Consider the following 45929-nt stretch of genomic DNA (forward strand, 5'->3'; position numbering starts at 1 on the left):
GGTCGGAGTCCGGCGAGCATCCCGATGTTCGAGTAGACGGTGCAGGCCGCCTCGGGCAGCCCGGCCGCGGACACCAGGTCCAGGTCGTCCGGCACCGGCAGCAGCTGCGCCTGCGGGACGACGGCGAGCGAGGCGTACCCGCCGCCGCTGAGGAGCGCGCAGACCCGGTCGCCGACCGCCCACTCGGTGACGCCCACGCCGAGGGCACGGACGGTGCCGGACACCTCGAGCCCGAGCACGTCCGAGGCTCCGGGCGGCGGCGGGTAGTTCCCCTGTCGCTGCTGCAGGTCGGCGTTGTTGACGCCGGCGGCGGCGACCTCGACGAGGACCTCGCCGTCACCGGGGACCGGGTCGGGCAGTTCGCCGAGGGTCAGGACGTCGACGTCGCCGGGCTTGGTGATCGTGATCGCACGCATCCCTCGACCGTACGCGCCCGCCCGTCCGGCTCCCGTCGCGCGACCGGCCGCCCGGAGGGAGCCGTCGGTACTGTCGGTCGCGAACGTGTCCGATCAGGGACACGTCGCGAACCCAGGGGGATCCCATGTCCACGAAGCACCTCACCGTCCTCGCGACCGCCGCACTCGCCGCGGTCCTGCTCACCGGCTGTTCCGGTGGCGGCAGCACGACGGGGACGGGTTCGTCGTCGCAGGGGGCGACGACCGGTGCGAGCTCGGGCGGGTCGTCGAGCGCCCCGACGAAGGCCGCCGGTGCCTCGGGTGGTCAGTCGAAGGCGGACGCGTGCCAGGCCTTCGAGAGCAAGGTCCGGTCCGCCGCCGAGGGGCTGCAGTCCCAGGCCGCGAAGCTGCAGTCCGACCCGGCGGCCGCGGTCGCGAAGCTCAAGGAGCTCGACTCGAGCATCGACGACGGTGTCGACGCGGTGACGAACACCGAGGTGAAGGGCAAGGCCGAGGCGTTCCAGAGCGCCTACGGCGACATGGTGACCCGTCTCGAGGCGATCACGAAGGACCCGAAGTCCGCCGACCTGTCGGCGTTCCAGGACTCCGCGACCGCGGTCCAGACCGCCGGTACCGACTTCGACTCGACCTGCGCGTCCTGAGCCGCGACGCACGTCGGTGACGCACTACGGGCCTCCAGGCCGAGCAGCCTGGAGGCCCGTGGTGCGTCCGGTGGACCGGCCGACTACGCCGCCTGGTCCGGTCGCGACGCGTCGAGACGGGCGACGTCCTCCGGCCGCAGCTTGACGGTGGCCGCCGTGACGGAGTCGAGGATCGACTGCGGACGCGACGCTCCCGGGATCGGGACGACGACGTCGCTCTTCGCCAGCTCCCACGCCAGGGCGATCACCTGCGGGGTGACGTCGCGTTCGCGGGCGAGGACGGCGAACTCCTCCGCCGTCGTGCCGAGGTCCGCCGCGCCGCCGATGCCGCCGAGGGGGCTCCACGGCAGGAACGCGATGCCGAGCTCGTCGCAGAGCTCGAGTTCCGGCTCGCTCGAGCGGAACACGGGGGAGAACCGGTTCTGGACCGAGGCGAGCCGACCGCCGAGGACCTCGTTCGCCTCCCGGATCTGGTCGACGGTGGCGTTCGAGATGCCCGCCATGCGGATGACGCCCTCGTCGAGCAACTCGGCGAGCGCCCCGACCGAGTCCGCGTACGGCACGGCGGGGTCCGGGCGGTGGAACTGGTAGAGGCCGATCGCGTCGACGCCGATGCGCTTCGCGGAGGCCTTCGCCGCCTCCTTGAGGTACGCCGGGTCGCCGTTCTGGGCCCAGGCGCCCGCCTCGGGTCGGAGGTGCCCGCCCTTGGTCGCGATGAGGACCGCGGAGGTGTCGCCCGAGTACTCCCGGACGGCCTTCGCGATGAGCTCCTCGTTGTGCCCGACCTCGTCGTGGGCGGCCAGGTGGTAGGCGTCCGCGGTGTCGATGAGGGTGACGCCGGCCTCGAGGGCGGCGTGGATGGTGGCGACGGAGCGCCGTTCGTCCGGCCGCCCCTCGATGGACATCGGCATGCCGCCGAGTCCGATGGCGCTGACGGACGTGTCTCCGATGACTCGTTGCTTCATCCGCCCAGCATGCGCCGGCCGGCGGATCCGGCGTCCAGCGGGCTCACCGCTCGAGGTCAGGAGGTCCGCAGTTCCGCAGTCCCGGCGCCTCCGTCACGGCCGGAGCCCTGCTGGTCGAGGGCCTGTGCGAACAGCACCGTGCCCCAGGTGACGACGGCGACGGTGAGGACGAACCCGATGCCGGCGATCCACCAGGACGTGCGACGACGGATCCAGGCCCGGATCGCGAACACCAGGGTGACCACGCCGACGACGAAGGCCCCGCCGACGGCCAGGACGGCACCGCCGATGAACCCGCCGGGCGCACAGGAGACCCCGGACGAGCCGCAGGAGGTCGCCGCGGACGCGACCGCGATGACGCCGGCGACGGCCGCGACCACGGTGAGGACCGCGCCGGCGGCCAGCAGGAGGACGGTCGACACGCGGTCGGCGATCCTGCCCGGCGGGAACAGCGACGTGGCACCCTGCTCCCACGCCACACGCTCTGCCTCAGAGTGCCGCTGCGGTCCGGTTCCGGGGACGTTCGACCAGGTCATGTGTCCGTCCTACCGGGGCTCCACCCCGAACGCCTGGGCGAGGCGCTGGATCTTCTGCGCGCGACCGAGGCGCGGCAGGTCGGATCCGTCACGGATGACCCGCCCACGGGCCTCGAAGTCGTCGAGGAAGTCCTGCGCCCACGCGACGTCGGTCGGCGTCGGGGAGATGACCTCGTTGATGACGGGCAGCTGCTCGGTGTCCAGGCAGAGCTTGCCGGTCAGGCCGAGCGACACCGCGACCTGCGACTGCTCGCGGAGGATCGGGTGCGACGACCCGACCGTGGGGCCGTCGATCGGGCCGGGCAGGTCACCGACGCGGGACGCCACGACCAGACGCGAGCGGGGGTACGCCATCGCCAGGGTGTCCGCGCTGGTGCCGGTGTCGCGGCGGTAGTCCCCGCTGCCGAACGCCAGGCGGAAGGCGCCCTGCGCCTTGGCGATGCTCGTGGCCTCCTCGATCCCCACCGCGGACTCGACCAGGGCGATCACCGGCGTGTGGCCGCCGAGGCGGTGCCAGGTGTCGGTGACCTGGGCAGGGCTCTCGGTCTTCGCGAGCATCACACCCTGCAGGCCAGGCAGGCCGCGGAGCGCCTCGAGGTCGTCCTCCCAGAAGTCGGTCGTGACGTCGTTCACGCGCACCCAGGCCTCCCCGGAGCCCGCCAGCCACGCGGCGACCGTGGCGCGGGCAGCGGGCTTCACCGCAGGGTCGACGGCGTCCTCGATGTCCAGGATCACCTGGTCGGCGCGGGAGCGGGTGGCACCGTCGAACCGGTCCTCGGCGGTGCCGGCGACGAGCAGCCACGAACGCGAGATCTCGGCGGGGACCGATCGACGCCGGGAGACGGCAGGGGTGGACGGAGCGGGGCGGTCGTCGGTGGCCATGCACCGTTGGTACCACACGCTGGCGTCCGGGCTCGGTGTGGCCGACGGTGTGACCGGGCGAAAACCCGGAACCGCGGGCTCATTGCCGGAGTGCCACTGCGCTTCCGCCTACAGTGGGCGTGTGTGGCGAGTGGACAGGACGACCGGCGATGAGGACGACGTGACGAACGACGACGCCTCGGTCGACGGCGGAGCGGCGGAGGGCACGGACCTGCCCGACGAACGGTCCGCACTGCGCCCCGAACTCCAGGTCACCAGCCCGCACGCGATCAGCCTCGGCGACCCGCGCCTGACCGCGGGCAACGCGGCCGAGCCCGCGTGGGACGCCTGGCGCGAGCAGCTCGCCGGCGTCGGTGGCACCAGCCCGCTCGTGCACTTCACCGACCACCCGCGCGGGCGCATCGAGCTCTCGACGACCCATCCCGGCGGTCTGGCGCAGTTCATCACCGGCAAGACGACCCTGCTGTCGAGCCTGATCCGCGACGAGGTGGCACTCCGAGCCGCTCGCGTCGCCGCCGGGCACGTCGAGGCGAAGGGCACCGAGCTCGCCACGGTCCGTGGGATCGACGCGGTGAAGCTCGGCATCGGCATCGCCGACTGGCAGCACGGGGACGAGCACTTCCGCGGACCCGTGTTGCTCCGCCCGCTGGCGATCCGCCGCCACGGCCGGGACTTCGAGGTCCGCCTGCTCGGTGAACCCGTGCTCAACCCCGGGCTGTCCGACGCGCTCCGCGAGCAGTTCGGTGTGACACTCGACGCGCAGTCCTTCGTCGCCCTCGCGCAGCAGGACGGCTCGTTCACCCCCAACCCGGTGATCGACCGCCTCCGCGGCCTCACCGCACACATCCCCGGTTTCACCGTGCACGCCCGGCTCGTCGTGTCGACGTTCGCCGAGGTCGCCACCGGACTCGTCGAGGACACCGACGACCTGGCCCACCCCGTGCTCGACGCCCTCGCCGGCAACCCCAGCGCCAAGTGGCAGGTCGAGCAGTCGTACCACCCGGTCGAGCAGACCCCGTCGGACGAGCGCTCGCCGGAGACCGACACCCTGCTGCTCGACGCCGACGACGAGCAGGAGAACGTGATCGCACAGATCACGGCCGGCAACTCCATCGTCGTGAAGACGCTGCCCGGGACCGGTGGCACGCAGACGATCGTGAACGCCCTCGGTGGCCTGGTCGCCGCGAACAAGCGCGTCCTGGTGGTCAGCCCCCGTCGCGCCACGCTCCGTGGCATCGCCGCCCGCTTCGGCGAGGTGCACCTGCCGGGCGTCGCCGTCACGCCGGGCACCCTGCGCCGAGACGTCGTCCGGGCCATCGCCCGCAACGAGAAGTCGAGCCGTCCGAACCTCCGCGAGGTCGACGACGCCCTGGTCCGGCTCCGCAAGGTCCTCACCGACTACCGCGGCGCCCTCACCCGCACCGACCCGGACTTCGGCGTCAGCGTGCTCGACTGCCTGGTCGAGCTCTCGCGGCTGTCCCTGCTGCCCGTCGCCCCCTCCACCACGGCCCGGCTCTCGAAGCAGTCCGTCGTGTCGATGGTGTCCGGCCGTGCCCGCGTCGCCGAGACCATGGTCAGCGCCGCCAACCTGGGCGAGTTCCGCTACGGGCCGGACGACTCGCCCTGGTACGGCGCGAAGTTCAGCTCGAGCGACGGCGCCCAGCGCGCCCACGCGACGGCGCAGGAGCTCGACGGCGGATCACTGCCGGCCCTCCTGCAGCGTGCGCACGACCTGGTCGCCTCGACGCACATGCGGCAGTTCACGACGATCAACGAGCTCGGCATCTACTTGCGCCTGCTCACCGAGATCCGCGACACCCTCGACCGCTTCCTGCCGATCGTCTTCGACCGGTCGGTGTCCGAGCTCGTCGCCGCCACCGCACCCCGGGGCGAGGGCGCGCCGATGTCCAGCACCAACCGACGCCGCCTGAAGAAGCTCGCGCGGGAGTACGTCCGTCCGGGTGTCCACGTGTCCGACCTGCACGAAGCGCTCACCCGCGTCCAGCAGCAGCGCGTCCTCTGGCAGCGCTACGTCGCCGCCGGTGTGAACCCCGAGGTGCCCACCGGCATCGCGGACGTCCAGGTGCTGTTCTCGAACGTGGTGGAGGACCTCGCGCGCCTCGACGAACCGCTCGGCCGCACCAGCCGTGACCAGCAGCTCGCGAACCTGCCGATCGAGCGGCTCGTACCGACGATCGCCGAGCTGGCCGCCGAGTCCGACGTCCTGCACAACCTGCAGGAGCGCACCGAGCTCATGCAGACGCTCCGCGACCTGCAGCTCGAGCCGCTCCTCACCGACCTGGCGAACCGGCACGTCCCCGACGTGCAGGTGCCCGCCGAGCTCGAGCTCGCCTGGTGGCAGTCCGCGCTCGAGACCATGCTCGAGTCCGACCGTGCGCTCCTCGGCGCGAACACCGACATGCTCGACCGGGTCGAGGCCGACTTCCGACTCGTCGACGACGCGCACGCGGCCGGGGTCTCCCAGGGCCTGGCGTGGCAGCTCGCCGAGAACTGGAAGGTCGGGCTCGTGGACTGGCCGGAGGAGTCCGCCGCGCTGAAGAGCCAGCTCCGGGACGGCGCGATCACCTCGCGCCTGCTCCACGACTCCGCACCGCACCTGTCCCGCGCCATCGCACCGGTCTGGCTTGCCTCGCCGTACGAGGTCGCACAGATCGCGGACACCATGCCGTTCGACACGGTGATCCTCGTCGACGCCGGAGCCGTCACCATCGCCGAGACCGTCGGCGCCGTCCGCCGGGCCCGCCAGACGGTCGTGTTCGGCGACCCGGTCACCCAGACGCCGTCGCCGTTCCGCATCGCCGTCGACCCGGAGCACCGCGCCCTGCAGGTCGACGAGGAGACCCTCGACGCCCTGCACGCCGACTCCGCCCTGGCGAAGCTGTCCACGCTGTTGCCGACCCTGTCGCTCACCCGCTCGTACCGGGCCGGCGGTGAGGACCTGGCCGAACTGGTCAACCGTCGTTTCTACGGCGGCCGGATCGAGTCCCTGCCGTGGGCCGGGTCGTTCCTCGGTCACGGGTCGATCGCGCTCGACTACGTCAGCGAGGGCAAGGCCGTGCCGGACCCCGAGTCCGGTGCCGTCGAGAGCGTCGACGCCGAGGTGGACCGTGTCGTCCGCCACGTCATCGAACACGCCCGTACCCGACCGACCGAGTCGCTCATGGTCATCACGGCCTCGGCGAAGCACGCGGTCCGGGTCGAGCAGGCCGTCCTCGCCGCAGCACAGGGTCACAAGGACCTCACCGAGTTCGTCATCGGTGACCGTCCCGAGCCGTTCATCGTCGCCACGCTCGAGCAGTCCGTGGCGCAGAGCCGCGACCGCGTCGTGTTCTCGATCGGCTACGGGCGCACCCCGCACGGCCGCGTTCTCCGCGACTTCGGTCCGCTCGGCAAGCCCGGCGGGGAGCGCCTGCTCGCCGTCGCGATGACCCGCGCTCGTCGCTCGATGGTCATCGTCACCTGCTTCCAGCCGTCCGACATCGAAGCGGAGCGGATGGGCCACGGCACCGTCGCCCTCGCCGAGATCCTGGCCGAGGTCCGCGCCCGCACCACCGCCGAGTACGTGCCGGACGACTCCGACCCGCTGCTCGTCGACCTGGCCCGTCGGCTCGAGATGCGCGGCATCCCGGTCGCGCTCGGGCACCGCGGCAAGCTCGGCCTGGTCGCCGCGCACGGCGGCGTCTGCGTGACGATCGAGACGGACGCGTCCCTGGTGAAGGGGTCGCTCCGCGAGTCGCTGCGCCTCCGCCCCGAGGTGCTCCGCCGACTCGGCTGGCACTACGTCCGCGTGCACGCGTTCCAGCTGTTCTCCGACCCGGACCGGGTCGCGAACACGGTCGCGCAGGTGCTCGGCGTCGACCGCGGCGCCACGCAGGAGATCTCGATCCCCCCGGTGCCCGCACGCCGATGACCGATCGGCGATCGCGGCCCGCACGTCGGGCCGCCCGGCCCGCTGGTCCGGTCACGCCGACCACGGAACAGCTGACCGGCGCGTGGACGCCCGAGGCGACCAGTTCGCGGACGGGAGGCACGCAGCCGACCGCAGCCGAGCCTCCCGTCCCGCGGGTGGCGGTCGACACCGCATCGGCACCGACCCGTGGTCTCGTCCGGTCCGGCCGTCGCGTCACCACGACGCCCGTCCCGGGCAGTGACCCGACGCCGTCACCCGAGCCCCCGCGGCACGGGACCGGGGAGAACGACGACCGTCTCCTCCGCGACCGACCGCCGCACTGGGGCTGACCGGTACGCTGAGGGTCAGCGAACCCCGAACGGAAGCGTGTGATGACGGAGCCCTCCCGGCGGACCCGGCCCGACTGGCAGACGTGGCCGAACCTCATCACGATGGTGCGGTTCGTCCTCATCCCGGTCTACGTGGCGCTCGTCGTCGCCGGCCACCCCGGATGGGCGCTGACCTCGCTCGTCGTCCTCGGCGTCAGCGACTGGGCGGACGGGTTCCTGGCCCGCCGGCTGCACCAGGAGTCGGCGCTCGGCAAGGCCCTCGACCCGATCGCCGACCGGCTGGCGATCGTCGCGATCGTGCTCTCGCTCGTGCTCGTCGGGCTGCTGCCGTGGATCGTCGTCGCGATCGTGGTGGCCGTCGACCTGGCGCTCCTCGCCCTGTCGAGCGCGTGGTTCCGCGGCAACCCGGACCTGCGCGTGACGTGGACCGGCAAGATCCGGTCGGCGCTGCTGTTCGTCGGGCTGCCGGTGCTGCTGTTCTCGTCGACGTCGGTCGCGGTGGACCACCACTGGATCCGGAACGTGGCGCTCGTGTTCGTCTGGCTCGGGACGATCGGCCACGTCCTGGCCGGGCTGCAGTACGCGGCCGAGATGTCCCGGAAGCACCGGACCCAGCGCGCTCCGGCGTAGGCGCTGGCCGTCGGCCCGGCTTCCCGGCGCGCCCGGCGTCCCTCCACCAAGCGGTCACGACGCCCCGTTCATCTTCCGGCTCGGCGGGCTGTCGCGACCGCTCGGCGCAACGCTGGCGGGGCGTCGTGACCGCTCGGCGGGGGTGGCTACGGCCTGTCGTGTGACCCACGGGAGGTCCGGCTGACGCCCGCCACACCGCGCGCCCACCCTCGAGTGGTCACAACACCCTGTTCACCTTCCGGCGGAACGGGGTGTCGTGACCGGTCGGCGACGGGCCCGCGGGGTGTCGTGACCGCTCGGCGGGAGCGGCTGAGTCCTACAGCTTCGTCGAGCCGGCGATGCCGGCACCCTCGGAGGTGTCGGACGGTGCGACGTGTGCGCCGCCGCCGGTCGGGACCGCTGCGTCGTCGCCACCCTGACGGCGGAGCAGGTCGCGGATCTCGAGCAGCACCTCGACGTCGGTCGGCGGGACGTCCTGCGGCGTCTGCTCCTCGTTGTTCTTCACCCGGTCGAAGGCCACCTTCTTCAGGTGGTTCACCGGGACCACGAGTGCGAAGTACACGACGGCGGCGACGATGACGAAGTTCAGGACCGCGCCGATGATCGCGCCGAACAGGATCGGCGCGCTACCCCCGGAGACGGTCGGGATCTCCCAGACCAACGCCTTGTCGAGACTCGACGCGTTGAACACGGCACCGATGAGCGGGTTGATGAGCGAGTTCACGATCGTCGTGACGATCGCGGTGAACGCGGCGCCGATGACCACCGCGACCGCGAGGTCGATGACGTTCCCGCGGAGCAGGAACTCCCTGAAGCCCTTCACGCGGGCCCCCTTCTGTCGTGGACGACCACCGTGCAGCGGCCCGCTCCAACCTATCCAGGAGGCGCGGCGTCGGTCAGGATCCGGAGGTCGACGACCCCGAGGAGCCGGAGCTCGACGTGCTCGTGGACGAGCCGGAGCCCGACGAGCCGGAGCCGGACGAGCCGGAGCCGGAGGAGCCGGAGCCCGACGAGCCCGCGCCTGACCCGGACCCGGACGAACTCGACCCGGACCCGCCCTCGCTCTTCGGCGTCGGCCGCGAGTCCGTCCGGTAGAAGCCGCCCCCGTTGAAGGTCACGCCGACCGGCGAGAAGACCTTGCGCAGGACTCCGCCGCAGACCGGGCACTCGGTCAGGGTGTCGTCGGAGAACGACTGCTTGATGTCGAACGCGTTGCCGCACTCGGTGCAGCGGTACGAGTAGGTGGGCACGTCAGCTCCGGAACGTGATGATGCGTGACGGCGTGATGATGCCGTCCACGGGTTCGTCGTGGGCTTCGCGCGGGACCTCGTCGAGGTACTCCGCATCGAACACCACAGCATAGACGGGCGGGCGCTTCGCCATGGACCCGAGGGTCTTGTCGTAGTAGCCGCGACCCCATCCCATCCGGACCCCGTCGTGGCCGACCGCCGCCGCGGGGGTGAGGATCGCGTCGACGTCGTTGATCGCCAGGGGGGAGAGCACCTCGCCGACGACCTCGGGCATGCCGAACAGCCCTTCGCGCTCGGAGGAGCCGTCGCCGACCGCCCAGTCGAGCAGCCCGTCCTCGCGGGTGACCGGGAGCAGCACGCGGAGGCCCCGGTCGAACGCCCAGTTGAGGAAGGGGCGCACGTCGGGTTCGTCGGGCGCGGAGAGGTACACGGCGACCGAGGTGATCTGGCGCTCCTCGACGAACCGCTGCAACGTCGCGGTCAGGGACAGCGAGTCGGCGTCCCGTTCGGTCGAGGTCCGGCTGCGCCGCCGCTGCCGGAGGTCGGCTCGCAGGGCACGCTTCTCGTTCCCGAGATCGGCGGTCATGGCGACGATTGTAGCGATCGCGGGCGATGCGGTTTCCCGCCGATCTCGCTGTCCCCCTATCCGTTGACATGCCCTGGAAATGGGGATCGGATACGGTCGCTGCATGGGCTTCCAGATTTCGAAGGCCGTGATCCCCGCTGCAGGGCTGGGCACGCGCTTCCTCCCCGCGACCAAGGCGATGCCGAAGGAGATGCTCCCCGTCGTCGACAAGCCGGCCATCCAGTACGTCGTGGAAGAGGCCGTCGATGCGGGTCTCACCGACGTCCTGATGATCACCGGGCGCAACAAGAACGCGCTCGAGAACCACTTCGACCACGTGTCGGAGCTCGAGGAGACCCTCCGCAAGAAGGGCGACCACGAGAAGCTGCAGAAGGTCAACCAGTCGACCGACCTCGCGGACATGCACTACGTCCGCCAGGGCGACCCGCTCGGCCTCGGCCACGCGGTGCTCCGCGCGAAGATGCACGTCGGCCGCGAACCGTTCGCCGTGCTCCTCGGCGACGACATCATCGACGCCCGTGACCCGCTCCTCAAGCGCATGATCGAGGTCCAGGGTGAGAAGAACGCGACGATCGTGGCGCTCCTCGAGGTCCCGGAGTCGCAGACCCACCTCTACGGCATCGCCACGGTCGAGCCGACCGACACCGACGACGTCGTGAAGATCACCGGCCTGGTCGAGAAGCCGGCGCAGGGTGAGGCCCCGTCGAACCTGGCCATCATCGGCCGCTACGTCATCCGCCCCGAGGTCTTCGACGTCCTCGAGAAGCAGGAGCCCGGCAAGGGCGGCGAGATCCAGCTCACCGACGCGCTCATGAAGATGGCGAGCGCCGAGGAATGGACAGGTGGCGTGTACGGCGTCGTGTTCCGTGGACGCCGCTACGACACCGGTGACAAACTCGACTACATCAAGGCGATCGTGCAGCTCGCCTCGGACCGCGAGGACCTCGGGCCGGACCTCAAGTCCTGGCTCAAGGAGTTCAACGCGGGCGAATGAGTCGACCCATCCCGTACGGGGCCGGTGCACCCGGACCCGTACGGAACACCCGTCCCGACCAGATCGGGACCCCGGAGGAACCAGAAGCGATGACGACGATCCCGACCCTCACCCACGGGCGGGTCACCATCCGCCCCCTCCGGGTCCGTGACTCCCGCGACCTCGACCTCGCGCTCGCCGGCAACCGCTCCTGGCTCCGCACCTGGGAGGCTACGAACCCCTCCGGCATGGCGTCCTCCGACGTCCGGGGGAGCATCCGCGCACTGCAGGCGAACGCCCGGGCCGGGTTGGGCCTCCCGTTCGCCATGGAGTTGGACGGTCGCTTCGTCGGCCAGCTCAACGTGTCCGGGATCACGTACGGCTCGCTCGCGAGCGCGTCGATCGGGTACTGGGTCGTGCAGGACGCGGCCGGTCACAACGTGACCCCGACCGCGGTCGCCCTCGCGACCGACCACTGCTTCCGCGTCGTCGGCATCCACCGCCTCGAGATCTGCATCCGGCCGGAGAACGCCCCGAGCCTCCGGGTCGTCGAGAAGCTCGGCTTCCGTTACGAGGGCCTGCGCCGCCGGTACATCCACATCAACGGCGACTGGCGTGACCACTTCTGTTTCGGCCTGGTCGCCGAAGAGGTCCGCGACGGCGTCCTGGACCGCTGGGTCCGTGGGCAGGTCCCGCTCGGCGCGGGCCGTGTGCCGGACGAGGCCTGGGACGAAGCGGCCGTGCCGCTGCCCATCTCCCCGCGCGGCTGACCGGGCCTGCGGCCGACGGTCCGCGTCGCGCCGCTGCCGGGCAGGAGGCCCGTCCCCCGTTCGACGGATCCGTCGCGACTCGCTCGACACGCTCCCGGCAATGGGCGTCCCGGCGGTGCGCTCCCCCTACCGTTGCCCCATGGGATTCGGGACCTGGGGCGGCGGCGTCGTGCTGCTCGTGGCGGCAGTGCTCTGGGTCGTGTACCTGATGCCCGCATGGGCTGCGCGACGTCAGTACCTGGCGACCGAGCGGAACGCGATCCGCTTGCAGCAGACCCTCCGCATCCTGGCGCAGACCGCCGAACTGCCCGACGAGGTCCGCGTGGAGATGAACGCGAAGTCCCTCGCCGAGGCGCAGCGCGTCGCCCGGTCGGAAGAGGCCAAGCGCGCCGCCATCGTCCGCGCCCACGAAGCCGCACGACAGCGGGAGATCACCCGTCGTCTGGCCGCGCAGGCGCCCGTGCTCGAGCAGGTGTCGTCCGTGCCCGCACTCACCGCGATGCGGATGCGTCGCTCGCGCCTCGGCGCCACGACCCTCGGCGCGCTCGGACTCCTCACGGCGATCGTCGTCCTCGTCGCCGCACCCGGTGCCTGGATCCTCGCCGTCGCCGGACTCGTCGCGGTCGGCGGCTCCGCCGCGGTGCTCGCGCAGCTGCACCAGGTCGCCACCGCGCGGCGCCGTCGGGCCGCAGCCGGCGCGCCGGAGCAGCGCCGGGCCTCCCGTCCGGCCACCACCTGGACGGACCCCGCGCCGCCGCTGTCGGCAGAGCAGCCCGAGGCAGCGCCGGCCGAGCGCACCTGGACGCCCGGGGCGGTCCCCAAGCCGCTGTACGTGCAGGCGCCCACGGCGCCCGAGCCGTCGCCGGAGTCGTCAGCCGTGCTCGCCGCGCGGCTGCGGGAGCGTGTCGCGCAGGCGAAGGCCGAAGCGGACGCGGAGGCGGCCGCGATCCGGGCGGCCGGGTCCGACCCGTCGCTGGCGCGGGTGTCGCGGATGCGTGCGGACGTCGAGGACGCCGCGGCGGCACTGTCCTCGCACGACCAGGGGCGGCTCGCGGAGCGGCTCGGGCTCCGCGCGGCGCCCGCGTCTGTGTCCCGGTCTGGGTCCTCGTCGTCGCCCGCGGAAGCGTCCGGGTCGGACCCGTCCGCTCCTCGTGACGTCCCGGCTGCACCCCCCGGCCCGCCCAGCCGCTGGGCCGGCATGGGTGTCCTCGGCGACGACGCGTACGGGCAGACCGACCTCGATGCGATCATGCGTCGGCGTCGCGCGGTCTGACCGGTTGCGGCACGCCCGACCGCTGCGACCCGATTTCGGGTTCGCTGCACCGCGGTGCTATCTTGGTCGAGCACTTGGGGCTATGGCGCAGTTGGTAGCGCGTCTCGTTCGCAATGAGAAGGTCAGGGGTTCGAATCCCCTTAGCTCCACCAGGTAGCAACACACAGGCTCGGAACCGTCCGGTTCCGGGCCTGACGTGTTCCCGCCGTCGCATCCGGCTCTCCACAGGTCTCGTCCTGGGGCTGTCGGCGCGCCACACCCGGCCCCTAGACTCCTGCTGCGCCCGGCCCGGGCGGACACCAGGGGAGTGCCATGCACCGCTTCACACGAGCGCTCGCGACCATCGCGGCAGCAGTCGTCGTCTCGACGGGGTTCGTCGTCGGCCCGGTCGCGTCAGCCTCCGCCGCGGCCCCCACCGCCGGGACGACGGGCGCGACGACCGCATCGGCGACGACTGCACCGGCGACGACTGCACCGGGCTTCGGGCGTTACACGCCGCTCGCGGCACCGACCGTCTGGCGGGGCACCGTGCGGACGACGCCGACGACGGTCACACTCCCCGGGATCCCGGCGACGGCGACCGCCGCGACGCTCGTCGTGCAGGTCGCCGACCCCACGGCAGCCGGCGTCGTCTCGGTCGTGCCGGTCGGCAGCGCAGACCGTCCGCCCCTGCAGGACTACGTCCGCGGCCGTGCGGTCGCCGGCGCGACCACCGTGGCGGTCTCCGGCGGTCGGGTCCAGGTGGTGCTCTCGGCGGGGACGGCGACGGTCTCGCTCATCGTCGCCGGGTCGTACGGCAGCAGCGGGTCCACCTACGCACCGGTGACCCCCGCGTCGCTCTTCTCCGGGACCGTCGCGGCGACCAGACCCACCACCGTCCGCGTCACCGGTCGGGCCGGCGTGCCGGTCGGGGCGACCGCCGCGGTCCTCGACGTCCGGGTCAGCAGCCCGGCGGGGGCCGGCAGCGTGAGCGTCACCGCGCAGGGCGTGTCGAACCGTGCCGCCGTCACCCAGGCGTTCTCGTCGAAGGGCCTGTCGATCGCGAACACCGCGACCGTGCGACTGCCCGCGAGCGGCGCGGTCGACGTCCGCACCTCCGGCGTCGCCTCGGGTGTCACGGTCACCGTCGTCGGCTACTGGTCGGCGAAGGCCTCCGGTCTGGTGTTCGTGCCCGCCGACGGCGCACGGGTCGCCTCGACCACCGTCAGTTCGACGGTGCAGCGGGTGCGTGTCGCCGGCGCCGGCGGCATCCCGACGACCGCACGAGCCGCCGTGTTGACCGCCCGGACGAAGGGGCTCAGCGCCAGCGGCTGGTTCCACGTCGGCGCAGCCGGTGCCGCCGTGGCCACGACCCAGGTGGTCGCGAAGTCGCAGTCGCTCGCCGCGACGGTGACCGTACCGATCGCCCCGACCGGCACCGTGCAGACGCGGGCCAAGGCCGGCAGCGGGGCGCTCAACCTGGACGCGGTCGGCTACTTCGTCGACGGGTCCTCCGGCGTCGGCACCGGCGCGGACGTGTCGTACCCGCAGTGCGGCTCGGCGCTGCCGACCGATCAGGCGTTCGGTGTCGTGGGGGTGAACGCCGCCCTGGCGAACACCACGAACCCGTGCTTCAGCAGCCAGCTCGCCTGGGCAGGTCTCTCGGCCGGTGGGACCGCCCAGCCGAAGGCCCAGCTCTACGTGCTCTTCGCGAACCCCGCCGCCGCGGCCGCCTCGACCTGGCCGACGTCGAACGTGTTCAAGGGGTACGCGCCGAAGAACCCCTACGGTTCGTGCTCGACCCGCGCCGGCGGGAAGCCGCAGAACAGCCCGGCGTGCTCCTTCCTCTACGGGTACGCCCTCGGCGGTGACGACACGACGAAGCGCGGTGTCGCGAACCCCGGCTCCCACCGCTGGTGGATCGACGTCGAGACGCAGTTCTCCCACCAGACCGACACCGCCCTGAACCGGACCGTGCTCGAGGGCATGATCGCCGGGCTGCAGAGCGGCGGCGCGAAGTCCATCGGGTTCTACTCCACGGCAAGCCAGTGGGCGACCGTCGCCGGCGTCGTCCCGAAGACCAGTACGGCGTACGGCCGCAGCAGTTGGATCGCCATCGGCCCGGGCACGCTCGCCGCGGCGCAGAAGGCGTGCTCCGCGCCCGGGCTCGCCGGTGGCAAGACCGCGATGACCCAGTACGTCACCACGTTCGGGAAGACGACGATCGACCGTGACGTCTCCTGCACGTGAGTCGGCCTGACCGGGGCGGGCTGCTCGCGAGTGGTCCGTCCTTGCGGCGGCCGGGGCGCACTGGCACCATGAGCCCCGGACGAAGGAGCCCATCGTGACCTCACGACTCAACCCGTACCTCGGCTTCCGCGACGACGCCCGGCAGGCGCTGGAGTTCTACCGATCGGTGTTCGGCGGCGATCTGCGCCTCGGGACCTTCGCCGAGATGGGAGCCGTCCAGGACCCCGCCGATGCGGACAAGATCATGCACGGGCAGCTCGAGACCACCCGGGGCTACGTGCTCATGGCATCGGACACCCCGTCGTCGATGAGCCGGTCGGACACGAACAACATCTCGATGTCACTCTCCGGTGACGGTGCGGACGCCGACGACCTCCGCGGGTACTTCGCGGCGCTCTCCGACGGCGGGACGGTGCTCGAGCCGCTGACCCAGGCACCGTGGGGTGACGAGTTCGGCATGGTCACGGACCGGTTCGGGATCACGTGGCTCGTGAACATCACCGTGGCGCCACCGACGCCGCACCAGCCGACGCCCGAGCAGCCCGAGGCCTGACCAGCCGCGGCGGGACCGATCCGAGTCCGCCGAGTCGGTGGTCGATCACACGACTGCGTCGCCTAGCCTGGGACGCGTCATGACTGCCCCGATCACGCGCCGTACGCTCCTGTCCCTCGCCGGCATCACCGGTGTCGGCTTCGTCGCCGCTGCCTGCTCGTCCGACGGCCCGGGTGCCGGGTCCTCGACGCCCCGCGCTTCGGGTGCCGCCAACTCCGGTGACGCCTCGAGGCCGGCGAAGGGTTCCGGCGCGAAGCCGACGGCCACGTCCGTGGAGCCCGCCGAGGTCCCGCTCGCCGGCGGTGTCACCGTGACGGTCTCCGGCACGGGGCTCACCGGAGTGGCGGGGGTCACGGTCGGCGGTGTCGCGGCCCGCGACGTGTCGGCCACCGCGACGACGGTCACCTTCACCGCCCCGCACCAGGCGATGTACACGGCCGGATCGGCGGAGGTCGCACTGTTCACGACGGCGGTGCAGCCGGTCCCCTCGGCGAACCAGACGTCCGACGGCAACGGCAGCGCGGCCAACGACGGGCAGGTCGGCGCGACGCAGGACTCGGCCACCGCGACGCCGACCCCGACGGCCGCTGCCGTGCCCGACACGAGCTCCGCGGTCGTCACCACCACGGTGGCCTACGCCGCGAAGACCGACGTCGACCGTCAGCTGCAGTACGCCATGCGGCACTGGTCGGACTACAACACGGCCGAGTACGGCACGATGAACCCGATCGGTGGGGACTGCGCGAACTACGTGAACCAGACGCTCCAGGCCCGCGGGTGGCAGCAGCGCAGCGACTGGTACAACCGAGCCGGCGGTGCACAGCACTCGGCCACCTGGACCTACTGCCCGGCGATGGACCCGTGGCTCGACCAGAACGCCTCGGCGTTCGGTCTGACCCGGCGGACGTCCGACGAGCGCCAGCACGTGAAGGTCGGCGACATCGTCATGTTCGACTGGAACGCGAACGGGTCGCCGGACCACACGACCATCGTGTCCGAGGTGTTCACCGAGCCCGACGGCACCATCCGCATCAAGTCGGCGAGCCACAACCAGGACGGGCCCTACCGGGACCTCGACGAGATGATCACGGTGCAGCACCCGGGTGGGACCGCCTGGTTCCACACGTTCGACGCCTAGCGGCGGCGGCCAGGAGGCCCGCACCCCTCAGGGGAACCCGAGGAACCAGAGCAGCACGACAGCGACGGCCTGCAGGCACACGCCCGTCACGAGCCACCCCACCGCCCGGCGTCGGGTCGCCAGGAACACGTCCGACCCGAGCAGCGGTGCGGCGGGCATGAGCAGCCGGGGCAGGCTCTGCTGCGGCAGGAACACCGCGACGAGGTAGGCGACGTAGGCGACCACGAAGCCGAGCACCTCCGGACCGAGCGCCCGGACGTCACGTCGCCCGAGGAACCACGCCGTGACCACCAGGACGACCACGACGAGGACGAGCCCCGCCGGCCCGAGCCACCGTCCAGCCATCAGGAACCACGGTGTCAGCGGCGTGAAGTCGACCCGGCCGACGAACCCGACCCACCAGGACAGCTCCGTGTCGAGGTACGCCCCGGGCCGCCCGGTGACCGCCGACGCGACGACGGGCCAGGCGAGCCCGGCCGCGGCCACCACCAGACCCGCGACGACGACCGCAAACCGCTCCCGCCACGGGAACGTCTGCTGGACGCCGGCCGGCGCTCCGGCAGCGCGACGGGCAGCGATCCACCGGACGACGAGGTGCACGGCGAGCGCCACCGCCAGGGCCAGCACCCCCGGCCGGGTGAACGCGGCGACCACCCCGAGCACCGCCACCAGCCAGTACCGCCGCCGGACGAGCGCGAGCAGTGCCCCGAACAGCAGCAGCAGGAACATGCTCTCGGCGTAGGCGACCTGCAGCAGGTACCCGGTCGCCCCGAACGCGAAGAGCGCCGTCGCCCACCGGGCACGGCGTCGATCGGCGACGGCGAGCACGAGGCGGAACAGCTCCACGCACGCACCCGCACCGCAGGCCGACGCGACCAGGACAGCGGCCGCCCAGAACGAGGCCCCGGTCACGCTCATCACCGCGCGGACGACCCCGGGGAACAGCGGCAGGAACGCCCACGGGTTCGGCACGACGTGGCCGGACCGGTCCGTCGGCAGGACGTGCGGGTACCCGTGCTCGGCGATGGTCCGATAAAAGGACGCGTCCCACGACCCGGAGAACGTGGCGAACGACGGATCGCGCCGGTACGAGGCGAAGTGCCACCCGTTCGTGGTCGCCAGCAGGTAGACGGTCCCGAGCAGGACGGTGCTGACCACCCGGGAGGCCAGCCACAGCAGCAGGGGAGTGGTCCACCCGCTGGAGGGGGCCTCCAGGACGGCCGTCACCGCCCGGCGGAGGCGGGTCGGTCCGGAGGCCCGGGTCGTCTCCAACAGGTCCGTCACGCGCCCGATCCTCCCAGACGCTCCGGAGTCAGCTCGCGGCACGGCCGCCGTACCGCCTCCGGTGTCAGCGTTCCGGCGTTCCGAGGACAGCGCGGCGGATCCGCTCGATCGGCTCCTTCGGCGTCCGGTCCGCGTTGAGGAGCCCGTTCGTCTCCTGCATCGTGTCGGTGAGCTGCGTCCAGCAGCTGCCGGCCAGGAACGAGCTCGCACGCACGGCGTCGTACAGCGCGGTGATGCGAGCGATCCAGTCGTCCCCGTCCGCCGCCGTCGTGTACCCCCAGGCGTCGTCGCGCTGCGCACCCGGCTGGTGGTTCACGCCACCGAACTCGGTCAGCATCACCGGCTGCCCGCGGTCCACAGCACCTCCCACCAGGACCAGGCGGTCGGCCGGTCCGAGACCCGCGAGGAGCCGGGTCCGCGCCTCGTCGTCGGCGTAAGTGCGTGCCAGACGGTCTCCGTCGCCTTCGTAGTCGTGCACCGAGACGATGTCGGAGTCCGGGTGTTCCCAGCCGTCGTTCGAGATGACCGGCCGGGTCGCGTCGAGCGCTCGGGTGACGTCCGCCAGGGCACGGGCGTAGGCCTGCTGGGCGGGGTCGGTCGCGATGTGCTGCACGCCCCAGCTCTCGTTCGCTGGGACCCAGGTCACGATCGACGGGTGCGAGGCGTCCCGCTCCACGGCGTCCATCCACTCCCGCATCAGTCGCTGTACCGCGGTGGGGGAGAACGCGTAGGCGCCCGGGGCCTCGCCCCAGACCATCAGCCCGAGACGGTCCGCCCAGTACAGGAACCGCGGGTCCTCGATCTTCTGGTGGTTCCGGGCGGCGTTGAACCCGAGCTCCTTGATGAGCTCGACCTCCCGGCGCAGGGCCTGCCGTGTCGGGGCCGTCAGGTGCGAGTCCGGCCAGTAGCCCTGGTTGAGCACGCTCCGGACGTCGATGCTGCGGTCGTTGAGCAGGAACCGACCACCGCCGACCCGGGTGGTCCGGATGCCGAAGTAGGAGCTCACGGCGTCGAGCGGGTCACCCTCCGGGGCCAGCAGGGTCACGACGGCGTCGACCAGGTGCGGCGCGTCCGGGGTCCACTGCAGCTCCTGCTCCGCCTGACCGTTCGCCTGTCGGGCGATCGGCACGACGAGTTCGCTCTCGTGGGCGGTCGCACCGACGGTCGTCTCGACGGTGGCGAGGTGCTCGTCGTGTTCGGTCCAGGTGGCTTCGACCCGGAGGCGCGTGCCGACCGGGTGCTCACCGGTCAACCGGACGGTGAGGCGCATCGTCTCGTGGTCGACGTTCGTCCAGCGGAGGGAGCGGATCGCGGTGGCCGGGACGGCCTCGAGCCAGACGGTCTGCCAGATCCCGGTCGTGCGGCGGTACCAGATGTCGTGCGCCTGCTCGTGCCAGTCCTGCTTGCCGCGGGGCTGGGTGAGGTCGTGGGGGTCGTCCTCGGCGCGGACCACGAGGGTGTGGGGCGTGGTGCTGCCGGTGCCGGTGCCGGTGCCGGTGCCGGTGCCGGTGCTCGTGCCGGTGCCGAGCGCCTCGGTCACGTCGAGGGTGAAAGGAGTGTGACCGCCCTCGTGCCCGCCCATGAACTGCCCGTCGATCCAGACCCGAGCGCGGTGGTCGACCGCGCCGAAGTGCAGCAGCACACGGGGCGCCTCGGCACCGTGCCCGGCCGCCGCCAGGTCCGCCGCCGTGATCTGCCGCGAGTACCAGACGACCGGGTGGAAGCCCGGCTCGTCGATGCCCGAGGCGACGGACTCCGGCGGGAACGGCACCGTGATGTCGCGCGCGTCCGTGAACCCGTTCCGCCAGGCGGGGTCGTCACCCGTGTTGCGGAAGGACCATGTGCCGTCGAGGTCCGCCCAGGCGGACCGCATCATCTGGGGGCGCGGGTACTCGCCGTCCTGACGACTGGCGAGCGGGAGGGCGGTGGCGGCGTCGTTGCCGAGGTGCGCGTTCATGTCCCCATGCTGGCGGAAGCGGTACAGCGTTGTACAGGGCGTGGAGCGGACCTCGTGATCTGCGCGCTGGCCGCCGTGAGCAGCAGAGGGCACCGGGCCGGAAAGCGCGCCCCCCCGCACTTCCGCAGCGCCTTGCGCGAACGCGCAAGAGTGCCCCGCAGCCCCTTGTCGCCTGGTCGGCGCTCCGCCTAGCGTCCTCAGCACGACGCCGTACCGACCGCCGTGTGAGCCACCCACTCGCCGACCGTCCGCGCCCGGCCACCCACCGAGCGCCCCGGATCATCCACCCTGCCAGTCCGAAGGACCCGAACCCATGGACACCCTGGCCGCGCTCGCCGCATCCCAGACATCGACCCAGGTCGTCATCGACCAGCTCGTCGCCTTCGGCCACGAAGCCCTCAAGTACGTGCCCGTCGGCATCGCCGGTGTGATCGTGTGGGCCCTGTGGCTCTACCGCGTCGTGCTGTCGGCGCGGGCGAAGCCGATCGTGAACGGCTTCCGCACCACGACCTCCGTCGTCGTGCCGAGCTACCACGAAGACCCCGACATCCTGCTCCGTTGCCTCGAGTCCTGGCGTTCGCAGAACCCCGACGAGATCATCATCGTGCTGGACGTCGCCGACACCGAGGCCTACCAGCGCATCGTCGCCGTGGGCGACCCGACCGTGAAACCGATCCTGTTCCACCACGTCGGCAAGCGCAGCGCCCTCGGCCAGGGCATCCGGCTCGCGCGGTACGACGTCGTCGTCCTCGTCGACTCCGACACCAGCTGGGAGCCGGGACTGCTCGAGAACGTGCAGATGCCCTTCGTGGACACCACCGTCGGCGGTGTCGGGACGCAGCAGAACGTCTACCAGCGGAACTCGAGCATCTGGCGGATCATCGCCGACTGGCTCGTGAACCTGCGGTACTTCAACTACGTGCCAGCGATGGGCGCCGCCGGTGCCGTGCCCTGCCTGTCGGGACGCACCGCCGCGTACCGTCGCTCGGCAGTGCTGCCCGTGCTCGACAACCTCGAGAACGAGTTCTTCCTCGGCCGCCGCTGCGTCGCCGGCGACGACGGGCGGCTGACCTGGCTGGTCCTCGCCTCGGGCTTCAAGACCGTGCACCAGGAGAGCGCGAAGGCCCTCTCGATGTTCCCGGCCACCGGCAAGGCGTTCTTCAAGCAGCGCATCCGCTGGAGCCGCAACTCGTACCGGACGTACCTGACGGCCATCGCCAAGGGGTGGATCTGGCGCGTGCCCTTCGTCACGAAGATCACCGTGCTGCAGATCATCCTGACGCCCGTGACCATGGGCATCACCATGTGGTATCTGCTGTTCAGCCGACTGGAGCTCAGCGTCATCGGCGCGGGGTTCACCCTCGCCTGGCTGCTCGCCGGTCGTGCCGTCCGTGGTTTCTCCAACCTGCGCCGTCACCCGCTCGACCTCTTCGTCCTGCCGATCCTGGCCGTCGTGGTGATCGTCATCGCCCTGCCGATCAAGGTGTTCTCGTTCATCACGATGAACAAGCAGGGCTGGCTGACCCGGCACGCCGACCAGATGGGCGGTGACGGACAGACCGCGGCGACCCTCGACGGTCCCGGCGCACGTCCGGCGGGGCAGACCGTACCGACCCCGACCCACGCTCCGGCCTTCGCGGCCACTGCGGCGCCGGCGGTGGGCGCGCCGACGATGGCAGGCCCGACGATGGCAGCCACGATGGCAGCCCCCACGATGGCAACGGCCACCGTCGCAGCGCCGACCACGGAAGCGGCGGCCGCGTCCCACACGGCCGAGCCGGCCGCCGCCACCACGTCGGGGACGCAGCGTGCGTCGCAGCCAGCGACGAGCCTCCAGGCCGGAGAGGTGGCAGCAGCATGAGCACCGACCCGACCCGCACCACGTCCGTTCGTCGTCGCCGCATCGCGACCGCTTCCGCGCTCGCCCTGACGCTCGCCGGCGCCGGTGCCCTGTCCCTCCCCACCGCGGCGCAGGCCGCGACCGCCGGGTCGACCGCGGACGCCGGAGCGTCGACCGTCGTCACGGGCGAGGCGTACCCCGGCAGCCCGAACAAGGAGGCCAAACTGGTCGCCGCCGAGAACGAACGCATCTACAACGTGCGGGCCCTCGCCTCGGCAGCACGGTGGAGCGGCCTCGTGACCACGAAGCCGTACCGACTCGCCACGGGCAGTTCGTACACCCTGGTGCTCGTCGCCCGCGGCTCCGCGTACACCGTCGACGACCTCAAGCAACTCGCACCCTCGACCTTCGTCAAACAGCCCGACGGTTCGTACCTGCTCAGCGAGAACATCGTCGTGGAGAACGGGGCCACCCTGCAGCTCGCGAGCCCGGACGGCCTGCACATCCACATGGAGAGCGACGACCGCGGCTTCGTGTCGATCGTCACGCAGGCCGGAGCCCTGCAGATCGCCGGTTCCGCCAAGGCCCCGGTCACGATCGACTCGTGGGACCCGCAGGCCGGCAAGGTCGACACCGACACCACCGACGGTCGTGCCTACGTCCGCGTCCAGGGCGGAACGGCGACCCTGAGCTACGCGTCCTTCCGCGACCTCGGCTTCTGGAGCGGCACGACCGGCGGCGTCTCGCTCACCGGCACCGACCTGTCCACGCTCGACTCGGCGTCGGGCACCCAGGCGGCGAAGACCCTCCGCACCACGAAGGACGTCTTCGGCACCACCCTGCTTCCGACCGGTGCCGTCGACGGGACCACCCCGGGTGAGAGCACCGCCGCGGGGTCCTACAGCTTCGTCTCGGCGAAGATCCAGCACACCGAGTTCGACGGCAACGCGTACGGACTGTTCCTCACGAGCGCCGACGGGGTCGTGATGTCGGACTCCACGATCGAGAACTCGCTCATCGACGGCCTCGTGCTGCACCGCTACGTGACGAACAGCACGTTGTCCTCGGTCGACTCCCACGACAACGGGGTGGACGGGATCAAGATGACCCGCGCCTCCACCGGCATCGTGCTCAGCCAGGTGACCGCCAACCGGAACGGACGCAACGGCATCACGCTGAACGGCGGGGCGCTCGCCGACGGGCCGAACGCCGTCGGCATGCCGACCGGCGACTACGGCAACAACTCCCTCACCGACAGCACCGCGTCCGACAACGGGCGGTACGGTGTCGAGGTGCTCGGTGGCGAGAACGTCAAGGTGAGCGGTTCCACCATGGACCGCAACCGGATGGGCATCGTCGTCGGTCAGGACGCCGTGAAGACCACCGTGCGCAACAACGTCATCAAGGGCTCGACCCAGAACGGCATCTCGGTGCTCGACGGCGTCCGGTCCTCCGAAGTCAGCGACAACACGATCGCGGGCGCCGACATCGGGATCTACAGCCGAGGCTCCGACGCCGACGTGGACGGCAACGAGATCTCCGGTGCGCGGACCCACGGGGTGACGGTCGTCGGCCCGTCGAAGGGCACGACCGTGACCGACAACTCGGTGTCCGGGCGCGGACCGAGTGCGATCGACCTCGCCCGCTCGGACCAGGCCGTTCAACACGGCAACACCACGACCGGCTGGCACTCCACCAAACCGCTGCTCGTGACGCTGCGCGGCATCTTCCAACCGCTCACCGTGCTCTGGCTGATCCTGCTGCTCATCGTCCTGGCCGCAGCCATCGGTGGTGTCATCCGCGGCCGTCGGGGCGAGGCCCGCGAGCACCCGTACGCCAAACTCGCTCCCCTGTCCTCCTTCACCCGGGGCGTCGTCGACCCGACCACGCTGGGCCTGCCCGCCTCGCCGATCTCGTCGCCGATGGCAGAGGCCGGACCGCACCAGGCAGGCACGGGCCAGGCGGCCACGGACCAGGACGGCAGCCGGCGCGCAGCCCATGCCGCCCCGGCCGCGGACGTCGACGCCGCGCTCGCCGTGACGCGCCGGTGACGCGGATGACGAACCTGTTCGAACGACATCGCGTCCAGATCGTGTCCGGCGCCGTCGGTCTCGTGGCCGGAGCCGTGCTCATCGGCGGGATCTGGGGCGTCAGCGCAGCGGTCCGTGACCCCGAGACGGTCGCAGCGCCCGTGCCGACCTCCTCGGCGACCACCGACCCCGGCCGCACGCCGAGTGCCAGCCGCACCCCGAAGCTCGGCACGCTGGATGACGACGGCGGATCCGACAGCGGGAAGTCCGACGAGGGCGGCGGCGCCACCAGCGGCACGGCGAAGGGCTCCACGGGGACGGCCACAGCCGCCCCCGCCGCCGCATGCACGTCGCCGACCATCCGGGTCAGCACCGCGGACGCACTCACGTCCGCACTGGAGGACGCCGAGGCAGGGGACGTCATCGCCCTCGCCGACGGCACCTACGACGGGACCTTCGAGGGGACGGCGAAGGGCACGGCCAGCCAGCCGATCGCCCTCTGTGGCGGGAGCGGCGCGGTCCTCGACGGCGGTGACCCGTCCGACGGCTACGTCATGCACCTCGACGGTGGTGCCTACTGGACGCTGTCCGGGTTCACGGTGCAGAACGGCCAGAAGGGCGTGATGCTCGACGACACGCAGCACTCGGTCCTCCAGGGGCTCACGGTCCGGAAGACCGGGGACGAGGCGGTGCACGTCCGCGGCAACAGCAGCGACAACACGGTGCGCGGCAACCACGTCTCCGAGACCGGACTGCGGAAGCCGCAGTTCGGCGAGGGCATCTACATCGGCTCGTCCAAGAACAACTGGTGCGACGTGTCCGACTGCAAGCCGGACCGCAGCGACCGGAACGTCGTCACGGAGAACACGGTCACGGGCACCGCAGCCGAGAACGTGGACATCAAGGAGGGGACGACCGGTGGTGTGCTGTCGGACAACTCCTTCGACGGTGCGGGCATGCAGGGGCAGAACCATGCGGACTCCTGGGTCGACGTGAAGGGCAACGGCTGGCGCGTCACCGGGAACCGCGGGGTGCACTCGATCCTCGACGGGTTTCAGACGCACGAGCTCCTGGACGGCTGGGGCACGGACAACACGTTCTCCGGCAACACCGTGGACCTCGGCAACAGCGACGGTGTGGCCTTCGCCTTCCGCCCGGTGCTCGGCAACACGGTGTCGTGTGACAACGACGTGGTCGGCTCGAACGAGTTCTCGACCACGAAGTGCACGTCCTGATCAGAGACCGGCGAGCAGCTCACGCCCACGTCTGAGCCGACGGTCGGCCCGCTGACGGCCGACCGTCGCGAGGACCCCGGCAGTGAAGTCCGCCTCGTGCCGCAGGGCCGCAACGGCGTTCGCGGCGTCCAGTCCGTCCCCCAGGGACGCCTGCGCCCGGCGGAGTCGGCCGAGGTGTCGGTGCGCGCCGGCGAACCCACCTGCAGCGTCGATCGCGTACCGGAGCCGCCGCGCGGCCTTCCGGGCGTCGTGCAGCACCTCGAGATCAGCAGACCGTGTCGCCGCGTCCCGCACCCGGCGCATGCGACGACGCTCCCGGTGGAGTCGCCGCTCGACGAAGGGTCGTACGGCGTCCCCGGCTCGCGGACCCGGTGGTGCGTCGGTGATGAGCGCGTCGAGTGCGTCGAGTGCGGCGAACCACTCGGCAGAGCACAGCACCTCGTCGAACCCCGCCGTCGCGTCCCCGCGCGCCGACCCCAGGCGGCCCACGAGTCCGGCGAGCGTCGCGTCGTCGACGAGCCCCTCCGGCGCACGGCCCGCGAGCATCTGCACCGAGGCGGCCAGGACCTCGGCGTCACGGACCGTCCCGGCTGCACGTCCGACGGCGCCGAGGCTCCGTCGCACCGACTCGCTGGCGTCGCGGTCGAGCGCGCCGCGGTAGACCGCCAGGACGCTCCGGATCCGTCGGAGCGACCCTCGGAGAGCGTGGACCGCGTCGGGTTCCCGGCGTCGGACGAGCGGGTCGACCCGGACCACGTCGGCGCGGAGCGTGGCCAGCGCGTCGACGACGAACCGGGCGGCCGTGCCGGATCGCGGACGATGCGACGTGGACGGCCGGCGGAGCGGTGCGAGCCGCGGTACCGGAGCGCGGTCGGCAGCAGCAGCAACGCCGCCGCCGTCCGTGTCCGGTCCGCCCGCGTCGGTGTCCGCATCCTCGGCCGCGTCCCGGAGCGCCCGCTCCACGCCGCGGACGAGCGCGTGGCCGCTGCCGTCGTCCGCCAGCGCCCACCAGCGACCGGCCCGGAGCACAGCCTCGTCCGGCGAGCCCTCGTCGACCCGGACGTCAGCGACCTCGGCCCGCACCCGGCCGTCCCGACTGTGCAGGACCAGGAGCGACGTCGTGGTGTCCCGCAGCCGGACGGCGGTCAGGGGCCGACCGCGCAGGTGCACCGCCAGTTCCGGGACCGGTGCGTCCGCGCTCCGGTCGGCGAGGCGCTCCGGACCCTCGCCGCGATCGACCGTCCACGTGCCGTCCTCACCGCGCACCAGCTCGACCCCGGCCGCCGCGAGCACCCCGTCGAACGTGTCCCAGACGGTCTCACGCACCATCACGTCCGGGACCCGCCCGACGACGTCCGCGTAGGGCTCGAGGGCGGGGAGTCGCCGGGCGTCCGGGACCCGCCAGGTCACGCGAGGAGCCGGGAAGTCGTCGTCGTGGGGATCGTCTCGCTGGTGCATGCGAGTCAGTGTCGTCCGCACCGCCCCGGCGCCGAAACGGTCCCCGCGAACTGTGGACAGCCTCCCGGCCGGACCGCCCCTGTGCAGGGAGGGTGACACCGTCCTCCGCGCGATCCCGCGGACCGGCGCAGCAGCGACGGGTAGCGTCCCCGACATGACCGACGCTGTGCACGCCGACCCCTTCGAGACCGCCGTCGCCGGCTGGATGGCCGACCAACGGTGGTACGCCGCCAAGGGCGGGACCCCCAGGATCCGGGTGGTCGCCGAACAGACCGGCACCACCGCCGACGCGACGATCCGCACCCTCTTCGTGCTGGACGACGCCCCGACCGGCCCCGTCCTCTACCAGGTGCCGCTCACCGTGCGACCCGCAGCGGTCCCCGAACTCGCCCACGCCCTGGTCACCGAACTCGACGGAGCTGCGGTCTACGACGCTCCGCACGACGTCGCCTACGCGCGCTGGCTGCTCGGCCGGATCGAGGCCGACGGCGAACACATCGGGCCGGTCACGGACGCCCGCGTCCTCAGCGGCGAGCAGTCCAACACGTCCGTCATCTGCGGGACCGCCGAGAACGGACAAGTCATCACGAAGGTCTTCCGCGTCCTGCACGACGGTGAGAACCCCGACGTCACGACGCAGCGCGCGCTGTCGAGCGCCGGGTCGGTCCGCGTCCCGCGCACCTTCGGCGCCCTGGCGGGGGAATGGCCGGACGAGGGGCAGGTCGGCGGGACCGCACACGGGCACCTCGCCTTCGCGCAGGAGTTCCTGCCCGGGCTGGAGGACGCGTGGCGCGTCGCCCTCACCGCAGCCCGGAACGGCGAGTCCTTCGCCAGCGCGGCCGATCGGCTCGGTGCCGCGCTCGCCGAGGTGCACACGGTCCTCGCGGGTGCGATGCCCACGGCGACCTCCGGGCCGGACCAGGTCGACGAGGCGATCGCGACGATGCGTCGCCGCCTCGACACCGCGGCTGCCGAGGTGCCGCAAGTCGCCGAGCACGCCGCCGCCGTCGGTCGCGTCTACGATCGTGCCGCCTCCGTGCCGTGGCCGACCATGCAGCGCATCCACGGAGACCTGCACCTCGGTCAGGTGCTGTCGGCCCCAGAACCCCGGGGCTGGGTCTTCCTCGATTTCGAGGGCGAGCCCCTCCGCCCGATGCCGGAACGCTCGCGGCCGGACGTCGCACTCCGCGACGTCGCCGGCATGCTCCGGTCCTTCGACTACGTCGCAGGCGCGCTGGCGCACGAGGACGAGCCGGTGGAGACGGGTGACTGGGCGCACGAAGCACGCACGGCGTTCCTCGACGGGTACGAGCGAGGCAGCGGGTCCGACCTGCGCGCACACCGCGCCCTGCTCGACGCGTTCGAGCTCGACAAGGCCGTCTACGAAGTCGTCTACGAAGCACGGAACCGACCGACCTGGGTCGGCATCCCGATCGCCGCGGTCGACCGGTTGGTCGCACGCACGGACGGTTGACGGCGAGCGGCCGCGTCCGTGGCGTGACCGGATGACGGACGGGAGGCCCGTGGCGACACCGCCACGGGCCTCCCGTCCGATCCGCCCGACTAGTTGACGGGGCCGGTGTACTTCTCGCCCGGGCCCTTGCCGGGTGCGTCCGGGATCGCCGAGGCCTCGCGGAAGGCCAGCTGCACCGACCGCAGCCCGTCGCGGAGCGGACGCGCGTGCTGGTCGCCGATCTCGGTGGCCGCGGCGGTGACGAGGCCGGCGAGCGAGGTGATGAGCTTCCGCGCTTCGTCCAGGTCGGTCTGCTGCTCCGGGTCGTCGGCCAGACCCACCTTGACGGCGGCAGCGCTGAGCAGGTGGACGGCCACGGTGTTGATCAGTTCGATCGCGGGGACCTCGGCGATGTCGCGCGCGGCCTCGTCGGACTCGTCGGATGCGGGGGCCGGGTTGCTCGGGGTGTCGGTCACGGTGCTCCTCTGCTAGACTCGCCGACGGCAGACGCTGTCCGCGCGCCCGGAACCTTCCGGATGCACCCGGATCATTCCGGTTCGAACCGGGACGGCCCGGATCAGGACAGTGTCACGAAAGAGGAGTTCCTCCCACCCGCGGCTGCACCAAGGCTACCGGGTCACCACCGCTCCGCCGGGGTCCACCATGTGGGCATCGGCAGGCCGGACCGCAAGGGTCGGCGTCGGGCGGCTGCCGAACGGGTCCCGATCCGTGCGTCAGATCTCCTCTCTCGTGCCGTCGTCCCGGGCAAACGCCCCGGACGGCCACCACCTGATTGAAGGAGCTCCGCATCACCGATCCCCGTACCAACGACCGTATCCGCGTCCCCGAGGTCCGACTGGTCGGACCCCAGGGCGAGCAGGTCGGCGTTGTCCCCATCGCCGTCGCACTGCGCCTCGCGCAGGAAGCCGAGCTGGATCTGGTCGAGGTCGCGCCGAACTCGAAGCCGCCCGTCGCCAAGATCATGGACTACGGCAAGTTCAAGTACGAAGCCGCTCAGAAGGCCAAGGAAGCCCGCCGCAACCAGGTCAACACCGACCTGAAAGAGGTCCGCTTCCGCCTGAAGATCGACGTGCACGACTACGAGACGAAGCGCAAGCGCGCCGAGGGGTTCCTCCTCGGTGGCGACAAGGTGAAGGCGATGATCCTCTTCCGTGGTCGCGAGCAGTCGCGTCCCGAGCAGGGTGTCAGACTCCTCCAGAAGTTCGCGGAGGAGATCGCCGAGTTCGGCGTCGTGGAGTCCCGTCCGACCCAGGACGGCCGCAACATGACGATGATCATCGCGCCCCTGAAGAACAAGTCGGACGTCAAGGGCGAGCAGAACGCCAAGCGCGCCGCCGAGAAGGCCGAGCGGAAGGCCACCGAGCACTCCGCGAAGTCGCAGCCGGCGGACCAGGCCCCGGCCGCCCCCGCCGCAGCAGCAGCACCGGCCGACTCGTCGGCCGAATAGGTCCTTCCAGACCGCTTCCGCGCTCGACGCGGCCCCCATCCACCCCACGGAAAGGCATCAACATGCCCAAGCAGAAGACCCACTCCGGGTCGAAGAAGCGCTTCAAGGTCACCGGCAGCGGCAAGATCATGAAGCAGCAGGCCGGTATGCGCCACAACCTCGAGGTCAAGTCCTCCAAGCGCAAGGCCCGCCTCAACGAGGACCAGGTCCTCTCGAAGGCCGACGCGAAGAACGTCAAGAAGCTCCTCGGCCACTGAGTCGACCCGGATCGTAAAGGAACAGATCAATGGCAAGAGTCAAGAGAGCGGTCAACGCCGCCAAGAAGCGTCGCGTCATCCTCGAGCGCGCAGAGGGCTACCGCGGCCAGCGGTCGCGCCTCTACCGCAAGGCGAAGGAGCAGGTCACCCACTCCCTCGTCTACGCGTACCGTGACCGTCACGCGAAGAAGGGCGAGTTCCGTCGCCTCTGGATCCAGCGCATCAACGCTGCGTCGCGTGCGAACGGCCTGACCTACAACCGCCTCATCCAGGGTCTGAACCTGGCCGGCGTCGAGGTCGACCGTCGCATCCTCGCGGACCTCGCGGTCAACAACGCCGAGACGTTCGCCGCGCTCGTCGAGACCGCCAAGAAGGCCCTGCCGGCCGACACCTCGGCGCCGAAGGCAGCCTGAGCCACGTCACCCGTGCACCGGAACCCCCACTCCCTGCGGAGTGGGGGTTCCGTCGTTCCCGGCGTCGGTCGACTGCGGTCCGGTCGTGCCGGGCATCCGGTCGTTCCTAGACTGGGCACGTGAGCGAACTCCTCGAGAACCCCCGTGCCGGCCGAGTGAAGGCCGTGGCCGCCCTGGCCAAGAAGGACGTCCGTGCCGAGACCGGGCTGTTCCTGCTCGAGGGCCCGCAGGCCGTGCGCGAGGCGATCGAGTACCGCCCCGAGCTCCTCCGCGAGCTGTACGTCACGCCGACCGCGGCGGCGCGTCACGGTCTGGACGACGCCCCGGTCGACACCTGGTTCGTCACCGAGCAGGTGCTCGACGCGATGGCCGACACCGTGACGCCGCAGGGCGTGGTCGCGGTGTGCCAGCAGTTCCCGACGTCGGTGAAGGACGTCTTCCCGGACGCCCGCCTGGAGGCCCGTGCCGACCCCGACGCGTCGGGCGCCCTCCCCGGACTGGTCGCGATCCTCGAAGAGGTCCGTGACCCGGGCAACGCCGGCACTATCATCCGTGCCGCGGATGCGGCCGGTGCGGACGCCGTCGTGCTCACCGGGCGCAGCGTCGACCCGTACAACCCGAAGGTCGTCCGCTCCACCACCGGGTCGCTGTTCCACGTGCCGGTCTCGGTCGGCGTGACCCTGGTGGACGCCATCGAGCGCGCACGGGGGCTCGGCTACACGATCCTCGCGGCCGACGTCTCCGGTGATGACCTGCCGGACGTCCGGGCCGACGGCATGTTGGACGGGCCCACGGTGTGGGTCTTCGGCAACGAGGCCCGCGGGCTGACGGCCGAGGACCTGGCGCTGGTCGACCGCGCGGTGAAGGTCCCGATCTACGGCCGGGCCGAGTCGATGAACCTCGCGACCGCTGCCTCGGTGTGCCTCTACGAGAGCGCGTTCGCGCAGCGGACCCGTTCCTCCACAGCCACGGACTGACTCGCCTCCGTCCACGGTGGGGCGGTGGAGGGCGACGGTATCCCAGCGGCCGGTAGGCTTGGCTCTCGTGTCAGAACCTCTCGAGATCAGCGAACCGGCGGTCGCCGGCGCCGTGGAAGCGGCCCTCGCCGCCGTCCGCGCCACGACGACCGTCGCCGAGCTCAAGCAGGCCCGTGCCGAGCACACGGGCGAGCAGTCGACGCTCGCCCGGATGAACGCGTCGATGCGCAGCGTCCCGCCGGAGCAGAAGGCCGCCGCGGGCAAGCTCGTCGGTCAGGCCCGGAGCCAGGTGAACCAGGCGATTGCCGCGCAGGAGTCGGTCCTCGCCGAATCCGAAGAGCGTGCACGTCTCGACGCCGAGCGTGTGGACGTCACCGCGCTGCCGTCTCGCCACACGCCCGGTTCGCGGCACCCGCTGTCGGTCCTCAACGAGACCGTCGCCGACGTCTTCGTGGGGATGGGCTGGGAGGTCGCAGAGGGCCCCGAGCTCGAGCACGAGTGGTTCAACTTCGACGCCCTCAACTTCGACCAGGACCACCCGGCACGGGCCATGGCGGACACGGTGTTCGTCGAGCCCGTCGACCGGCACCTGCTGATGCGCACGCACACCTCACCGGTCCAGGTGCGGTCATTGTTGTCCCGTGACCTGCCCCTCTACGTCATCGCCCCGGGCCGCGTGTACCGCGCCGACGAACTCGACGCCACGCACCTGCCGGTCTTCACCCAGGTCGAGGGCATCGCGATCGACAAGGGCCTGACGATGGCGCACCTCCGCGGCACGCTCGAGCACTTCGCCCGTCAGGTGTTCGGTGACGAAGCCCAGATCCGACTGCGTCCGAACTACTTCCCGTTCACCGAGCCGAGCGCCGAGATGGACGTCTGGCAGCCGAACGCCAAGGGCGGCGCGCGGTGGGTCGAGTGGGGTGGCTGCGGCATGGTCAACCCGAACGTCCTGCGGGCCGCCGGCATCGACCCGGACGAGTACCAGGGCTTCGCCTTCGGCATGGGCATCGAGCGGACGCTGCAGTTCCGCAACGGCCTGAACGACATGCGTGACTTCCTCGAGGGCGATCTCCGCTTCTCGCAGCAGTTCGGAACGGTGGTCTGATGCGCGTCCCACTCCGCTGGCTCGGCGAGTCCGTCGACCTGCCCGACGACGTCTCACTCGAGCACGTCCACGCCGCACTGGTGTCGGTCGGGTTCGAAGAGGAAGCCGTGCACACCTTCGACCTGACCGGACCCGTCGTGGTCGGTCGGGTGCTCGAGCGTGTCCCGGAGCCGCAGAAGAACGGCAAGACGATCAACTGGTGCCAGGTGGACGTCGGCGAAGCCGAACCCCGCGGCATCGTCTGCGGTGCCCACAACTTCGACGTCGGCGACCTCGTCGTCGTGACCCTGCCCGGCGCCGTGCTGCCCGGGCCGTTCCCGATCGCCGCACGCAAGACCTACGGCCACGTGTCGGACGGCATGATCGCGTCGGCGCGTGAACTCGGACTCGGCGACGAGCACGACGGCATCCTCCGGTTCGCCGACCTCGGCATGGAGCCCGAGGTCGGGGCGGACGCCATCGCGCTGCTCGGCCTGGACGACGCCGCCGTCGAGATCAACGTGACGCCGGACCGCGGCTACGCCATGAGCATGCGCGGGGTCGCTCGTGAGTACGCGCACGCCACCGGGGCGACCTTCTCGGACCCGGTCGACCGCGTCCTACCGCGCACCGGCGAGGGCTTCGCGGTGACGATCGACGACGCCGCACCGATCCGCGGCCGCATCGGGGCCAGCACCTTCGTGACGCGGGTCGTCCGCGGCATCGACGCCAGCCGCCCCACCCCCGCCTGGATGGTCGCCCGTCTGTCGCTCGCCGGCGTCCGCTCGATCTCGTTGCCCGTCGACATCACCAACTACGTGATGTTCGAGCTCGGCCAGCCGCTGCACGGGTACGACCTCAGTACCGTCCAGGGCGGGCTCGCCGTCCGCCGGGCCACCGCCGGGGAACGGCTCACCACGCTCGACGACGTGGAGCGCGAGCTGGACGCCGAGGACCTGGTCATCGCCGACGACGCCGGGGCCGTCGGCCTCGCGGGTGTCATGGGCGGCGCCCGGACGGAGATCACCGCGTCGACGACGGACGTCCTGATCGAGGCCGCCGGCTTCGACCAGGTGTCGATCGCCCGGACCGCGCGGCGCCACAAGCTGCCGAGTGAGGCATCGCGCCGGTTCGAGCGTGGCGTCGACCCGCTCGTCGCCGAGGCCGCGGCGAACCGGGCCGTCGAACTGCTCGTCGACCTCGCCGGCGGCGCACCGGACGCGCTCGGATCGACCCTCGTCGACGAGTCGCCTCGCCCCACCGTCACCATGCGTCTCGGTCGAGCCGCTGCACTGATCGGCGTGGACTACACTGACGCCGAGGTGCTCGACACCCTCCGTGCGATCGGCGCGTCGGTCGACGTCGACGGTGACCTGCTCGTCGTCACCCCGCCGAGTTGGCGCCCCGACCTGGTGGACGACGTCTCCCTGGTCGAGGAGATCGCCCGCATCGTCGGGTACGACCGCATCCCGAGCGTCCTGCCGATCGCGCCGCCGGGTCGTGGGCTCACGCGGCACCAGCAGGCGCGTCGCCGTGTCTCGGCTGCTCTGGCCGCCGCCGGTCTGACCGAGGTCGTCACGGCACCGTTCGTCTCCGCCGCCACCGCTGCCGCGTACCCGGGCATCGACCCCACCGGCGGGCCGAGCGTCGTCCTGGCGAACGCACTCGACAGTGCGCAGGACCACCTGCGTCGGAGCGGTCTGCCCGCCCTCGTCGACGTGGCACGGCGGAACGTGTCCCGCGGACTGGTCGACGTCGCCGTGTACGAGACGTCCCGGGTGTTCCTGCCCGAGCCCGGCGTCGAGCTCGGGACGACCGACGTCCCCGCCGGCGCCGAGCGCCCGGTGCCCGAGACCCTCGCCGCCCTCGACGCGTCGCTGCCGCCGCAGCCGTTCCACGTCACCGCGCTGCTCCTCGGCAACGCCGTGCTCAAGCAGCCCGGTGCCGCGGTCGAGACGTTCGGCATCGCCGACGCCCTCGACGTCGCGCGCACGGTGGCCTGGGCCGTCGGTGTCGAGCTGACCATCACGCAGACGAGCCACCCGGCGCTGCACCCCGGACGCGCGGCATCACTGCTCGTCGGTGACACGGTCGTCGGTGTGGCGGGCGAGCTGCTGCCGGAACGGACGGCAGACGCCGATCTGCCCCGGGTGGTGGCCGTCGTCGAGCTCGACCTCGACGCCCTGGTCGCCGTTGCCCCGGAACTCGTGCACGTCTCGGCGATCGTGTCCTACCCCGCAGCGACGCAGGACCTGTCCCTGGTGGTGGACGTGTCGGTGCCCGCCGGTGACGTCCTGACCGAGGTGCGCGCTGGTGCCGGAGACCTGTTGGAGTATGCTCGGCTCGTGGATGACTACCGCGGTGCCGGCGTGAACGAGGGACAGAAGTCCCTGACGTTCGCCCTGCGCTTCCGTGCCACGGACCGCACGCTGACCGCTGCCGAGGCCTCCGAGGCCCGTGACGGCGCTGTCCGACGTGCCGGCGAGCGATTCGGGGCGACCCTGCGCGACTGATCCACGACGGATCACCGCCCGGGGTCGCCGCCTCCGACTCTCTCGACGAACAGTCCGACCAAAGGTGGAACCCATGTCCGTATCCGTCGCCGTGGCGGGAGCCAGCGGCTACGCGGGTGGCGAGTTGTTGCGCATCCTCTCCGCTCACCCCGAGTTCGACGTCAGGACGGTGACGGCGTTCTCGAACGCCGGACAGCCGCTCATCGCGACGCAGCCGCACCTCCGGTCGCTCGCGCACCTCACCCTGGTGGAGACGACGGCCGAGAACCTCCGCGGTCACGACGTGGTGTTCCTCGCACTGCCGCACGGCCAGTCCGGCGCGATCACCGCCGAACTCGACGCGGACACCCTCGTGGTGGACTGCGGCGCAGACCACCGCCTGACGGACGAGAGCGCCTGGGCGGCCTTCTACGGTGGCGACTTCCACGGCGCATGGACCTACGGCCTGCCCGAACTGCTGCACGCTCCGCCCGCCCCGGGTGCCGCGGAGGAGTGGCGCGACGTCGACGACATCGTCGCCCAGGGCCGGCAGCGGACCGAGTTGGCCGCGACCAAGCGGATCGCCGTCCCCGGCTGCAACGTCACCGCGGTGACGCTCGGCATCCAGCCCGGTGTCCAGGCCGGGCTCGTCGAGTCCGACGACATCGTCGCCGTGCTCAGCGTCGGCCCGAGCGGTGCCGGCAAGAAGCTCGAGCCGACGTACCTCGCCGCCGAGATCATGGGCTCGGCCAGCGCGTACGCGGTCGGCGGCAGTCACCGGCACGTCCCGGAGATCCAGCAGAACCTCCGGGTGGCAGGGGCCTCGGACGTGCGCATCTCGTTCACCCCCGTGCTCGTGCCGATGGCCCGTGGGATCCTCGCCACGACGACCGCGCGCCTGGCACCCGGTGTCACCGCGCACGACGTCCGCTTCGCCTGGGAGCAGGCCTACGCGGACGAACCGTTCGTGCACCTGCTGCCCGAGGGCGTCTTCCCGCGGGTGGCGGACACGATCGGTGCCAACACCGCCCTGGTCGGCATCGCGGTCGACGAAGCGGCCGGTCGGGTCGTCGCCGTCACCGCGCTCGACAACCTCGCCAAGGGGACCGGCGGCGCAGCCGTGCAGTCCGCGAACATCGCGCTCGGGTTCCCCGAGACGCTCGGCCTCAGCGTGGACGGAGTCGCCCCGTGACCGACATCACCGATGCATCGGGCGCGGACGACGCCGTCACGGGCCTCCGGTCCGCTGACGGCGCGCTGCAGGGCGTCACCGCTGCGGCGGGCTTCCGGGCCGCCGGCGTCACCGCGGGCCTGAAGGCGAGCGGCAAGCCGGACGTGGCGCTCGTCGTCAATGACGGCCCGTCCGACGCCGTGGCCGCCGTCTTCACTTCGAACCGCGCTCAGGCGCACCCGGTAATCTGGTCCCGCCAGGTCGTGGGGGACGGGGTGGCGCGAGCCGTCTTCCTCAACTCGGGAGGCGCGAACTGCTTCACGGGTCCGTTCGGCTTCCAGACGACGCACCTGACCGCAGAGGCGGTCGGTGACGCCATCGGGATCGGTGCGGGTGACGTCGTCGTCTGTTCGACCGGCCTCATCGGTGTCGGCGACCAGACTTTCCGTGACGGCGTCCTCCGCGGCGTGACGCTCGCGGCCGACGCCCTCACCGACGGCGGGGGAGCGGACGCCGCCACGGCGATCATGACGACCGACACGAAGCCGAAGCAGTCCGTCGTCTCGGTCGACGGCTGGACGGTCGGCGGGATGGCGAAGGGCGCGGGCATGCTCGCGCCGGGCCTGGCGACGATGCTCGTGGTCATCACGACGGACGCCTCCCTGACCTCCGACGAACTCGACCAGGCACTGCGCGCCGCGACCCGGGTCACCTTCGACCGTGTCGACTCGGACGGCTGCATGTCGACGAACGACACCGTCGTGCTGATGTCGTCCGGCGCGTCGGGAACGACCCCCGAGGTCGGCGACTTCCGGGAGGCCCTGACCGCCGTCTGCGCGGACCTCGCCCGGCAGCTCCAACAGGACGCCGAGGGCGCCGCGCACGACATCGCGATCGAGGTCGTCGGTGCCGTGAGCGAGGACGACGCGGTGGCGGTCGGCCGGAGCGTGGCCCGGAACAACCTCTTCAAGGCGGCCGTCTTCGGCAACGACCCCAACTGGGGTCGGGTCCTCGCCGCGATCGGCACGACCGATGCCGAGTTCGACCCGTACGCGGTCGACGTCTCGATGAACGGCATCCGGGTCTGCCATGCCGGCGCTCCGGACCAGCCGAGCGACAGCGTCGACCTCAGCCCGCGGGACACCCATGTGCTGATCGACCTGGGGGTCGGGCCGCACGCGGCGACGATCCTGACGAACGACCTGACGCACGACTACGTCCACGAGAACAGCGCGTACTCCAGCTGATGAGCGATCCGGACCTCTCGAAGGAAGAAGAGCACGAGCTCGCGACCGTCAAGGCCGCGACGCTCATCGAGTCCCTGCCGTGGTTGAAGCGGTTCTCGGGCAAGATCGTCGTCGTCAAGTTCGGCGGCAACGCGATGGTGAACGACGACCTGAAGCGTGCGTTCGCCGAGGACATGGTCTACCTGCGGTACGCCGGACTGCACCCGGTCGTCGTGCACGGCGGCGGTCCGCAGATCTCGGCGGCGCTCAAGGAACAGGGCATCGAGTCCGAGTTCCGTGGCGGCTACCGCGTCACCACGACCGAAGCGATCACCGTCGTCCGCGACGTGCTGGCGGGCGAGGTGAACCGCGAGATCGTCGACCTCATCGACGAGCACGGTGCCGGCCTCGGCGTCGGGGTGTTCGGCGACGGCGGGTCGCTGTTCACCGGCGAGAAGAAGGGCGTCGTCGTGGACGGCGAGCACTTCGACCTCGGTCACGTCGGCGACATCACCCACGTCGATCCGTCCGGCGTCCTCGCGGCGATCCGGGCCGACCGCATCCCGGTGGTGTCGAGCATCGCGATCGACGACGCGCACCCGGACCAGGCGCTCAACGTGAACGCCGACGCCGCTGCGGCCGCGCTGGCGATCGCGCTCAACGCGTCGAAGCTGATGATGCTGACCGACGTCCCCGGCCTGTACCGCAACTGGCCCGACCGGGACTCGATCATCGACCTCATCGCCGTCGAGGAACTCCGGCAGCTGCTGCCGTCCCTCGAGTCGGGGATGATCCCGAAGATGACCGCGTGCCTGGACGCCGTGGTCGGCGGCGTCGGCGGCGCGACCATCATCGACGGTCGCATCCCGCACTCGATCCTGCTCGAGGTCTTCACCCTCCGCGGTGCGGGCACCGAGGTGATCCCGGACCCGAGCCGACGGACCGAGAACCAGAACACGCACGCCGAGATCGGCCGCCGCGCCGCCGGCGAGCACACCACCCCGCACCACGACGAGAAGGGCACACCACGGTGAGCACCCAGACGCAGACCGAGACCTGGAACGACCGGTTCGGGGCGTCGCTCATGCGATCCCTGACCCCGCCGAAGATCATGCTCGAGCGCGGCGAGGGCTGTCGCGTCTGGGACGTCGACGGCAACGAGTACCTCGACTTCCTCGCCGGCATCGCGGTGAACTCGCTCGGCCACGCCCACCCGGCGCTGGTCGAGGCCATCAGCGACCAGGCAGCCAAGCTGGTGCACGTGTCGAACTACTTCGCCACCCCGCCGCAGCTCGAGCTGGCGGAGCGCCTGAAGCGCATCTCCGGCGCCGGCGACGCCGGCCGCGTGTACTTCGGGAACTCCGGCGCGGAAGCGAACGAGGCCGCGTTCAAGCTCGCACGGCTGAACCGCGGGACGGACGGTCGCAAGACCCGGATCCTCGCGCTGCAGCAGGCGTTCCACGGCCGGACCATGGGAGCGCTCGCCCTGACCGGCAAGCCCGCTCTGCAAGAGGACTTCCTGCCGATGATCCCCGGAGTCGAGCACATCGAGACCTCCATCGAGGCCCTCGAACGCTCGATCGACGACACCGTCGCGGCTCTCATCCTCGAGCCGATCAAGGGCGAGGCCGGCGTGGTCGACCTGCCCGAGGGCTTCCTGCAGGCCGCTCGGACACTGACGGAGGAGCACGGTGCACTGCTGATCCTCGACGAGATCCAGACGGGCATCGGCCGGACCGGGGCATGGTTCGCGTTCCAGAACACCGGCGTGACCCCGGACGCCATCACCGTGGCCAAGGGCATCGCCGGCGGGTTCCCGATCGGCGCCCTCGTGACCTTCGGTGCGGCGTCCGACCTGTTCTCGGCCGGCCAGCACGGGTCGACCTTCGGCGGCAACCCGCTCGGCACGAGGGTCGCCAACGCGGTCCTGGCCGAGATCGAGCGAGCCGGTCTCGTCGAGGGCGCCGTCATCAAGGGGGAGCGGATCCGCGCGGGCATCAGCGCGCTCGGCTCCGACCTGGTGGAAGAAGTCCGCGGGAGCGGCCTGCTCATCGGCGTCGGCCTGCGCCAGCCGGTCGCCGCGGCCGTGTCCGCCGCCGCGCTCGACCGCGGTCTCATCATCAACGCCCCGAACGAATCGAGCCTGCGCATCGCGCCGCCGCTCATCGTGTCCGACGACGAGATCGACGAGTTCCTCGCGATCCTCGCGCAGAGCATGGCGGCCGTCACGGGCGCCGACCAGGAGACCACCGCATGACCCGCCACTTCCTCCGGGACGATGACCTCACCCAGGCGGAGCAGTCCGCCATCCTCGACCTCGCCGTCGAGATGAAGCGCGACCGTTGGGGGAGCAAGCCGCTCGCCGGCCCGCAGAGCGTCGCGGTGATCTTCGACAAGTCGTCGACCCGGACCCGCGTGTCCTTCCACGTCGGCATCAGCGACCTCGGCGGCAGCCCGTTGATCATCTCGACCGCGAACAGCCAACTCGGCGGCAAGGAGACCCCGACCGACACGGCTCGCGTGCTCGAGCGCATGGTGTCGGCCATCGTGTGGCGCACCTACGGCCAGGCCGGGCTCGAGGAGATGGCCGCGAGCACCACCGTGCCCGTCGTCAACGCCCTCTCGGACGACTTCCACCCGTGCCAGCTGCTCGCCGACCTGCTGACCATCCGTGAGCACCGCGGCGCCCTCGCCGGTCAGACCATCGCCTTCGTGGGTGACGGGGCCAGCAACATGGCGCACTCGTACCTGCTCGCCTGCGCGACCGCCGGGATGCACGTCCGCGTCGGAGCCCCCGCCGAGTTCGCCCCGGCCGCCGAGGTCGTCAGCGACGCCGAAGCCCGCGCCGCGGAGACCGGCGGCTCGGTGCTGGTCGTGACCGACCCGGTCGCAGCGGTCGCCGGCGCCGACGTCGTCGTCACCGACACCTGGGTGTCGATGGGCAAGGAGGACGAGAAGCAGCAGCGCCTCGAGGTCTTCCACGGCTACCGCGTCGACGACGACCTGCTCGCGCACGCCGCCGACGACGCCGTGTTCATGCACTGCCTGCCCGCCGACCGCGGCTACGAGGTCACCGCCGAGGTCATCGACGGGCCGCGCAGCATCATCTGGGACGAGGCGGAGAACCGCCTGCACGCCCAGAAGGCCCTGCTCGCCTGGCTCCTCGCCGCCAACGCCCCGACCGCCGCAGACGTGGCGACCCCCGGCAACTGACAACCACCACCACACAGGAGAGAACCCATGGCAGACCGCGTCGTACTCGCGTACTCAGGAGGGCTCGACACCTCCGTCGGCATCGGCTGGCTCAAGGACGCCACCGGCAAAGAGGTCGTCGCACTGGCGGTGGACGTCGGCCAGGGCGGCGAGGACATGGACGCCATCCGGCAGCGCGCGCTCGACTGCGGTGCGGTGGAGTCCGTCGTCATCGACGCCAAGGACGAGTTCGCGGACGACTACCTCGTCCCCGCCCTCAAGGCGAACGCGCTGTACCAGAAGCGCTACCCGCTGGTGTCCGCGTTGAGCCGCCCGCTCATCGCGAAGCACCTCGCCCTCACCGCCAAGCAGCTCGGGGCCGACAGCGTCGCGCACGGCTGCACCGGCAAGGGCAACGACCAGGTCCGCTTCGAGGCCGCCGTCGCCGCCATCGCTCCGGACCTGACGAGCGTCGCCCCGGTCCGCGACCTCGCCCTGACCCGTGACAAGGCGATCGTCTACGCGCAGGAGCACAACCTGCCGATCCTGCAGAGCAAGAAGTCCCCGTACTCGATCGACCAGAACGTCTGGGGTCGTGCGGTGGAGACCGGGTTCCTCGAGGACCCGTGGAACCCGCCGATCGAGGACCTCTACGCCTACACGCAGGACCCCTCCGTCCCGCGGGACGCCGACGAGGTCACCATCACGTTCGAGCAGGGCGTGCCGGTCGCGATCGACGGCCAGCGCTTCAGCGTCCTGCGCATCGTGCAGGAGCTCAACGCCCTCGCCGGCAAGCACGGCGTCGGCCGCATCGACGTCGTCGAGGACCGTCTCGTGGGCATCAAGTCGCGCGAGGTCTACGAGGCCCCGGCAGCGATGGCGCTCATCGCCGCGCACGAGGAGCTCGAGAGCCTCACCCTCGAGCGTGACGTGAACCGCTACAAGCGCGGTGTCGAGTCGGAGTGGGCCGACCTGGTCTACGACGGCCTCTGGTTCGGTGGGCTGAAGCGCAGCCTCGACGCCTTCATCGACTCCACGCAGGAGTACGTGTCCGGAGACATCCGCCTGCAGCTGCACGGTGGTCGTGCCACGGTGACCGGTCGTCGTTCGGAGCAGAGCCTCTACGACTTCGACCTCGCCACCTACGACACCGGCGACACGTTCGACCAGTCGCTGTCCAAGGGCTTCATCGAACTGTGGTCGCTGCCGAGCAAGATCTCCGCTCGCCGCGACCTCGCGAACTAGCCGGAACACAGCACAGCACCACCCTGTCGGACGGGCCGGAGCGAACCGCCCCGGCCCGTCCGACGCCATCTGACCACCACTCACCACGCAGGACGACATGACGGACGTGCCCCGGGCCTCCCGGCCGGAAGAAGCCAGCAGCAAGACCGACGCGACGAACACGGGCGCTCTGTGGGGTGGTCGCTTCGCCGACGGTCCGAGCGCCGAGCTCGCAGCGCTGTCGAAGTCGACCCAGTTCGACTGGCAGCTGGCACCGTACGACCTCGCCGGTTCCCGGGCGCACGCCCGAGCGCTGCAGACGGCCGGCTACCTGACGGCCGATGAACTGGATCGGATGCTCGCGGGGCTGGACCGTCTCGAGGCGTCGTTCCTCGACGGCTCCCTCCAGCCGGCGGAATCCGACGAGGACGTGCACGGTGCCCTGGAGCGCCTGCTCATCGCCGACGTCGGTCCGGAACTCGGCGGGAAGCTCCGCGCCGGTCGGAGCCGCAACGACCAGATCGCGACCCTCGGCCGGATGCACATGCTCGACCACGGACGCCGGATCGGTCGCCTGGTCATCGACCTCGTCGACGCGATCAGCCAGCAGGCGTCCGAGCACGAGGGCGCGATCATGCCGGGGCGGACGCACCTGCAGCACGCGCAGCCCGTCCTGCTCGCGCACCACCTGCTCGCGCACGCCTGGCCGCTCGTCCGCGACCTGGAACGGCTGCGCGACTGGGCCGGCCGCGCCAGCGTGAGCCCGTACGGGGCCGGCGCGCTCGCGGGGAGCTCGCTCGGCCTCGACCCGACGGCGATCGCCCACGAGCTGGGCTTCGACCGTCCGGCTGACAACTCGATCGACGCGACCGCCGCTCGCGACGTCGTGGCGGAGTTCGCCTTCGTCCTGGCGCAGATCGGCATCGACATCTCGCGTCTCGCCGAGGAGGTCATCCTCTGGAACACCAAGGAGTTCGGCTTCGTCCGGCTCCACGATGCCTTCTCGACCGGGTCGAGCATCATGCCGCAGAAGAAGAACCCGGACATCGCCGAACTGGCGCGCGGGAAGTCCGGCCGACTGATCGGCAACCTCACGGGGCTCCTCGCCACCCTCAAGGGCCTGCCGCTCGCGTACAACCGGGACCTGCAGGAGGACAAGGAGCCGGTGTTCGACTCCGTCGCCCAGCTCGAGGTCCTGCTGCCCGCGTTCACCGGCATGGTCGCGACACTGTCCTTCGACACCGCTCGGATGGCGGAGCTCGCGCCGCAGGGCTTCTCGCTCGCGACCGACGTCGCCGAGTGGCTGGTCCGTCAGGGTGTGCCGTTCCGCGACGCGCACGAGCTGTCCGGTGCGCTCGTGCGGTACTGCGAGGAGCGCGGCATCGACCTCGACGACCCGACGGACGAGGAGTACGCGTCCGTCTCACCGCACCTGACGCCGGACGTCCGTGCGGTCCTCACCATCGAGGGCAGCGTCGCCTCGCGTCGTGGCGTGGGCGGAACCGCGCCGGAGCGGGTCGCCGAGCAGCTCGCCGCCGTGACACGGTCCGTGGCCGAGATCGCCGCGGGGACGCCCTTCGCTCGATGACCGGAACGCCCGGACCAACGGTGACGGCAACGGCGACGGCGACGGCGCGATGACGACCACCGCGCTCCTCGCCGTGCTGTCCGAGCCCGCCCCGGTCTCCGCCCCGGCCCTCCTCGGTGCCACCGTGGCGGGCAAGGGCGTCACGCTCCGCATCACCGAGGTCGAGGCCTACTTCGGTCCCACCGACCCCGGGTCGCACGGGCACCGCGGGATGACGGCCCGCAACCGACACCTCTTCGGCCCACCGGGCACCCTGTACGCGTACCGGTCCTACGGCATCCACACCTGCGTCAACGTCGTGAGCGGACCGGACGGCGTCTCGTCCGGGTCGTTGCTCCGAGGGGCAGAGGTCGTCGCGGGCGTCGAGACCGCACGCCAGCGGCGCGGTCCATCCGTCGCGGACGTCGCCCTCGCGCGTGGACCGGGCAACCTCGGCGTCGCTCTCGGCGCCGTCCTCGGCGAGGACGACGGGACGTCGCTCCTCGACGGCTCCGGCCCGTACCGCCTCGCCCTGGCACCCGGACTGGAGGCCCGACTCGCCTCATCGACGCCGGCTGCGGTCGTCGACGACCTCCTGGCCGCCGGCACGATCGCGTGTGGTCCACGCACCGGGGTCGGCGGTGTCGCTGGTGGCGCCTCGTTCCCGTGGCGTTTCTGGCTGCGGGACGAACCGACCGTCTCCGCGTACCGGCGTCACAAGGGCGCCCTGGACTGAAGGGTGTGCCTCGGCGCCGGTACGATGACGGGGTGTCCAGTGATACCGCTCCCGATGTCCTGACGCGCCAGCAGAACGACCCGACCTTCGCTTCGGTGTGGGACGAGCTCCGCTGGCGTGGTCTGGTGCACGTCTCGACCGACGAGACCGCCCTCAAAGAGGCCCTCGACGCCGGACCTGTCACGTACTACTGCGGCTTCGACCCGACGGCTCCGTCGTTGCACTGCGGCAACCTGCTGCAGCTCCTCACGATGCGCCGGCTGCAGCTGGCAGGACACAAGCCGCTCGCGCTCGTCGGCGGGTCGACCGGCCTGATCGGTGATCCGCGTCCGACGGCGGAACGAACGCTCAACACCCGCGAGACCGTCGTGGAGTGGGTCGGTCGTCTGCAAGCCCAGGTCTCCCGCTTCCTCAGCCCCGACGGTGAGAACGGCGTCCGTCTGGTGAACAACCTGGACTGGACCGCACCGCTTTCGGCCATCGACTTCCTGCGCGACATCGGCAAGTACTTCCGCGTCAACTCGATGCTGAAGAAGGACGCCGTCGCCGCCCGGTTGAACTCCGACGCAGGCATCAGCTACACGGAGTTCAGCTACCAGATCCTGCAGGGGCTGGACTTCCGCGAGCTGTACCGGCAGTACGGGTGCACCCTGCAGACCGGCGGGTCCGACCAGTGGGGCAACCTGACCTCGGGGACGGAGCTGATCCGGCGTACCGAGGGTGTGGCCGCGCACGCGCTCGGGACGCCACTCATCACGAACTCGGACGGCACGAAGTTCGGCAAGAGCGAGGGCAACGCGATCTGGCTCGACGGCGCGATGACGTCGCCGTACGCCTTCTACCAGTTCTGGCTCAACACGGCGGACGCCGACGTGATCGCCCGACTCCGGGAGTTCACGTTCCTGTCGCGTGCCGAGATCGAGCGGCTCGAGCAGGCGGTGGCCGACGAGCCGTTCCGCCGGGAGGCCCAGCGCACCCTGGCAGTGGAGGTCACCACCCTGGTCCACGGCGCGGACGCGACGCGGGCGACCATCGATGCGTCGGCAGCACTGTTCGGCAACGGTGACCTCGCTGCACTGGATGCCGAGATCCTCCGTTCCGCGATCGCGGAGCTCCCCGGGTCCGTCGCCATCGAGGGAACCGCGGACCTCGCTCGTGCCCTCGTCGACACGGAACTCGTCAAGTCCCTCGGTGAGGCACGGCGTGCGGTCACCCAGGGCGGTGTCTACGTGAACAACGAGCGCGCTGAGGACCCGGCGGCGACGTTGGCGTCCCTCGCACTGCCGGCGGGTGTGCTCGTCCTCCGACGGGGGAAGAAGACCCTGGCGGGCGTGACGGTCTCCTGATCCGGGCCCCGTCAATGTGTTGCAGTGTGCGACACGCCCGGGATGTGGGGTGGGTTGGTGGTGGGGGTGGGGGCTGCGTAAAGTAATCCCTCGTCACCCCAAAGGTGCGGCGGAGCGGCTGGAGCGGAAGCCCAGAGCACGTCGGCCCTCAAGCGGGACCATCCTCCACTGGAGATCGGATCTGGCCTTGTGCTGGTTCGCTTCGACGCTTAGGATGACTACTCCACCGGTTCTCTCCTTCGGGATGAGCCACTGGATCTGGTTGCACGGTTGTGTGGCTGGGTTCGACGACATCGGTGGGTTCGAGAACGACAGCCTCTCTGGCGTGACATCGTGATGGTGTTGTGTGGGGAGTGCGTCTGGTCCTTGAGAACTCAACAGCGTGCACATTGTCAATGCCAATTTTATTGACCT

The 45929-nt window shown here is 71.3% G+C and carries 39 protein-coding genes and 1 tRNA gene; 29 read left to right on the top strand and 11 right to left on the bottom strand.

What is annotated here, in order from left to right:
* A partial coding sequence (locus tag DEI89_RS15425) for an alcohol dehydrogenase catalytic domain-containing protein (RefSeq protein WP_181421694.1) occupies nt 1-416 on the bottom strand: 416 nt, incomplete at its 3' end.
* Nucleotides 417-541: 125 nt separating this feature from the next.
* Here DEI89_RS15425 and DEI89_RS15430 point away from each other — a divergent pair.
* Nucleotides 542-1057 carry a hypothetical protein gene (locus DEI89_RS15430; protein WP_110904951.1) on the top strand — a complete coding sequence of 172 codons (516 nt, stop codon included), beginning with the start codon at nt 542-544 and terminating at the stop codon, nt 1055-1057.
* Between the two features lie 83 nt (nt 1058-1140).
* Here the strand turns inward: DEI89_RS15430 and DEI89_RS15435 are convergent, their stop codons facing one another.
* The 3 genes from DEI89_RS15435 to DEI89_RS15445 are packed head-to-tail and all read right to left on the bottom strand — an operon-like array spanning nt 1141 to nt 3440.
* Complete coding sequence (locus tag DEI89_RS15435) at nt 1141-2022, bottom strand: aldo/keto reductase (protein ID WP_110904952.1); 882 nt, start codon at nt 2020-2022, stop codon at nt 1141-1143.
* 56 nt (nt 2023-2078) lie between these two features.
* Nucleotides 2079-2558: a DUF6264 family protein gene (locus tag DEI89_RS15440; protein WP_110904953.1), complete on the bottom strand. Its 480-nt coding sequence runs from the start codon at nt 2556-2558 to the stop codon at nt 2079-2081.
* Nucleotides 2559-2567: 9 nt separating this feature from the next.
* A complete protein-coding gene (locus DEI89_RS15445; protein ID WP_110904954.1) occupies nt 2568-3440 on the bottom strand; it encodes a CoA ester lyase in 873 nt (290 codons plus the stop codon).
* Between the two features lie 160 nt (nt 3441-3600).
* Between DEI89_RS15445 and DEI89_RS15450 the strand changes: the two genes are divergently transcribed.
* Together DEI89_RS15450 and DEI89_RS15460 are read left to right on the top strand one after the other, a co-directional pair.
* The gene (locus tag DEI89_RS15450) at nt 3601-7371 is read left to right on the top strand and encodes an ATP-binding protein (RefSeq protein ID WP_110904955.1); all 3771 of its coding nucleotides are present in this window, start codon (nt 3601-3603) and stop codon (nt 7369-7371) included.
* Nucleotides 7372-7742: 371 nt separating this feature from the next.
* A complete protein-coding gene (locus DEI89_RS15460; RefSeq protein ID WP_110904957.1) occupies nt 7743-8330 on the top strand; it encodes a CDP-alcohol phosphatidyltransferase family protein in 588 nt (195 codons plus the stop codon).
* A 316-nt stretch (nt 8331-8646) separates the two neighbouring features.
* On the opposite strand, the gene mscL is transcribed toward DEI89_RS15460, so the two are convergent.
* The 3 genes from mscL to DEI89_RS15475 form a co-directional block, all read right to left on the bottom strand.
* The gene (gene mscL, locus DEI89_RS15465) at nt 8647-9153 is read right to left on the bottom strand and encodes a large conductance mechanosensitive channel protein MscL (RefSeq protein ID WP_110904958.1); all 507 of its coding nucleotides are present in this window, start codon (nt 9151-9153) and stop codon (nt 8647-8649) included.
* A 73-nt stretch (nt 9154-9226) separates the two neighbouring features.
* Complete coding sequence (locus tag DEI89_RS15470) at nt 9227-9580, bottom strand: FmdB family zinc ribbon protein (RefSeq protein ID WP_110904959.1); 354 nt, start codon at nt 9578-9580, stop codon at nt 9227-9229.
* Nucleotide 9581: 1 nt separating this feature from the next.
* The gene (locus DEI89_RS15475) at nt 9582-10166 is read right to left on the bottom strand and encodes a 5-formyltetrahydrofolate cyclo-ligase (RefSeq protein WP_110904960.1); all 585 of its coding nucleotides are present in this window, start codon (nt 10164-10166) and stop codon (nt 9582-9584) included.
* A 103-nt stretch (nt 10167-10269) separates the two neighbouring features.
* On the opposite strand from DEI89_RS15475, the gene galU reads away from it, so the two are divergent.
* The 7 genes from galU to DEI89_RS15510 all read left to right on the top strand — a co-directional run bounded on the left by galU (nt 10270) and on the right by DEI89_RS15510 (nt 17102).
* The gene (gene galU, locus DEI89_RS15480) at nt 10270-11160 is read left to right on the top strand and encodes a UTP--glucose-1-phosphate uridylyltransferase GalU (RefSeq protein ID WP_110904961.1); all 891 of its coding nucleotides are present in this window, start codon (nt 10270-10272) and stop codon (nt 11158-11160) included.
* Nucleotides 11161-11249: 89 nt separating this feature from the next.
* Nucleotides 11250-11909 (top strand): GNAT family N-acetyltransferase, encoded by a 660-nt coding sequence (locus tag DEI89_RS15485; RefSeq protein ID WP_110904985.1) that lies wholly within the window; start codon nt 11250-11252, stop codon nt 11907-11909.
* Nucleotides 11910-12048: 139 nt separating this feature from the next.
* A complete protein-coding gene (locus DEI89_RS15490; RefSeq protein ID WP_110904962.1) occupies nt 12049-13182 on the top strand; it encodes a hypothetical protein in 1134 nt (377 codons plus the stop codon).
* A 76-nt stretch (nt 13183-13258) separates the two neighbouring features.
* Nucleotides 13259-13334, top strand: a tRNA-Ala gene (locus tag DEI89_RS15495).
* A 160-nt stretch (nt 13335-13494) separates the two neighbouring features.
* Entirely contained in the window at nt 13495-15411 is a 1917-nt protein-coding gene (locus DEI89_RS15500) for a hypothetical protein (RefSeq protein ID WP_110904963.1), read from the top strand.
* A 94-nt stretch (nt 15412-15505) separates the two neighbouring features.
* Nucleotides 15506-15964, top strand: a complete 459-nt coding sequence (locus DEI89_RS15505; RefSeq protein WP_110904964.1) for a VOC family protein — start codon at nt 15506-15508, stop codon at nt 15962-15964.
* Nucleotides 15965-16043: 79 nt separating this feature from the next.
* Nucleotides 16044-17102 carry an amidase domain-containing protein gene (locus DEI89_RS15510; RefSeq protein ID WP_110904965.1) on the top strand — a complete coding sequence of 353 codons (1059 nt, stop codon included), beginning with the start codon at nt 16044-16046 and terminating at the stop codon, nt 17100-17102.
* A 27-nt stretch (nt 17103-17129) separates the two neighbouring features.
* Here the strand turns inward: DEI89_RS15510 and DEI89_RS15515 are convergent, their stop codons facing one another.
* Entirely contained in the window at nt 17130-18386 is a 1257-nt protein-coding gene (locus tag DEI89_RS15515) for a hypothetical protein (RefSeq protein ID WP_258368982.1), read from the bottom strand.
* A gap of 64 nt (nt 18387-18450) precedes the next feature.
* Nucleotides 18451-20343 carry a glycoside hydrolase family 2 protein gene (locus DEI89_RS15520; protein WP_110904966.1) on the bottom strand — a complete coding sequence of 631 codons (1893 nt, stop codon included), beginning with the start codon at nt 20341-20343 and terminating at the stop codon, nt 18451-18453.
* Nucleotides 20344-20656: 313 nt separating this feature from the next.
* On the opposite strand from DEI89_RS15520, the gene DEI89_RS15525 reads away from it, so the two are divergent.
* Genes DEI89_RS15525 through DEI89_RS15535 form a run of 3 tightly spaced genes read left to right on the top strand, consistent with a single transcriptional unit; the run spans nt 20657 to nt 25448 of the window.
* Complete coding sequence (locus DEI89_RS15525; RefSeq protein WP_110904967.1) at nt 20657-22204, top strand: glycosyltransferase; 1548 nt, start codon at nt 20657-20659, stop codon at nt 22202-22204.
* Nucleotides 22201-24234 carry a right-handed parallel beta-helix repeat-containing protein gene (locus DEI89_RS15530; protein ID WP_110904968.1) on the top strand — a complete coding sequence of 678 codons (2034 nt, stop codon included), beginning with the start codon at nt 22201-22203 and terminating at the stop codon, nt 24232-24234. The genes DEI89_RS15525 and DEI89_RS15530 overlap by 4 nt, the downstream gene beginning before the upstream one ends.
* A 5-nt stretch (nt 24235-24239) precedes the next feature.
* Complete coding sequence (locus DEI89_RS15535) at nt 24240-25448, top strand: right-handed parallel beta-helix repeat-containing protein (RefSeq protein WP_110904969.1); 1209 nt, start codon at nt 24240-24242, stop codon at nt 25446-25448.
* On the opposite strand, the gene DEI89_RS15540 is transcribed toward DEI89_RS15535, so the two are convergent.
* Nucleotides 25449-26906: a CHAD domain-containing protein gene (locus DEI89_RS15540; protein WP_146236828.1), complete on the bottom strand. Its 1458-nt coding sequence runs from the start codon at nt 26904-26906 to the stop codon at nt 25449-25451. It lies immediately after the preceding gene.
* Between the two features lie 154 nt (nt 26907-27060).
* Here DEI89_RS15540 and DEI89_RS15545 point away from each other — a divergent pair, with 154 nt between their 5' ends.
* A complete protein-coding gene (locus tag DEI89_RS15545; RefSeq protein WP_110904971.1) occupies nt 27061-28380 on the top strand; it encodes a phosphotransferase in 1320 nt (439 codons plus the stop codon).
* 89 nt (nt 28381-28469) lie between these two features.
* Here the strand turns inward: DEI89_RS15545 and DEI89_RS15550 are convergent, their stop codons facing one another.
* Nucleotides 28470-28835, bottom strand: coding sequence for a DUF1844 domain-containing protein (locus DEI89_RS15550; protein WP_110904972.1), 366 nt, complete (start codon nt 28833-28835; stop codon nt 28470-28472).
* Between the two features lie 317 nt (nt 28836-29152).
* Between DEI89_RS15550 and infC the strand changes: the two genes are divergently transcribed.
* The 15 genes from infC to tyrS all read left to right on the top strand — a co-directional run bounded on the left by infC (nt 29153) and on the right by tyrS (nt 45515).
* The gene (gene infC / locus DEI89_RS15555; protein WP_110904973.1) at nt 29153-29827 is read left to right on the top strand and encodes a translation initiation factor IF-3; all 675 of its coding nucleotides are present in this window, start codon (nt 29153-29155) and stop codon (nt 29825-29827) included.
* A gap of 62 nt (nt 29828-29889) precedes the next feature.
* Complete coding sequence (gene rpmI, locus DEI89_RS15560; RefSeq protein ID WP_110904974.1) at nt 29890-30084, top strand: 50S ribosomal protein L35; 195 nt, start codon at nt 29890-29892, stop codon at nt 30082-30084.
* Nucleotides 30085-30113: 29 nt separating this feature from the next.
* Complete coding sequence (rplT, locus tag DEI89_RS15565; protein WP_110824044.1) at nt 30114-30497, top strand: 50S ribosomal protein L20; 384 nt, start codon at nt 30114-30116, stop codon at nt 30495-30497.
* A gap of 119 nt (nt 30498-30616) precedes the next feature.
* Nucleotides 30617-31474 carry an RNA methyltransferase gene (locus DEI89_RS15570; RefSeq protein WP_110904975.1) on the top strand — a complete coding sequence of 286 codons (858 nt, stop codon included), beginning with the start codon at nt 30617-30619 and terminating at the stop codon, nt 31472-31474.
* Between the two features lie 67 nt (nt 31475-31541).
* A complete protein-coding gene (pheS, locus tag DEI89_RS15575) occupies nt 31542-32582 on the top strand; it encodes a phenylalanine--tRNA ligase subunit alpha (RefSeq protein WP_110904976.1) in 1041 nt (346 codons plus the stop codon).
* Nucleotides 32582-35074 (top strand): phenylalanine--tRNA ligase subunit beta, encoded by a 2493-nt coding sequence (gene pheT / locus DEI89_RS15580; protein WP_110904977.1) that lies wholly within the window; start codon nt 32582-32584, stop codon nt 35072-35074. Before pheS ends, pheT begins: the two co-directional genes overlap by 1 nt.
* A 73-nt stretch (nt 35075-35147) precedes the next feature.
* A complete protein-coding gene (locus tag DEI89_RS15585) occupies nt 35148-36245 on the top strand; it encodes an N-acetyl-gamma-glutamyl-phosphate reductase (RefSeq protein WP_110904978.1) in 1098 nt (365 codons plus the stop codon).
* Nucleotides 36246-36310: 65 nt separating this feature from the next.
* Entirely contained in the window at nt 36311-37471 is a 1161-nt protein-coding gene (argJ, locus tag DEI89_RS15590; protein WP_110904987.1) for a bifunctional glutamate N-acetyltransferase/amino-acid acetyltransferase ArgJ, read from the top strand.
* Nucleotides 37471-38484, top strand: coding sequence for an acetylglutamate kinase (gene argB / locus DEI89_RS15595; protein ID WP_110904979.1), 1014 nt, complete (start codon nt 37471-37473; stop codon nt 38482-38484). Before argJ ends, argB begins: the two co-directional genes overlap by 1 nt.
* Nucleotides 38481-39707 carry an acetylornithine transaminase gene (locus DEI89_RS15600; protein ID WP_110904980.1) on the top strand — a complete coding sequence of 409 codons (1227 nt, stop codon included), beginning with the start codon at nt 38481-38483 and terminating at the stop codon, nt 39705-39707. The genes argB and DEI89_RS15600 overlap by 4 nt, the downstream gene beginning before the upstream one ends.
* Nucleotides 39704-40663: an ornithine carbamoyltransferase gene (gene argF / locus DEI89_RS15605; RefSeq protein ID WP_110904981.1), complete on the top strand. Its 960-nt coding sequence runs from the start codon at nt 39704-39706 to the stop codon at nt 40661-40663. Before DEI89_RS15600 ends, argF begins: the two co-directional genes overlap by 4 nt.
* Nucleotides 40664-40690: 27 nt before the next feature.
* Entirely contained in the window at nt 40691-41887 is a 1197-nt protein-coding gene (locus DEI89_RS15610) for an argininosuccinate synthase (RefSeq protein WP_110904982.1), read from the top strand.
* A gap of 97 nt (nt 41888-41984) precedes the next feature.
* Nucleotides 41985-43454 carry an argininosuccinate lyase gene (argH, locus tag DEI89_RS15615; RefSeq protein ID WP_258368985.1) on the top strand — a complete coding sequence of 490 codons (1470 nt, stop codon included), beginning with the start codon at nt 41985-41987 and terminating at the stop codon, nt 43452-43454.
* A 49-nt stretch (nt 43455-43503) separates the two neighbouring features.
* The gene (locus DEI89_RS15620; RefSeq protein WP_110904983.1) at nt 43504-44169 is read left to right on the top strand and encodes a DNA-3-methyladenine glycosylase; all 666 of its coding nucleotides are present in this window, start codon (nt 43504-43506) and stop codon (nt 44167-44169) included.
* Nucleotides 44170-44201: 32 nt separating this feature from the next.
* A complete protein-coding gene (gene tyrS, locus DEI89_RS15625; RefSeq protein WP_110904984.1) occupies nt 44202-45515 on the top strand; it encodes a tyrosine--tRNA ligase in 1314 nt (437 codons plus the stop codon).
* The last annotated feature ends 414 nt before the right edge of the window (nt 45516-45929 follow it).

Source organism: Curtobacterium sp. MCBD17_030 (assembly GCF_003224255.1).
In the GTDB taxonomy this organism is placed as follows: domain Bacteria; phylum Actinomycetota; class Actinomycetes; order Actinomycetales; family Microbacteriaceae; genus Curtobacterium.

Coding starts and splice junctions, on each gene's coding strand:
- DEI89_RS15475 (WP_110904960.1), bottom strand. CDS start 10,166: ATGACCGCCGATCTCGGGAACGAGAAGCGTGCCCTGCGAGCCGACCTC.
- DEI89_RS15510 (WP_110904965.1), top strand. CDS start 16,044: ATGACTGCCCCGATCACGCGCCGTACGCTCCTGTCCCTCGCCGGCATC.
- DEI89_RS15620 (WP_110904983.1), top strand. CDS start 43,504: ATGACGACCACCGCGCTCCTCGCCGTGCTGTCCGAGCCCGCCCCGGTC.
- galU (WP_110904961.1), top strand. CDS start 10,270: ATGGGCTTCCAGATTTCGAAGGCCGTGATCCCCGCTGCAGGGCTGGGC.
- DEI89_RS15490 (WP_110904962.1), top strand. CDS start 12,049: ATGGGATTCGGGACCTGGGGCGGCGGCGTCGTGCTGCTCGTGGCGGCA.
- DEI89_RS15520 (WP_110904966.1), bottom strand. CDS start 20,343: ATGAACGCGCACCTCGGCAACGACGCCGCCACCGCCCTCCCGCTCGCC.
- DEI89_RS15445 (WP_110904954.1), bottom strand. CDS start 3,440: ATGGCCACCGACGACCGCCCCGCTCCGTCCACCCCTGCCGTCTCCCGG.
- DEI89_RS15485 (WP_110904985.1), top strand. CDS start 11,250: ATGACGACGATCCCGACCCTCACCCACGGGCGGGTCACCATCCGCCCC.
- DEI89_RS15435 (WP_110904952.1), bottom strand. CDS start 2,022: ATGAAGCAACGAGTCATCGGAGACACGTCCGTCAGCGCCATCGGACTC.
- DEI89_RS15585 (WP_110904978.1), top strand. CDS start 35,148: ATGTCCGTATCCGTCGCCGTGGCGGGAGCCAGCGGCTACGCGGGTGGC.
- DEI89_RS15525 (WP_110904967.1), top strand. CDS start 20,657: ATGGACACCCTGGCCGCGCTCGCCGCATCCCAGACATCGACCCAGGTC.
- DEI89_RS15440 (WP_110904953.1), bottom strand. CDS start 2,558: ATGACCTGGTCGAACGTCCCCGGAACCGGACCGCAGCGGCACTCTGAG.
- DEI89_RS15535 (WP_110904969.1), top strand. CDS start 24,240: ATGACGAACCTGTTCGAACGACATCGCGTCCAGATCGTGTCCGGCGCC.
- rplT (WP_110824044.1), top strand. CDS start 30,114: ATGGCAAGAGTCAAGAGAGCGGTCAACGCCGCCAAGAAGCGTCGCGTC.
- pheT (WP_110904977.1), top strand. CDS start 32,582: ATGCGCGTCCCACTCCGCTGGCTCGGCGAGTCCGTCGACCTGCCCGAC.
- DEI89_RS15460 (WP_110904957.1), top strand. CDS start 7,743: ATGACGGAGCCCTCCCGGCGGACCCGGCCCGACTGGCAGACGTGGCCG.
- argF (WP_110904981.1), top strand. CDS start 39,704: ATGACCCGCCACTTCCTCCGGGACGATGACCTCACCCAGGCGGAGCAG.
- argB (WP_110904979.1), top strand. CDS start 37,471: ATGAGCGATCCGGACCTCTCGAAGGAAGAAGAGCACGAGCTCGCGACC.
- DEI89_RS15530 (WP_110904968.1), top strand. CDS start 22,201: ATGAGCACCGACCCGACCCGCACCACGTCCGTTCGTCGTCGCCGCATC.
- DEI89_RS15540 (WP_146236828.1), bottom strand. CDS start 26,906: ATGCACCAGCGAGACGATCCCCACGACGACGACTTCCCGGCTCCTCGC.
- DEI89_RS15610 (WP_110904982.1), top strand. CDS start 40,691: ATGGCAGACCGCGTCGTACTCGCGTACTCAGGAGGGCTCGACACCTCC.
- DEI89_RS15430 (WP_110904951.1), top strand. CDS start 542: ATGTCCACGAAGCACCTCACCGTCCTCGCGACCGCCGCACTCGCCGCG.
- DEI89_RS15545 (WP_110904971.1), top strand. CDS start 27,061: ATGACCGACGCTGTGCACGCCGACCCCTTCGAGACCGCCGTCGCCGGC.
- rpmI (WP_110904974.1), top strand. CDS start 29,890: ATGCCCAAGCAGAAGACCCACTCCGGGTCGAAGAAGCGCTTCAAGGTC.
- argH (WP_258368985.1), top strand. CDS start 41,985: ATGACGGACGTGCCCCGGGCCTCCCGGCCGGAAGAAGCCAGCAGCAAG.
- DEI89_RS15500 (WP_110904963.1), top strand. CDS start 13,495: ATGCACCGCTTCACACGAGCGCTCGCGACCATCGCGGCAGCAGTCGTC.